The organism is Demequina pilifera (assembly GCF_048814985.1).
In the GTDB taxonomy this organism is placed as follows: domain Bacteria; phylum Actinomycetota; class Actinomycetes; order Actinomycetales; family Demequinaceae; genus Demequina.
In genome coordinates, this window is sequence record NZ_JBMDTW010000003.1 from 300,435 (window position 1) to 352,850 (window position 52,416).

Annotated in this window: 74 protein-coding genes and 1 tRNA gene (1 of these 75 cut by a window edge); 60 read left to right on the plus strand and 15 right to left on the minus strand. The window is 65.7% G+C overall.

The window, feature by feature from the left end:
- Positions 1-112: 112 nt before the first annotated feature.
- From ACNI14_RS06665 to upp, 3 genes are all read right to left on the minus strand, one after another.
- Positions 113-1,099 (minus strand): ribonucleotide-diphosphate reductase subunit beta, encoded by a 987-nt coding sequence (locus ACNI14_RS06665; RefSeq protein WP_420519173.1) that lies wholly within the window; start codon positions 1,097-1,099, stop codon positions 113-115.
- Positions 1,100-1,122: 23 nt separating this feature from the next.
- Positions 1,123-4,146 carry a ribonucleoside-diphosphate reductase subunit alpha gene (locus ACNI14_RS06670; protein ID WP_420519174.1) on the minus strand — a complete coding sequence of 1,008 codons (3,024 nt, stop codon included), beginning with the start codon at positions 4,144-4,146 and terminating at the stop codon, positions 1,123-1,125.
- A 399-nt stretch (positions 4,147-4,545) separates the two neighbouring features.
- Positions 4,546-5,187, minus strand: a complete 642-nt coding sequence (upp, locus tag ACNI14_RS06675) for a uracil phosphoribosyltransferase (RefSeq protein ID WP_420519175.1) — start codon at positions 5,185-5,187, stop codon at positions 4,546-4,548.
- A gap of 72 nt (positions 5,188-5,259) precedes the next feature.
- Between upp and tadA the strand changes: the two genes are divergently transcribed.
- Together tadA and ACNI14_RS06685 are read left to right on the plus strand one after the other, a co-directional pair.
- The gene (tadA, locus tag ACNI14_RS06680) at positions 5,260-5,742 is read left to right on the plus strand and encodes a tRNA adenosine(34) deaminase TadA (RefSeq protein WP_420519176.1); all 483 of its coding nucleotides are present in this window, start codon (positions 5,260-5,262) and stop codon (positions 5,740-5,742) included.
- 62 nt (positions 5,743-5,804) lie between these two features.
- Positions 5,805-5,895: transfer RNA gene (locus ACNI14_RS06685), tRNA-Ser, on the plus strand.
- A gap of 59 nt (positions 5,896-5,954) precedes the next feature.
- Here the strand turns inward: ACNI14_RS06685 and ACNI14_RS06690 are convergent.
- From ACNI14_RS06690 to ACNI14_RS06725, 8 genes are all read right to left on the minus strand, one after another.
- Positions 5,955-6,272 (minus strand): DUF4190 domain-containing protein, encoded by a 318-nt coding sequence (locus tag ACNI14_RS06690; RefSeq protein WP_420519177.1) that lies wholly within the window; start codon positions 6,270-6,272, stop codon positions 5,955-5,957.
- A 52-nt stretch (positions 6,273-6,324) separates the two neighbouring features.
- Positions 6,325-7,386 (minus strand): DUF4432 family protein, encoded by a 1,062-nt coding sequence (locus ACNI14_RS06695; RefSeq protein ID WP_420519178.1) that lies wholly within the window; start codon positions 7,384-7,386, stop codon positions 6,325-6,327.
- Positions 7,386-8,375, minus strand: coding sequence for an ABC transporter permease (locus tag ACNI14_RS06700; protein ID WP_420519179.1), 990 nt, complete (start codon positions 8,373-8,375; stop codon positions 7,386-7,388). The genes ACNI14_RS06695 and ACNI14_RS06700 overlap by 1 nt, the downstream gene beginning before the upstream one ends.
- A 41-nt stretch (positions 8,376-8,416) precedes the next feature.
- Entirely contained in the window at positions 8,417-9,460 is a 1,044-nt protein-coding gene (locus ACNI14_RS06705) for an ABC transporter permease (protein WP_420519180.1), read from the minus strand.
- Positions 9,453-10,967: a sugar ABC transporter ATP-binding protein gene (locus tag ACNI14_RS06710; RefSeq protein WP_420519181.1), complete on the minus strand. Its 1,515-nt coding sequence runs from the start codon at positions 10,965-10,967 to the stop codon at positions 9,453-9,455. The genes ACNI14_RS06705 and ACNI14_RS06710 overlap by 8 nt, the downstream gene beginning before the upstream one ends.
- Positions 10,968-11,031: 64 nt before the next feature.
- Positions 11,032-12,066, minus strand: coding sequence for a substrate-binding domain-containing protein (locus tag ACNI14_RS06715; protein ID WP_420519182.1), 1,035 nt, complete (start codon positions 12,064-12,066; stop codon positions 11,032-11,034).
- A 62-nt stretch (positions 12,067-12,128) separates the two neighbouring features.
- On the minus strand, positions 12,129-12,836 hold the full coding sequence (locus tag ACNI14_RS06720; RefSeq protein ID WP_420519183.1) for a cupin domain-containing protein: 708 nt from the start codon (positions 12,834-12,836) through the stop codon (positions 12,129-12,131).
- A 238-nt stretch (positions 12,837-13,074) separates the two neighbouring features.
- Positions 13,075-14,118: a LacI family DNA-binding transcriptional regulator gene (locus ACNI14_RS06725; protein ID WP_420519184.1), complete on the minus strand. Its 1,044-nt coding sequence runs from the start codon at positions 14,116-14,118 to the stop codon at positions 13,075-13,077.
- 232 nt (positions 14,119-14,350) lie between these two features.
- Here ACNI14_RS06725 and ACNI14_RS06730 point away from each other — a divergent pair, with 232 nt between their 5' ends.
- Positions 14,351-14,947, plus strand: coding sequence for a DUF1349 domain-containing protein (locus ACNI14_RS06730; protein WP_420519185.1), 597 nt, complete (start codon positions 14,351-14,353; stop codon positions 14,945-14,947).
- 134 nt (positions 14,948-15,081) lie between these two features.
- Here the strand turns inward: ACNI14_RS06730 and ACNI14_RS06735 are convergent, their stop codons facing one another.
- Entirely contained in the window at positions 15,082-15,777 is a 696-nt protein-coding gene (locus ACNI14_RS06735; RefSeq protein ID WP_420519187.1) for a LytR C-terminal domain-containing protein, read from the minus strand.
- A gap of 194 nt (positions 15,778-15,971) precedes the next feature.
- Between ACNI14_RS06735 and ACNI14_RS06740 the strand changes: the two genes are divergently transcribed.
- Positions 15,972-17,183, plus strand: coding sequence for a tyrosine-type recombinase/integrase (locus ACNI14_RS06740; RefSeq protein ID WP_420519188.1), 1,212 nt, complete (start codon positions 15,972-15,974; stop codon positions 17,181-17,183).
- On the opposite strand, the gene ACNI14_RS06745 is transcribed toward ACNI14_RS06740, so the two are convergent.
- Together ACNI14_RS06745 and ACNI14_RS06750 are read right to left on the minus strand one after the other, a co-directional pair.
- Positions 17,133-17,579, minus strand: coding sequence for an ImmA/IrrE family metallo-endopeptidase (locus tag ACNI14_RS06745; protein ID WP_420519189.1), 447 nt, complete (start codon positions 17,577-17,579; stop codon positions 17,133-17,135). The two genes, ACNI14_RS06740 and ACNI14_RS06745, sit on opposite strands and share 51 nt — an antisense overlap.
- A 75-nt stretch (positions 17,580-17,654) precedes the next feature.
- The gene (locus tag ACNI14_RS06750) at positions 17,655-18,062 is read right to left on the minus strand and encodes a hypothetical protein (protein ID WP_420519190.1); all 408 of its coding nucleotides are present in this window, start codon (positions 18,060-18,062) and stop codon (positions 17,655-17,657) included.
- A gap of 77 nt (positions 18,063-18,139) precedes the next feature.
- Between ACNI14_RS06750 and ACNI14_RS06755 the strand changes: the two genes are divergently transcribed.
- The 47 genes from ACNI14_RS06755 to ACNI14_RS06985 all read left to right on the plus strand — a co-directional run bounded on the left by ACNI14_RS06755 (position 18,140) and on the right by ACNI14_RS06985 (position 42,542).
- A complete protein-coding gene (locus ACNI14_RS06755) occupies positions 18,140-18,451 on the plus strand; it encodes a helix-turn-helix transcriptional regulator (RefSeq protein WP_420519191.1) in 312 nt (103 codons plus the stop codon).
- Positions 18,448-18,672 (plus strand): helix-turn-helix domain-containing protein, encoded by a 225-nt coding sequence (locus ACNI14_RS06760; RefSeq protein WP_420519192.1) that lies wholly within the window; start codon positions 18,448-18,450, stop codon positions 18,670-18,672. The genes ACNI14_RS06755 and ACNI14_RS06760 overlap by 4 nt, the downstream gene beginning before the upstream one ends.
- Positions 18,669-18,995 carry a hypothetical protein gene (locus tag ACNI14_RS06765; RefSeq protein WP_420519193.1) on the plus strand — a complete coding sequence of 109 codons (327 nt, stop codon included), beginning with the start codon at positions 18,669-18,671 and terminating at the stop codon, positions 18,993-18,995. Before ACNI14_RS06760 ends, ACNI14_RS06765 begins: the two co-directional genes overlap by 4 nt.
- An 88-nt stretch (positions 18,996-19,083) precedes the next feature.
- The gene (locus tag ACNI14_RS06770; protein ID WP_420519194.1) at positions 19,084-19,332 is read left to right on the plus strand and encodes a hypothetical protein; all 249 of its coding nucleotides are present in this window, start codon (positions 19,084-19,086) and stop codon (positions 19,330-19,332) included.
- Positions 19,329-19,487, plus strand: a complete 159-nt coding sequence (locus ACNI14_RS06775) for a hypothetical protein (RefSeq protein ID WP_420519195.1) — start codon at positions 19,329-19,331, stop codon at positions 19,485-19,487. The genes ACNI14_RS06770 and ACNI14_RS06775 overlap by 4 nt, the downstream gene beginning before the upstream one ends.
- Positions 19,484-20,002, plus strand: a complete 519-nt coding sequence (locus ACNI14_RS06780) for a hypothetical protein (protein WP_420519196.1) — start codon at positions 19,484-19,486, stop codon at positions 20,000-20,002. Before ACNI14_RS06775 ends, ACNI14_RS06780 begins: the two co-directional genes overlap by 4 nt.
- A 199-nt stretch (positions 20,003-20,201) precedes the next feature.
- Entirely contained in the window at positions 20,202-20,513 is a 312-nt protein-coding gene (locus ACNI14_RS06785) for a hypothetical protein (protein WP_420519197.1), read from the plus strand.
- 22 nt (positions 20,514-20,535) lie between these two features.
- Complete coding sequence (locus ACNI14_RS06790; RefSeq protein ID WP_420519198.1) at positions 20,536-20,772, plus strand: hypothetical protein; 237 nt, start codon at positions 20,536-20,538, stop codon at positions 20,770-20,772.
- Entirely contained in the window at positions 20,769-21,155 is a 387-nt protein-coding gene (locus ACNI14_RS06795; RefSeq protein ID WP_420519199.1) for a hypothetical protein, read from the plus strand. Before ACNI14_RS06790 ends, ACNI14_RS06795 begins: the two co-directional genes overlap by 4 nt.
- A 196-nt stretch (positions 21,156-21,351) precedes the next feature.
- Positions 21,352-22,032: a lambda exonuclease family protein gene (locus ACNI14_RS06800; RefSeq protein WP_420519200.1), complete on the plus strand. Its 681-nt coding sequence runs from the start codon at positions 21,352-21,354 to the stop codon at positions 22,030-22,032.
- A gap of 23 nt (positions 22,033-22,055) precedes the next feature.
- Positions 22,056-22,490: an HNH endonuclease signature motif containing protein gene (locus ACNI14_RS06805; protein ID WP_420519201.1), complete on the plus strand. Its 435-nt coding sequence runs from the start codon at positions 22,056-22,058 to the stop codon at positions 22,488-22,490.
- A complete protein-coding gene (locus ACNI14_RS06810) occupies positions 22,487-23,038 on the plus strand; it encodes a hypothetical protein (protein ID WP_420519202.1) in 552 nt (183 codons plus the stop codon). Before ACNI14_RS06805 ends, ACNI14_RS06810 begins: the two co-directional genes overlap by 4 nt.
- On the plus strand, positions 23,035-23,283 hold the full coding sequence (locus ACNI14_RS06815; RefSeq protein WP_420519203.1) for a hypothetical protein: 249 nt from the start codon (positions 23,035-23,037) through the stop codon (positions 23,281-23,283). Before ACNI14_RS06810 ends, ACNI14_RS06815 begins: the two co-directional genes overlap by 4 nt.
- 17 nt (positions 23,284-23,300) lie before the next feature.
- Positions 23,301-23,459 carry a hypothetical protein gene (locus ACNI14_RS06820; RefSeq protein WP_420519204.1) on the plus strand — a complete coding sequence of 53 codons (159 nt, stop codon included), beginning with the start codon at positions 23,301-23,303 and terminating at the stop codon, positions 23,457-23,459.
- Between the two features lie 128 nt (positions 23,460-23,587).
- A complete protein-coding gene (locus tag ACNI14_RS06825; RefSeq protein ID WP_420519205.1) occupies positions 23,588-23,917 on the plus strand; it encodes a hypothetical protein in 330 nt (109 codons plus the stop codon).
- The gene (locus ACNI14_RS06830) at positions 23,914-24,069 is read left to right on the plus strand and encodes a hypothetical protein (RefSeq protein WP_420519206.1); all 156 of its coding nucleotides are present in this window, start codon (positions 23,914-23,916) and stop codon (positions 24,067-24,069) included. Before ACNI14_RS06825 ends, ACNI14_RS06830 begins: the two co-directional genes overlap by 4 nt.
- Positions 24,070-24,195: 126 nt before the next feature.
- The gene (locus ACNI14_RS06835; protein WP_420519207.1) at positions 24,196-24,441 is read left to right on the plus strand and encodes a hypothetical protein; all 246 of its coding nucleotides are present in this window, start codon (positions 24,196-24,198) and stop codon (positions 24,439-24,441) included.
- 196 nt (positions 24,442-24,637) lie between these two features.
- Positions 24,638-25,114 (plus strand): WhiB family transcriptional regulator, encoded by a 477-nt coding sequence (locus tag ACNI14_RS06840; RefSeq protein ID WP_420519208.1) that lies wholly within the window; start codon positions 24,638-24,640, stop codon positions 25,112-25,114.
- A 160-nt stretch (positions 25,115-25,274) separates the two neighbouring features.
- Positions 25,275-25,688 (plus strand): single-stranded DNA-binding protein, encoded by a 414-nt coding sequence (locus tag ACNI14_RS06845; protein WP_420519209.1) that lies wholly within the window; start codon positions 25,275-25,277, stop codon positions 25,686-25,688.
- Positions 25,685-26,155: a hypothetical protein gene (locus ACNI14_RS06850; protein ID WP_420519211.1), complete on the plus strand. Its 471-nt coding sequence runs from the start codon at positions 25,685-25,687 to the stop codon at positions 26,153-26,155. Before ACNI14_RS06845 ends, ACNI14_RS06850 begins: the two co-directional genes overlap by 4 nt.
- 255 nt (positions 26,156-26,410) lie before the next feature.
- Entirely contained in the window at positions 26,411-26,776 is a 366-nt protein-coding gene (locus ACNI14_RS06855) for a hypothetical protein (protein ID WP_420519212.1), read from the plus strand.
- Between the two features lie 696 nt (positions 26,777-27,472).
- Positions 27,473-27,694, plus strand: a complete 222-nt coding sequence (locus ACNI14_RS06860) for a hypothetical protein (RefSeq protein WP_420519213.1) — start codon at positions 27,473-27,475, stop codon at positions 27,692-27,694.
- Complete coding sequence (locus ACNI14_RS06865; protein WP_420519214.1) at positions 27,691-28,362, plus strand: hypothetical protein; 672 nt, start codon at positions 27,691-27,693, stop codon at positions 28,360-28,362. The genes ACNI14_RS06860 and ACNI14_RS06865 overlap by 4 nt, the downstream gene beginning before the upstream one ends.
- Positions 28,359-28,610 (plus strand): hypothetical protein, encoded by a 252-nt coding sequence (locus ACNI14_RS06870; RefSeq protein WP_420519215.1) that lies wholly within the window; start codon positions 28,359-28,361, stop codon positions 28,608-28,610. Before ACNI14_RS06865 ends, ACNI14_RS06870 begins: the two co-directional genes overlap by 4 nt.
- On the plus strand, positions 28,607-28,855 hold the full coding sequence (locus tag ACNI14_RS06875; protein WP_420519217.1) for a hypothetical protein: 249 nt from the start codon (positions 28,607-28,609) through the stop codon (positions 28,853-28,855). The genes ACNI14_RS06870 and ACNI14_RS06875 overlap by 4 nt, the downstream gene beginning before the upstream one ends.
- Before the next feature lie 41 nt (positions 28,856-28,896).
- A complete protein-coding gene (locus ACNI14_RS06880) occupies positions 28,897-29,121 on the plus strand; it encodes a hypothetical protein (RefSeq protein WP_420519218.1) in 225 nt (74 codons plus the stop codon).
- Positions 29,114-29,359 carry a hypothetical protein gene (locus ACNI14_RS06885; protein WP_420519219.1) on the plus strand — a complete coding sequence of 82 codons (246 nt, stop codon included), beginning with the start codon at positions 29,114-29,116 and terminating at the stop codon, positions 29,357-29,359. The genes ACNI14_RS06880 and ACNI14_RS06885 overlap by 8 nt, the downstream gene beginning before the upstream one ends.
- Positions 29,356-29,700, plus strand: a complete 345-nt coding sequence (locus ACNI14_RS06890; protein WP_420519220.1) for a hypothetical protein — start codon at positions 29,356-29,358, stop codon at positions 29,698-29,700. The genes ACNI14_RS06885 and ACNI14_RS06890 overlap by 4 nt, the downstream gene beginning before the upstream one ends.
- Positions 29,697-30,251 (plus strand): hypothetical protein, encoded by a 555-nt coding sequence (locus ACNI14_RS06895; protein WP_420519221.1) that lies wholly within the window; start codon positions 29,697-29,699, stop codon positions 30,249-30,251. The genes ACNI14_RS06890 and ACNI14_RS06895 overlap by 4 nt, the downstream gene beginning before the upstream one ends.
- A complete protein-coding gene (locus ACNI14_RS06900; RefSeq protein ID WP_420519222.1) occupies positions 30,251-30,445 on the plus strand; it encodes a hypothetical protein in 195 nt (64 codons plus the stop codon). The genes ACNI14_RS06895 and ACNI14_RS06900 overlap by 1 nt, the downstream gene beginning before the upstream one ends.
- The gene (locus tag ACNI14_RS06905) at positions 30,442-30,660 is read left to right on the plus strand and encodes a hypothetical protein (RefSeq protein ID WP_420519223.1); all 219 of its coding nucleotides are present in this window, start codon (positions 30,442-30,444) and stop codon (positions 30,658-30,660) included. Before ACNI14_RS06900 ends, ACNI14_RS06905 begins: the two co-directional genes overlap by 4 nt.
- On the plus strand, positions 30,657-31,283 hold the full coding sequence (locus tag ACNI14_RS06910; protein ID WP_420519224.1) for a hypothetical protein: 627 nt from the start codon (positions 30,657-30,659) through the stop codon (positions 31,281-31,283). The genes ACNI14_RS06905 and ACNI14_RS06910 overlap by 4 nt, the downstream gene beginning before the upstream one ends.
- A 1,133-nt stretch (positions 31,284-32,416) precedes the next feature.
- Positions 32,417-32,710 carry a hypothetical protein gene (locus ACNI14_RS06915; protein WP_420519225.1) on the plus strand — a complete coding sequence of 98 codons (294 nt, stop codon included), beginning with the start codon at positions 32,417-32,419 and terminating at the stop codon, positions 32,708-32,710.
- A complete protein-coding gene (locus ACNI14_RS06920) occupies positions 32,710-33,168 on the plus strand; it encodes a phage terminase small subunit (RefSeq protein ID WP_420519226.1) in 459 nt (152 codons plus the stop codon). The genes ACNI14_RS06915 and ACNI14_RS06920 overlap by 1 nt, the downstream gene beginning before the upstream one ends.
- Entirely contained in the window at positions 33,165-34,799 is a 1,635-nt protein-coding gene (locus ACNI14_RS06925; protein WP_420519227.1) for a terminase large subunit domain-containing protein, read from the plus strand. Before ACNI14_RS06920 ends, ACNI14_RS06925 begins: the two co-directional genes overlap by 4 nt.
- A gap of 17 nt (positions 34,800-34,816) precedes the next feature.
- Positions 34,817-36,259 (plus strand): phage portal protein, encoded by a 1,443-nt coding sequence (locus ACNI14_RS06930; protein ID WP_420519228.1) that lies wholly within the window; start codon positions 34,817-34,819, stop codon positions 36,257-36,259.
- Between the two features lie 3 nt (positions 36,260-36,262).
- Positions 36,263-37,291, plus strand: a complete 1,029-nt coding sequence (locus tag ACNI14_RS06935; RefSeq protein ID WP_420519229.1) for a hypothetical protein — start codon at positions 36,263-36,265, stop codon at positions 37,289-37,291.
- Positions 37,292-37,341: 50 nt separating this feature from the next.
- A complete protein-coding gene (locus ACNI14_RS06940) occupies positions 37,342-38,013 on the plus strand; it encodes a phage scaffolding protein (RefSeq protein WP_420519230.1) in 672 nt (223 codons plus the stop codon).
- A 15-nt stretch (positions 38,014-38,028) separates the two neighbouring features.
- Positions 38,029-38,880: a P22 phage major capsid protein family protein gene (locus ACNI14_RS06945; RefSeq protein WP_420519231.1), complete on the plus strand. Its 852-nt coding sequence runs from the start codon at positions 38,029-38,031 to the stop codon at positions 38,878-38,880.
- A 10-nt stretch (positions 38,881-38,890) separates the two neighbouring features.
- Positions 38,891-39,475 (plus strand): hypothetical protein, encoded by a 585-nt coding sequence (locus ACNI14_RS06950; protein WP_420519232.1) that lies wholly within the window; start codon positions 38,891-38,893, stop codon positions 39,473-39,475.
- Positions 39,472-39,867 (plus strand): DUF6093 family protein, encoded by a 396-nt coding sequence (locus ACNI14_RS06955; protein WP_420519233.1) that lies wholly within the window; start codon positions 39,472-39,474, stop codon positions 39,865-39,867. Before ACNI14_RS06950 ends, ACNI14_RS06955 begins: the two co-directional genes overlap by 4 nt.
- Positions 39,864-40,247 carry a hypothetical protein gene (locus tag ACNI14_RS06960; protein WP_420519234.1) on the plus strand — a complete coding sequence of 128 codons (384 nt, stop codon included), beginning with the start codon at positions 39,864-39,866 and terminating at the stop codon, positions 40,245-40,247. The genes ACNI14_RS06955 and ACNI14_RS06960 overlap by 4 nt, the downstream gene beginning before the upstream one ends.
- A complete protein-coding gene (locus ACNI14_RS06965) occupies positions 40,247-40,696 on the plus strand; it encodes a hypothetical protein (RefSeq protein WP_420519235.1) in 450 nt (149 codons plus the stop codon). Before ACNI14_RS06960 ends, ACNI14_RS06965 begins: the two co-directional genes overlap by 1 nt.
- Positions 40,697-40,704: 8 nt before the next feature.
- Positions 40,705-40,932 (plus strand): hypothetical protein, encoded by a 228-nt coding sequence (locus ACNI14_RS06970; protein ID WP_420519236.1) that lies wholly within the window; start codon positions 40,705-40,707, stop codon positions 40,930-40,932.
- Entirely contained in the window at positions 40,929-41,453 is a 525-nt protein-coding gene (locus ACNI14_RS06975) for a phage tail tube protein (RefSeq protein ID WP_420519237.1), read from the plus strand. The genes ACNI14_RS06970 and ACNI14_RS06975 overlap by 4 nt, the downstream gene beginning before the upstream one ends.
- 106 nt (positions 41,454-41,559) lie before the next feature.
- Positions 41,560-42,252: a hypothetical protein gene (locus ACNI14_RS06980; RefSeq protein ID WP_420519238.1), complete on the plus strand. Its 693-nt coding sequence runs from the start codon at positions 41,560-41,562 to the stop codon at positions 42,250-42,252.
- A gap of 59 nt (positions 42,253-42,311) precedes the next feature.
- Positions 42,312-42,542: a hypothetical protein gene (locus tag ACNI14_RS06985; RefSeq protein WP_420519239.1), complete on the plus strand. Its 231-nt coding sequence runs from the start codon at positions 42,312-42,314 to the stop codon at positions 42,540-42,542.
- Here ACNI14_RS06985 and ACNI14_RS06990 read toward each other — a convergent pair.
- Entirely contained in the window at positions 42,539-42,835 is a 297-nt protein-coding gene (locus ACNI14_RS06990) for a hypothetical protein (RefSeq protein WP_420519240.1), read from the minus strand. The genes ACNI14_RS06985 and ACNI14_RS06990 overlap by 4 nt on opposite strands.
- A gap of 34 nt (positions 42,836-42,869) precedes the next feature.
- On the opposite strand from ACNI14_RS06990, the gene ACNI14_RS06995 reads away from it, so the two are divergent.
- From ACNI14_RS06995 to ACNI14_RS07035, 9 genes are all read left to right on the plus strand, one after another.
- Positions 42,870-45,737 carry a phage tail tape measure protein gene (locus ACNI14_RS06995; protein WP_420519241.1) on the plus strand — a complete coding sequence of 956 codons (2,868 nt, stop codon included), beginning with the start codon at positions 42,870-42,872 and terminating at the stop codon, positions 45,735-45,737.
- A gap of 3 nt (positions 45,738-45,740) precedes the next feature.
- Positions 45,741-48,170 carry a glycoside hydrolase family 78 protein gene (locus tag ACNI14_RS07000; protein WP_420519242.1) on the plus strand — a complete coding sequence of 810 codons (2,430 nt, stop codon included), beginning with the start codon at positions 45,741-45,743 and terminating at the stop codon, positions 48,168-48,170.
- Complete coding sequence (locus ACNI14_RS07005; protein ID WP_420519243.1) at positions 48,163-49,260, plus strand: hypothetical protein; 1,098 nt, start codon at positions 48,163-48,165, stop codon at positions 49,258-49,260. The genes ACNI14_RS07000 and ACNI14_RS07005 overlap by 8 nt, the downstream gene beginning before the upstream one ends.
- The gene (locus tag ACNI14_RS07010) at positions 49,257-49,499 is read left to right on the plus strand and encodes a hypothetical protein (RefSeq protein WP_420519244.1); all 243 of its coding nucleotides are present in this window, start codon (positions 49,257-49,259) and stop codon (positions 49,497-49,499) included. The genes ACNI14_RS07005 and ACNI14_RS07010 overlap by 4 nt, the downstream gene beginning before the upstream one ends.
- Before the next feature lie 9 nt (positions 49,500-49,508).
- Complete coding sequence (locus ACNI14_RS07015) at positions 49,509-49,814, plus strand: hypothetical protein (protein ID WP_420519245.1); 306 nt, start codon at positions 49,509-49,511, stop codon at positions 49,812-49,814.
- Between the two features lie 48 nt (positions 49,815-49,862).
- On the plus strand, positions 49,863-50,108 hold the full coding sequence (locus tag ACNI14_RS07020; protein ID WP_420519246.1) for a hypothetical protein: 246 nt from the start codon (positions 49,863-49,865) through the stop codon (positions 50,106-50,108).
- Entirely contained in the window at positions 50,095-51,291 is a 1,197-nt protein-coding gene (locus ACNI14_RS07025; RefSeq protein WP_420519247.1) for a hypothetical protein, read from the plus strand. Before ACNI14_RS07020 ends, ACNI14_RS07025 begins: the two co-directional genes overlap by 14 nt.
- Positions 51,292-51,516: 225 nt before the next feature.
- Positions 51,517-52,254: a M15 family metallopeptidase gene (locus ACNI14_RS07030; protein WP_420519248.1), complete on the plus strand. Its 738-nt coding sequence runs from the start codon at positions 51,517-51,519 to the stop codon at positions 52,252-52,254.
- A protein-coding gene (locus ACNI14_RS07035) for a holin (RefSeq protein ID WP_420519249.1) crosses the window boundary here: on the plus strand, positions 52,251-52,416 show its 5' portion. The gene runs 56 nt beyond the window's last position; only the first 166 of its 222 coding nucleotides appear in the window; the start codon lies at positions 52,251-52,253; its stop codon lies beyond the right edge, outside the window. The genes ACNI14_RS07030 and ACNI14_RS07035 overlap by 4 nt, the downstream gene beginning before the upstream one ends.

Below are 52,416 nucleotides of genomic sequence, written 5' to 3' on the forward strand. Positions count from 1 at the left end.
CCCCACGACCGCGCCGACGCAGAAGAGCGGCGGCCCCGTGGCGCGAGAGACGATCCGTCCCAGCACGCCACGGGGCCGCCGCTCCATAGCTCTCGATCTGCGCGAGCGCTGTCTACCTCTTGGTCGCCTGCGCGTTGACCTCGTACGAGGTGTTGGTCGCCTCGAAGAAGTTCACGAGCTGAAGAGTGTCGTTCGCGGTCGCCATCCACTTCGCAGGGTTCGAGACGTTGTAGTACGGCTCGAATCCAAGCTCCTCGAGGCGGCGATCCGCGAGGTAGCGGACGTACTGGTTCACGTAGTCCGAGTTCAGCCCGAGAATGCCCTTGGGCAGGAGGTCGCGGTTGTACGCCTCCTCCATCTCGACCGCGTCGATGATCATCTGGCGGATCTCGTCGGCGAAGTCCGGGTCCTGGAGGTCCTCGTTCTCCTCGAGCACGGTGAGGATCAGGTTGATGCCGAACTGGAGGTGCAGCGACTCGTCCCGGATCACCCAATCCATGAGCGAGCCGAAGTTGCGCAGCAGGTTCCGCTGGCGGAACGACAGCGCGACCATGAAGCCGGAGTAGAACCAGATGCCTTCGAGGATGATGTTGTACGCCACGAGGTTGCGGACAAAGTCCTTCTTGCCCTCGGTGGTGGAGATGTCGAGGGTCTCCTCCGTCATGCGACGGATGAAGTTGACCTCGAACTCCTCCTTGGCGGCCATCGACGGCACGTCCACGTGGGAGTTGTACGCCTCATCGCGGTCCAGCGGGAACGTCTCGAGGACGTACTCGAAGGACATGCAGTGGTTCGCCTCTTCCCACATCTGCTTCGCGAGGTACAGGTGGCACTCGGGGGCGTTGATGTAGGGATAGACGCCGAACGCCAGCGCCTTGTTGACCAGCAGCTCGTTGGGGTTGAAGTACGACATCAGGAAGGTGACGGCGTGCTTCTCCTCATCCGTCATCTTCTTGAAGTCCGCGAGGTCCTCACCCAGCTGGATCTCGTTGGGGAACCACGTGTTCGCGACGGCCTGGTTGTACAGGTCCATCGCCCACGGGTACGTGATGGGCTTGAGCAGCAGTCCGTCTTGGATGCCGGTGCCGAGAATGGCCATTGTTCAGTTCCTCTCTGCCAGCACTACTGGCAGGACTCGCACTGGAGCGCTTCCATCGGGTCCACGGGGCAGGCGACTCCGCCGACGACCTCCGCGTCTCCGGTGGGCGACGCCATGATCCCGTCAGTACTGCGGGCGTCCTCAGTGACATTCGGACCTTCAGAGACATTGAGCACCGTCGAGCCCTCGGGCGCAAACGCAGCGCCCGTCTCGAGTGCTCCGGTGGCTGCAGGCGCCTCGGCGGGCTCCGGCAGCGACGTCGGCGGAACGTCAGGCTTCTCCGCCGGTGCGGGGGCGAACGCTTGGCTCGACACCGCAGCAAGGACCGAGGCCGGTGCCGTCGCAATGGCGGGCTTCGCTGCCTGAGCCTCCGGAGCGGAGGACTCGGCCGCCGGCGCGGGAGCCGATGCGGGGGCGGCCTTCGCCGCGGCCGCGCCGAAGCCCCTCTTGGCAGGGGCAGCCGCCGGCGCGGACTGCGCCGCCGCCCCGTCGGCCGGCGCTGCGGACTCGACGACCGCCGTGGCAGTGCTGGCAGCGTTCGACGCACCGGCGCTCTTGCGGGCGCCGAAGCCTCGACGCGACGGTCCGCCGGCGGAGCCACCGGACCCGCCCGAGCTCGCCTTGTTCATCTTCTCCGTCTTGTTCACGCGAACGGTGGACTGCTCCGCCGTGTGACGCGGCTTCATGTGGAGGTAGTACGTGGTCTTGACGCCGCGCTTCCACGCCGCCGAGTACAGCTCCATCATGTTGTCCACGTCGCGGTCCGCGAGGTAGATGTTGCGGCTGATCGCCTGGTCGATCCACTTCTGCGCACGCGCCGCGACCTCGATGAAGGCGTACGGCGACAGCTGGAACGAGGTCTTGTAGACCTCCTTGAGGTGATCGGGAGCATCCTCGAGCTGGGACAGGTCGCCCTGCACCTCGAGCAGCTGGTCCCGGAGCTGCTCCCACAGCCCGAGCTCCTGCAGGTCGCGGACCAGGTTGCGGTTGACCTCGAGGAACTTGCCCGACGAGGTGGCGCGGGAGAAGATCTGTGAGAACTGCGGGTCGAAGCCGGGAGTGGTACCGGCGACCAGGCCGATCGACGCCGTCGGCGCGACCGCCATCAGGGTCGCGTTGCGGATGCCGCCCTTGACCTTCTCGCGCAGGACGTCCCAGTCCTGGCGGGTGGTGCGGTTGACCTCGATCTCGACGCCGCGGTCGGCCTCGGCCTCGGCGATCGTGTCGAACGGCACCTTGCCCTGAGACCAGCCGGACCCCTCGAAGTTCGAGTAGGAGCCGCGCTCACGAGCCAGATCCGCCGAGGCGTCGATCGCGTGGTACGACACGAACTCCATGATCTCGTCGATGAGGTCGTACGCCTTCTCCGACTCGTAGGCGAGGCCCATCCGCTCGGTGAGGTCGGTGAAGCCCATGACGCCCAGGCCCACGGCGCGGTTCTCACGGTTCGCGTGCTCGGACTCGGGCACCGAGGACAGCGTGATGTCGACGAGGTTGTCGAGCTGGCGCACCGCGAGGCGCGTCGACTTCTCCATGCGGTCCCAGTCGATCCGACCGTTGACGAAGTGCTCCGACAGGTTGACCGACGCCAGGTTGCACACCGCGATGTTCTCGCGGTCCTGCGGCAGGCAGATCTCGGTGCACAGGTTCGACAGGTGAATCGTGCCCGTGTTGGTGTTGAGGGCGCGGTTGTTGATCGTGTCCTTCCACGTCAGCCACGGGTGCGAGGTGGTCTGCAGCATGATGAGGATCGACTTGTACTGCTCGCGCGCCTTCATCCTCTTGAAGCTGCGGATCTTGCCGGCCTGAGCGAGCGAGACGTACTCGGCGTACTTCGCGGAGAACTCCGAACCGGTGAGCTCGACGAGGTCGGGGGCCTCGGCCGGGTCGAACAGGTACCAGTCGTCATCGGCCTCGACGCGCTTCATGAACTCGTCCGAGATCCACACGGCCGTGTTGGCGGTGCGCGTGCGGCGGTACGGGTCACCGGAGTTCTGGCGCAGGTCCAGGAACTGCGCGAAGTCCATGTGCCAGTTCTCCATGTAGAAGCACAGCGCGCCGAACTTCTTGCCACCGCGCGACACGGCCCGGAGGGTCGAGTCGATGGTGTGCATGAACGGGATGGGCCCGGTGGAGGTGGTGTTGTTGGACTTGATGGGCGAGCCCTCGGAGCGCAGCTTGGTCACGGACAGGCCGATGCCGCCGGTGCCCTTCGTCAGCCACATCACGTCGCGCACGCTCTTGGCGATGTGCTCGATGTCGTCCTCCATCTGCATCACGAAGCAGTTGGACAGCTGCGGGTACGAGGTGCCGGCGTTCACCAGGGTCGACCCGGCGGGCAGGTAGTCGAGAGCCGAGATCTTCTCGTAGAACTTGATGGCCATCTCGGTGGGGTTCGCCTCGTTCAGCGACAGGCCCATCGACACGCGCATCCAGAAGTACTGGGGGACCTCGAGCGCCTTTCCGTGGCGGTCGGTGATCATGTAGCGGTTGCGCATCGTGACGGTGCCGATGTACTTCAGCAGATCGTCACGCTCGTGGTCGAGAGCGGCCGCCAGCGCGTCCAGGTCGAAGAGCGACTCGAGGCGCTCGTCCAGCAGCCCGTCCTCGACTGCGTCACGCACGTAGCCCGGGAAGCGCGCCTGGTGCAGCAGCGCCAGTTCGAGGTTGGACTCGTAGCCTCCGAGCACACGCTTGTAGATCACCTTGCGCAGCAGTCGCGCCGCGACCGTGTCGAAGTGGGGGTCGTCCTTGACGTTCTGAACCGCGACGCCGATGGCGGCCTCGTCGAGCTGCTCGGTGGTGATGCCGTCGAACAGCGTGATCGCGAGCTCGGACGCGATCTGCGTGGTGATCGAGATCTGGTCGGGCAGGCCCTCCGCGGCACGCTCGATCGCCTTGTTGATGCGGTCCGCGTTGTACGGCTCGCGCGTGCCGTCACGCTTGGTGACGTGAATTCCGGAGCGGGCGGGGTTGGCCTCCGCCACCGCCTCTGCCACGACGTCGCCGGTGACGCCGGACTGGGCCGAGTTCTCTGTGATGGTCACGATTCTCCCCTTGCGTTCAAGCTGCTGTGCGAGCAGTACTGCGGGCCTGCGGCCTCGTGGTGTGGTGCTGAAATTAGTGGTGCTGGGGCCGGGGCGGAATCCCTCACGAGGGACCCGTCAAGAGCGCGAAGCGTGTGACGACAGTAACCCGAATTACACCGGTGTGCAACAAGATATGGGGGTGATTCGGGGTGATTGACACCACATCTTGTGGTCATGTGGATAACCCTGTGCAAACGCTGTGGACAACGCGGCGTGTCCTCCACACCCCCTCGGCGTGTCTGGGGAAGACTCGTCTCTTCGGCCATTTCGTCCACGACGACAGCGTGTCACCGGGGTCCGACATCGGCGCCCGACAGCGCAGTACACGCGGCCCTCAGGCCGCGCGGATCGGCAGGGCTACAGGTCGACGATTCCGTACAGGCGGTCGCCAGCGTCGCCCAGTCCCGGCACGATGTAGCCCACCTCGTTGAGACGCTCGTCGACCTGCGCGACCACGACCTTCACGTCGGCACGGTCGCCGAGCGACACGCGCACGTGATCGATCCCCTCGGGCGCCGCGAGCAGGCACACGCAGGTCACGTCCGTGGCACCGCGCTCGAGCGCGTACTCGATGGCCGCGACCAGCGATCCTCCCGTCGCGAGCATGGGGTCGATGAGGAACACCTGCCGGCCCGTCAGGTCCTCCGGGAGCCGGTTCGCGTACGTGACCGCCTCGAGCGTCTCCTCGTCGCGCTTGAGCCCCAGGAAGCCCACCTCGGCGCTCGGGATCAGCCGGGTCATGCCGTCGAGCATGCCGAGCCCCGCGCGCAGGATCGGCACGATCAGCGGAGCCGGATCCGCGATCTTGGTGCCGGTCGTCGACGTCAGCGGCGTCTCCACCTCGCACTCCGTCACGCGCACATGACGCGTCGCCTCGTACGCGAGCAGGGTGACGAGCTCGTCGACCAGCAGGCGGAACGTGGGCGACGGGGTGCGCTTGTCCCGCAGGACGGTGACCTTGTGGCGGATGAGCGGGTGGTCCGCGACGTGGAGCTGCATGGCTCAAGGCTACCGGGCTCAGGCGCCCCGCACCCCAGCCGCGTCAGGCCGATGCGCGGGTAGCCTGGCAGCGTGAGCGACACGGACCGTACGGGCTGGGACCGCGCCGACTGGAGCGAGCCGATGGGCGAGGCGCTCGCCTTGGCCGCGACCGCATCGGCCGCCGGGGACGTGCCCGTGGGCGCGGTCGTCGTCGACGCTCACGGCACAGTCGTGGGGCGCGGATACAACCGCCGCGAGATCGAGCACGATCCCACGGCCCACGCCGAGGTGCTGGCGCTGCGAGAGGCCGCGGCCGCGCGCGGCACGTGGAGGCTCGACGGCTGCGCGCTGGTCGTCACTCTCGAACCGTGCGTGATGTGCGCGGGCGCCCTGCTCGCCGCCCGCATCCCACGACTGGTCATCGGCGCGTGGGACACGAAGGCCGGCGCGACGGGCTCGCAGTGGGACCTGGTGCGGGACGCGCGGATCGGCGCCAAGGTGGAGGTCATCTCGGGAGTCCGGGCCGCCGAGAGCTCGTCACTGCTGTCCGCATTCTTCGAGGCCAGGCGCTGACCGCGGCAGGCGGCCGATGCGCGATTTGGGTGAGAGGGCACGCGACAGGTATCCTCGTCGGCGGTGACGTGTCCGAGCGGCCGAAGGTGCAGCACTCGAAATGCTGTGTACGGTAACCCCGTACCGTGGGTTCAAATCCCACCGTCACCGCCAGATCGAGAGCCCCGAGTCCCCTGCGCGATGCAGGGGCCGGGGCTTTCGTCGTTCCTGGGCTAGGCCACGGCGGCCGCCATGGAGTTCCACCACAGCAGCCCGGTGATGGTGAGCACCATGAACGCCAGGCCGACCCATCCCACGATCACGCCGGCCTTCGCCACCCCTTCGCCTTGTTCGCCGCGCTCGCGCGCCTGCCGGCGGGCAATGTGGCCGGTGACGATGCCGGCGATGGAGCCCACGATGAGCAGCACGCCAACGCCGCCGAGGATGGACAGCACCAGCGAGATGACGGCGAGCATGTTGGTGGGTGCAGGGGCGGTGGCGTCGGGGTGGGACGGGTACCGGAGTTGCTGCTCAGGGGCGGGGTCGGTCATGCTTCCCGAGCGTACTGCTCAGGATGGGGGCGGGGCGGCTGCTCCCACGTGCTCATCCACTCTTGCGCAACGACGGCGCTGGTCTCGCGGTGTCTCCGAGCCCCACACGAACCACGGTCGTGTAGTGACGAGACTCGCCAGGTCCGAGCCAGATGACCTCAGCGTCGTGCTCCGCCTGTGCTCGGCCACCATCCCGGGAGGTCGACGGCTCCACGCCGAGCACGTTCACGCCGGGGCGCGCATCCCGCCAGAGGACGAGGAGGGGCCATGTGGCTGTGGACTGCTCGATCTCGCACCACGCACCGTCGGGCGACGTGACGCTGACCGTGGCTCGCGGCCCGGAGAAGGGCGCGCAATAGAGCACCGTCTCGCGCTCGTCTGCAGAGGATGCGACGTCCAGCACCCACGGCAGGGTCGTGGGGGCGCCCGAGGCCCGGTCTCGCTCGCCCACCGGCTCGGCCGTCGCGTCGACCGTCGAGCCTGGGCCTACCAGCGGGTAGCCCAGGTTGAGGTGATGGCGAAACATGTGCCCTGCCGGGGAGTGTCCCGCGTTCGTGACCGTGTCCTCGACCCGAAGCGTCGGTTGCACGGTGCTGGCCACGATGCGTCGCCTGAGCCGCAAGGACGGTCCCCCCAAGGCCGCCTCGACCACGTCCCCCGTGATCTCGACGCTCAGGTCCGCTCCATCGACCACCAAGCCCCACCGCACGTTCTCGGCAGGGATGTGGCCCACACGGCCGTGAAGGCCGTGGTGGACGCCCTCGACCTCCGACGGCATTCCGGTCGCGGAGAGGCCGCAGGTCGAGAGGAGCCCACCGCCGAAGGTGCGCGTCCACCCGAACCCATGGGGCTCGTAGCGCGAAGACTCCACAGGGCCGCGCAGCGCCCTCCATGCCAGTGGAAGTCCCTTCGCGTCGGCCCAGCCCAGGTCCAAGGCTCGGTCGATCAGCACCTCGAACGAGACGCCACGCGGATTGCGAACGACAAGAATGGGTGAGCCCCTACCGGGCCCCTCTTCGCGGACGAGTCGCTCGACTGAGACGAGTTGATCGGGCGCACCGAGCAAGCGAGTCAGCTCTGGATCGAGCGGCGCGGAGTCAGCGCCAAAGCCCATCAGCTCGCCCCGCGGACCTCTCCGGCGCCAGATCGCCGCGCGCCGACCGCGACTGCCGCCGCGAGGACCGTGCCGGTGAGCACGTACTGCCAGTAGGAGGCCACCCCCAACAGGTTCAAGGAGTTGGCCAGCACGGCGAAGAGCACTGACCCGACGATGGTTCCTACCAAGGTCGCGCGGCCGCCTCTCAGCGCAGTCCCTCCGACCACGACCGCAGCGATGACGTTCATCTCGAAGCCCATCGCCATGTTGCCCTCTGCCGAGGACAGGCGTCCTGCCATGAAGACTCCCGCGAGTGCGAAGCACATCCCGGCGATCATGAACACGCCGACCTTGGCGCGATTGACTGGCAGCCCAGCGAGCTTAGCCGCGTGCTCATTCGACCCGAAGGCTCGGAGAGTACGGCCAAAGTACGTGCGCTTGAGCAGCAGATACGTCAGGAATGCCACTACCACCAGCACCAGGAACGGAATGGGCACCCATCCGACCGTGCCTGTCGTGGTGGCGCGGTAGTTGCTCGACGTGATCGCGACGACGCCGCCCGAGGTCCAGATGAACGCCAGGCCCAGGAACAGATAGAGCGTTCCGAGCGTCGCGATGAAAGGAGCGATGCGCAGGTATGTCACCAGGAGGCCATTCAGCAGACCGAGGGCCGCGCCGATCAGGAGCGCAAGGCCGATGGCGGCACCGATCGTCGTGCTGGGAAGGACCGTCGCAACGCCGATCGCGCTGACGGCGATCACCCCGCCCACCGAGAGGTCGAGCAGCCCGCCGGCGATGAGAAGTGTCATGCCACAGGCCGCGAGCCCAACGAACGATGCTTGGAACAGCACATTGGAGAGATTTCCGACTCCCCAGAAGGAGGGCGCGGCCCAACCGACAGCAATGCAGAGCACTATCAGGACGACGACGAGATACTGCTGCGAGAGCACGGTGCGGATGTAGGCGCCGCGGCTGGTCTTGGCCGGGGCCTCTTCCCCGGTCAGCACATTCCCAGTCTTGGGCCTGGCAGGTGCGATCTGACTGTTCCTCACGAGAGCCTCCCCTGGAGCATGCGCTTGACGGCTGCGCGCTGCACGCCGTCGATGCTGAGCGCGAACACGAGCAGCGCGCCGAGAGCGACGTACTGGTAGAACGACGGGACATTGAGCAGGTTCAGGCCCGAGTTGATCATTGACAGAAGCAGCGCTGCGACGAACGTTCCGATGATGCGCGGCCGTCCCCCGGCGAGACTCGTCCCGCCGAGCACCACGATCGCGATGACCTGCAGCTCCAGTCCGGACGAGATCGACCCATTCACCGCGCCGAGCTGGCTGGCAAGGAGAACTCCGGCGACTCCGGCCGATGCGCCGGAGACCAGGTACGCAAGCAGCTGCACGCGCCGCACGCTGATCCCTGAGTCGACCGCCGACTCGGGGCTCCCTCCTACGGCCACGACATGCTTGCCCACGCGCATGCGGTCGAGAACGAACAAGGCGAGGAGTCCGAAGATCACGGCAAGGATGAAGGGCACCGGGATCCCGAGGAGCGTCGCGGTTGCCACGGACTTGAAGTTCGAGGAGACGATCATGATGGGGGCGCCGCCCGTGAACAGGAGCACCAGGCCGCGGAACACGCTGAGCGTGCTGAGCGTGGCGATGAAGCCCGGCACCCTGAGGTGACTGACCAGCACACCGTTGAACAGCCCGAGTCCCACTCCGACCGCAATTCCCGCCGCGATTCCAGCGACAGGACCGGCCGCGTTCACTGTCGCCGCAGCGACGCACGCCGCGAGAGCTTGGGCTGAACCGACCGACAGGTCGATGCCCCGAATGGCGATCACGACGGTCATGCCGAAGCCGACGATGGCCAGGATGCCCGCGTTGACCAACATGTTGGTGACGTTCGAGGACGACGCGAAGTTCGGCACCGCGAACAGCCCGATGAGCAGCACGATGACGAAGGGGATGACGACACCGGCGTTCTGCAGAAGGCGGCGCCTGCTGTCGGCTCGGCGGGCACGCTCCGCTGATCTCGCGCGCTCGTCCGCCACGAGAGACTCTGCCGCCGTGGTGGCGATGGTGGGCTCAGGCATGAGTGGACTCCTCTGCGCTTTGGCCGACGGACGCGCCGACGATGTTCTGCTCTGTCACGTCCTGGCCGCGCAGTTCGGCGATCTTGCGTCCCGCGAAGAACACGGCGCAACGGTCCGCGATCGCAGCGATCTCGGGTGCGTCCGAGCTGGACACGATGATGGCGACGCCGGACGCTGCGAGCTCCTGGATCAACTGGTAGATGTCAACCTTGGCGCCGACGTCGACACCGCGGGTGGGCTCGTTGAGCACGAGCACCGCGCAGCCCGACAAGAGGGCGCGCCCGAGGAGTACCTTCTGCTGGTTACCGCCTGACAGGTTTCCGATCAGCTGACGTCCGTGCGGCACGCGGATGCGCATGTCCCGACGCAGTCGCTCGAACTGACGACGCTCGTCGCGGATGGCTGGCACCAACCTGGCGAGAAGCGGTAGGGCGGAGCGGTCTCGCGACACCATCGCGTTCTCGGTGACGTCGAGGTGAGGCAGGATTCCGCCGCCTTTGCGGTCCTCGCTGAGCATGAAGATTCCATGGCGGATGGCCTCGCGGCTGTTACGCAGCCGCACCGGCTTGCCATCGACTCGCACCGTGCCGGCTGACGGCAGGTCTCCGAAGAGGGCACGCGTGACCTCCGTGCGCCCGGACCCCACGAGGCCTGCCAGGCCAAGGATCTCCCCGCCGTGAACTGTCAGATCGAACGGGACCTGCAGCCCCGGAACGCGCAGCTCGTTGACCTCGAGGCGAGCGTCCGACGTCGCCACGACCTCGGTGTCGCGCTCATACGCCTCGGGCTTGCGACCGAGCATGTGCTCGACCAGACGCGGCTCGTCGAGCTCGCTGGTCGGGGCGTGCGCGACCAGCTCGCCGTCACGAAGGACGGCCACACTGCCGCAGATGTCGAACACCTCGGAGAGATGATGTGAGACATAGATGAGGGCCTTGCCCTGGCTGGCGAGCCTGCGGACGATCTCGTGCAGCCTGCGGACCTCCTCGCCGTTCAACGCCGCTGTCGGCTCGTCCATGATCAAGATGTCGAAGTCGCGCGACAGTGCCCGTGCGATCTCGACCATCTGCCGATCACCGACGGTGAGCGAGGCAACTGCTCGGTCGGGGTCCAGGTCGAGGCCGAGCTGATCGAGGATGTCCTGAGTGCGCTGGCGCGTCTCGGATGCGCGGATCACACCAGTGCGCGTGAGCTCATGGCCCAGGAAGACGTTGTCTGCGACGGACAGCTCGCCAATGAGTCGAAACTCCTGGCTCACGACGCTGATGCCGGCCGCCTGCGAGTCAGCCGAACCATGGAAGGTCCTCTTCTCACCGTTGACTCGAATCTCACCGCTCACGGGCTGCTCGATCCCGCCGACGATGCGAATCAAGGTGCTCTTGCCAGCGCCGTTCTCGCCCACGAGGCCCAGCACCTCGCCAGCACCGACCTCCAGCGACACGCCCTTCAGCGCGCGCACACCTGGGTACTCCTGGACCACGTCCTCGACGTGCAGCACAGCAGACATTGACGTCCCTTCTTGACCGGTGAGACCGGGGTGAGGCGTGCGCCCCACCCCGGTCATTGCGGACTCAGTCCTGAGCAGACCTCGAGGCGCGGAAGTCCTCAAGGTTGTCGTTGGTGACGAGCTCGACCGGGAAGAAGATGGTCTTCGTCGCCTCGTCGTCGTAACCCGAGTAGTCGCCTTCGAGCAGCGCCAGGATCGTCTCCACGGCTTCCACACCCTGACCATAGGGGTCCTGCGCGACGGTCGCGCTCATGTCACCGGCCTCGATGAGATCAAGCGCCGCGTCCGAGCCATCGAATCCAATGAGGTAGAACCCGTCCTGGACCGACTTGCCTGCTGTCTCCATGGCCCGCTGTGCGCCAATGGCTGACGCGTCATTCGCGGCGTAGATGACCTCGAGGTCCGGGTTGGCCGACAGCATGTCCTGAGCGGCGGCGAACCCGCCGTCCACGGTGTCCTCGCCGTCAAGGCTCGACACGATCTCGAAGTTGTCGTGAGCCTCGATCGTGGAGACGAACTCCGCGACCCGCTCCTCCCCGACGACGGAGCCTGCGTGCAGCTCGATGACACCGACCTGATGCGGCCCGTCTGTGTCGCCCAGTTCGTCGATGATGTACTCGGCGGCAAGGGCGCCGCCTTCGGTGTTGTTCGACTGGATGTAGGCGTCGTAGTCGCCGGCGGTGCCGATGTCGGCAATGACGACCGGGATCTTCTCGGCGTGTGCCGCGTCGATCGACTCAGGGAGCGCGGACGGCTGCACCGGCGTGATGATGAGACCGGAGATTCCCTGGTTGATCAGGTCGAGGCTGCCCGAGACCTGCGCCTGCTGATCCGACTTCTGATCGGCGACCAGAATCTCGATTCCTGCCTCCTCGCCTGCGGCCTCGACGCCTGCGGCATACGACTGCCAATAGGGGTTCTGCAGGTCGTATACCGAGTAGCCGATGGTCAAAGGCTCCTTGGCCTCGAACTCGACCTCGGTGCTGGAGCCGCCAGTGGCGGACCCGGACGTGTCCTCAGGCTCATCGGCGCCGCTTGCGCAGGCGGTGAGCAGCATTCCAGTGGCCGCGGCGATCGCGACTGCGGGGAACTTGCGCATCTTCTATCTCCTTTGATGGGTGGTGCGGTGGGTGGGTGTGGATCGTGGTGGATATGGAGTCGTCAGCGGATGACGGTGGCGAGGCGACCCGAGTTCGCGGCCGGCGCGACGAAGGCGTTGTCGTGCAGGCCAGCCCAGGAGGGCAATGGGGCAGGTTTGTCGTGGGCGTGCTCCGTGGGCTCGTGGCTGAACGTCGATACTTCGCGGACGACCAGCGGCACCCGCGAGTCTGCGGGGCACCGGAAGGCGTGGAGGTGCTTGCGGTGCATCACGAACTTGGGGTCTCCCGGGCGCAGACGAACGTAGCTGGTCAACTCGGCGTACGAATCCTCGCGACCTGACGGCAACGCCACTCCCTCCGGCCACGCCTCTCCGGCGGGCATCGGGCGGAACTCGAGCACGTCCTCATCTCCCACCGTGGCGGGGGACGGGGAATAGAAGACCTCCATCTCTCCCATCACGACTTCGTAGCTCTCGGTCTTGCGCTGGTGGAAGTGGGGTGGGCAGAACTTGCCGGGATGCACGATCATCAACTTGTCGCACAACCCGCCATACTCCGCATGAGCAGCGCCATCGACGGGGAGCCCATCCACTGCGGCCTCGTTCAGCGACTCGAAGATCACCATCGCTTCGTAAGGATCGCGCGACCACAGCCCGCGCTCGAATGCCTCGTACTGATCGTCTCCGAAGATGATCCCCGCGCTGTCGTTGACCATGTCTGGCGTGAGCGGGTAGCGCAATGCGAGAGCCAAGCTGGCTGCCTCGTTCATCCACTCGTCGTATTCACGGCGGGTTACGTGGTCACGTGTCACAGCAGCTCCCTCATTGGAAATGTCGCGGGCGACGACCCTCAGGCGGGTGCGTCTGTCTTGAACCGGTTCATCCTGAACCGGTTCAATCATGCAGTTGCGCGAACGCCGATGTCAAACGGTGCCGGATTACGGTTTGGTCACGGCTGGGCGTCGATGCATGTCAGCCCCCGCCCCCACGCACTCGGTCACCGCCGCCTCAGAGCGCTTCGCTCGCCTGACGCACGCTCGAGCGACGAATGATGAGCTTGGGTTCGAACTCGACGTGCTCCCCTGGCTGGCGGTCGGGTGTCAGCACCAACAGTCGCGCGGCGGCCGTGCCCATCTCGAACCCCGGCTGTCTCACTGTCGTCAGTGGCGGGTTGAGCGCAGGGCCGAAGTCAGCGTCGTCGTAGCCGACCAAGGCCACGTCCTCGGGGACACTGACCCCGTGCTCTTGCATGGCGAGCAAGGCGCCGAGGGCAAGCATGTCGTTCACGCACATCATCGCGCTGACCTGCTGGTCCCCCAGCAGTCCCCGGACGGCGGCGGCGCCATGTTCGACGGTGAGGTCGTCCACGATCACGTCGACCAGCACCTTGGTGGGGTCCAGTCCCCGCTCGATCACCGCTCGACTCGCCCCCTCGCTGCGCTCCGCGCACCAGGAGATCGACGAGGGGCCGTTCACCAGCGCCACTCGCGTGTGCCCTTGATCCAGCAGGTGACTCATCGCCAGCCGGGCGCCTTCCACGTTGTCCAAGCTGACCCATGAACCGCCAGACCCTGCCGGGCGCTCCAGCGAGACCACGCCGAATCGTCGCTTCTCAAATGTCGCCCACTCGCCGCCTCGGTCCGCGATCGGGGCGATCACCAGCCCGTCGACGCCCTGGCTCTCCAGGACTCGCAGCAGGTGAACCTGCCGATCAGAGTCCTGGTGAGTCGACCCGACCACCATGGTCAGTCCGGCTTGGTCGGCAACGGTCTCGATGCCACGGAGCACCGATGCCCAGAACGGGTTTCCCACGTCGGGGATCACCACGCCGATCAGTTCTGAGCGACGGCTGCGCAGCTGCCCTGCAGCCCTTGACGGGACGAATCCGAGAGACAGCATTGCCGCCTCCACCCGGTCGCGGGTCTCTGGCACGACCCGATCCGGGTTGTTCAGGACATTGGAGACCGTGCCGACCGACACGCCGGCGAGTGCTGCGACATCCCGCACCCCCGGCGCACGAGCAGGTCGCGTCAATGGGTTCGGCTCGCTCACCACCGCACCTGCCCCCGTCCGTCGTGTCGTCGCTCCAGCGCTCGCCGCGCCACCAGTGTGGATGGTTCCCCGGTGTGACGACGACGTCCAATCCAGGGAAGACGGGTCGAATCCTACCGCCTGACATCGTCGGCCCCCGAGGGCGTAGCGTCCCGCCCAATGCTCTCGCGGCATTCGCGACACGGCGTATGAGAAGGTGGCCCACACCTTGGGCCATGACATGGGAGACGAGATGACCGCAGAACTGCCGCCCTTCTTCTCCGCGGAATCCATCGCGGCGTGCGAGTCTGCGCGCGCAAACGACAGCGGCGTCGAGATCACGTCGGGCGCGATGACCGACCTGTTCACGGACCCGGGAAGCGGACACGCCGAAGCGTCAGCAGCGGTCGTCACGCGCGTGGTGAACGAGCCGAGCTTCCAGTTCTCTGCCCGAGTGCACGCCGGCCTGAGGTCAACGTTCGACGCTGGCGCTCTGCTGGTCCGCGCCGATGAGAGCCACTGGGCGAAGCTCTGTCTCGAGCAATCGGTCGATGGCGCACCGACGGCTGTCTCCGTCGTCACGCGAGGCCTCTCGGACGACGCCAACGGGTGGACGCTCCCTGGAGCTGATGCGTGGATGCGAATCAGCCGCGATGCCGAGACTTTCGCATTCCACGTGTCGACCGACAAGGCCTCCTGGGAGCTGCTGAGAATCTTCTCCCTGCCCACACATGGGCCGGTCGAGATCGGTGTGGTTGCTCAGTCGCCGATGGGCGAAGGGTGCCACGTTCGATTCTCGGACCTGACGCTTCACCCCCACGGGCTCACGGATCCTCGCAGCGGAGAGTGAGCCGCCGGGAACGAGCGTGAAGGACCAGAGGCAAGAGGAGTGCCGGCTGAACTGATCTGCGCGACCGTGGCCGGCGCACGTGAACACCGCGGGTTCGCTCGTGCGAGCGCGCACCGGAGACTTGGTGGGCGGGCCTACTCTTCCGCGGACGGCGACGGCGACGGCGAGGGGCTCGCCTCTGCCAGCGGGTTCTCGGGCAGGGTCCGCGGCGCGGGCTGCGCGTTGATCACGTTGACCGGCAGGCACTCACCGCGCGAGGACAGCGCGACCTCGGGATCGACCTCGGGCGAGAGGAGCTCACGCAGCTGCGGGGCATCGCCGAAGCGCTCGCCGAGGACGAGGTCCACCGTCACGTCCGTGCGGGTGTCGAGTACCAGGTCGACCTCGTCGAAGTGCGTGGCAAGCGTGTAGGCGTGCCGCAGGCCCGGCGCGCCGTAGAGGATCCGCACGTTCCCGCTGTAGTCACGGCTCCAGTTGGTCGCATCGACCACCAGGAACCCCCGGCCCTCGAGCGTGTCCGCCGTGGTCCCCGCGAGGCCGGACAGCCCTGTCGCGTTGTTCACGCGAACCACGACCTCCTCGTACGGGAGGGGCGTGGCCCCGGACGGCGGGCACGCGAGCGTGACGTCCGATTCGAAGTCGCCCACGGGAGTGGTGAAGGCACGGTCGAACGGACCCTCGACGTCTCCTCGATAGATGGCTGCGGCCGCGAACGCCGCAGTGGCCAGCGCGATCAGGGCGATGCCGAAGACCACGAACTGACGCTCCCGGCGGTGGCGGCGCACGGCCTTGCGGCGGGCCGGATCGCGACCGGTCTGCGCAGGGTTCACGGGCATCCACCTCGACATGGGCACGGACTACTGGCGGAGGATAGGGGATTCGAACCGCTAAGGGGTTGCCCCATCAACCAGGACATTTGCCGACCTACCAGCACCGATACGCTCGGCGTTGCTAGGTCAATGACAGTCATTGTTCCATGAAAACATGGGTACATGTTGACGCGGTCAACACGAAAGGGGTCGCTATGGCGTCCTGGAGGCCACGAGTCCGCAAGGACGGCAGCGTCGTCTACCAAGTGCTCTACCGCCTCAATGGGCGGCAGACGTCGGAGATGCACCTCACGCAGCGCAGCGCCGAGTCGATGGTCAGCCTCATCGACAAGGTGGGGCTCGAGCGCGCCCTAGAGGTCGTCGCCGAACGCCAGCACTCCCAGGCCGTGCCGACCCTGCGCGAGTGGGGCGAGCATCACGTCGAGCACTTGACCGGCGTGACATCGGGCACCCTGCATCGCTACCGGCGCTCGCTCGAGGTTGACTTCCCCGAGATGATCGACGTGCCACTGAACCTCATCACCCGCGACGCCGTGTCGCAATGGGTCAAGCGCCTCACCGCCGAGGGGCAGTCAGCCAAGACCATCGCCAACAAGCACGGGCTCCTGTTCTCCGTCATGCGCACCGCCATGCACGCCGAGCACATCGACCGCAACCCCTGCGACGGCACACGCCTGCCGAGAACCGAGCGGCGCGAGATGACCTTCCTCACGCCTGCCGAGCTCGAACGGCTCCTCGTCAACGTGCGACCAGACGCTCGCGACCTCGTGCGCGTACTGGCGGGGACCGGGGCGCGTTGGGGTGAGGCGACGGCGTGGCAGGCGAAGGACTGGGACAAGTCCGCGCGGCGCATCACCATCTCGCGCGCATGGAAGTACACGGGAACATCGGCCCGCGAATCTGGGGCCGTCAAGACCCTGCGCTCACGCCGCACGCTGGCCGTCGCGGATCAGGTGGCAGACATCTTCGACGCCGCAGTCCAGGGGCTAGCGCCGAGCGACTACATCTTCACGACACCCACGGGTCTGCCCTGGCGCGCTCACAACTTCCATGAGCAGGTGTGGCAGCCGGCCATCCACTATGCCAACGGCGGCTATCCGCGAGACGACGCCGGCAATGAGCGCTTCAATGGCCGTGCGCGACCCGAGTGGCGAGTGCCCGCTACCGAACCGTTAGGCAAGCGCCCCCGGCCGCACGATTGCCGGCACTCCTGCGCATCATGGCTCATCGCTCGAGGAGTGACGCTGCCCGTGGTTCAGCAGTACCTCGGACACGAGTCGATCAAGACCACCGTGGACCGATACGGGCACATTGAGCCCGCGCATATGAAGGCCGCGGCATCGGCGCTGACCGCATCAATGGGCGGCGGGGAGATCGTGGAGGTCGTCGGGGAGATCGAGGCTTAGTCGAGCTGCCTCCTCTGCGATTGCAGCGTCCCTCGCGAAGTCCTCGCGACGTATTCGCACGAGCTCGGGGGTTACGTTGAGGATCTCCGCGATGCCAGCGACGCTCGGGCCTGCCATCGCCTCTGCCATGCGGTAGTCGTCGCGTCGTATGAGCAGGCGCGCGGCGTAGGCGTTGGCCTCGCGCTCGTCCCGAGCCTTGTCGTGGCTCACCGACCAGTCGTGGTCGTGGTGCCAATGGCCGATTTCGTGGGCCAGCGTCACGCGCTGCGCCCTTAGAGACCTGCGGAAGTTGACGACCACCAAGTCGCTCCCGAGGTAGTAGCCGTTGACCTCCCCTAGGTCACGGAATCCGACGTAAAGCCCCATTGCTTCTGCCACCGTGATGAGTTTCTCCATCCTGGTAGGTGTACCAGTGATGGCCGACATCGAGGGCGGGACGCTCCCAAAAATGAGAGAAACTCCACACGACCCCTAGGGCGAGTCTTGACCGTCAGTCGGCTCGATCCGTGTAGTGAGCGCCGCGTGGTGCTCGGGGTTCTCGAGTCGCCGGTCGATCATGGCTTCCTTGTCTGCGCGGGCGGAGGCGAGGTCGTCGACGGCGGCGCTACGGCGCAGGTGCTCGGCGCGACCCGAGAAGGCCTCGGACTGTTCCGCTCGTTCGATGATCTCTGACGCGAGCTTCCCGAAACCCAGCGCCAGCGCCTCGACCTCGCCAACGGTCGGTGGCGGGGTGCCGCGTCGAAGGATCGTGGCTGTGCGGTTGTGGCCTAGGCCTGACTTCATGGCGACGGTGCGGCCAGATAGGTCGCCTCGCAGTTCGTCGATCACGTCCATGACGGCGTCATCGAACGGCCCGTAGGGCTTTCGGTTCGCATTCATACCGCTCACTGTACCTACTTTCACACAACTTTGGCCATAGGGCTTGACAGGCGTACTCACCTTGGTACAGTGAAGCCATGTCAACGTACTCACCTAAGTACACGAGCCTCGACCAGGCAGTCGCCGATGAGGTCAAGGCTCGTATTGCGGTCACGCGTGGTGTGACCGTGACGAGCGTCGCTGACGCTCTGACCGTCAGGAGGGCAACACTCTCGGCTCGCGTAAACGGACAAGCCCCGTTCTCGCCGGATCTGCTGTGGCAGGTGGCCGCCATTCTCGGCACCACCGCCTCGGAGATTACGGCCGCCGCCGAGAGAAGGAGGAGGCTCGACGCCGGGGCGGGGCAGGTTGACCCCGGCGCAGAACTCGCAGCAGGAGCAGGGCAGTGAGCCCCGCGACGATGACGCCCGCCGAGTTTGCGGAGCGCATCGGCATGAAGGAGTCATGGGTCCGACTCCACATCAAGGAGATCCCCCACAGGAGGATGGGCCGCTTCTTGCGGTTCACCGACGCCGACGTAGAGAAGTTCCTCGAGTCCACCGCCGAGTCAGACAGCATCGTCCAGCGCACCTCGCGCTCGACCACCGCTGTCGGCAGGAGGCGGCCATGACGAGCACCCCCGAAGCCCGTCCCGTGCCGCTGACGGCGGACGACGCGTATCAGATCGGCATGGCCGTCGTTCGGCTTGTCGCGTCCATGCAGATGCTCGGCCACGCAATCCCCGTGCACTCGCTCGACTACCGCCACGGCGAGAGCGACGAGTGGACTCAGTTCGTCGAGTACTTCGCCGTCGTGTCCAAGAGGGGCAATGCGGCGAAGGAGGAGCGAGCGCGGCTCGTTGGGTACGCCAACTCCCGGGACATGATGCGCGCGGCCATGGAGTCGTCTGCCCTGGGTGCAATCTCCCGCGGACTCACGGGGGGTGCCTCATGATCCCCACCCCAACCCTCGCCCTTGCCGCCCTGGCCCTCGCCCTCGTGTTCGCCGCATGGGCTGAGGTCCGCGACGAGAGGGGTCGGCGATGAGCGCCACCGAAGCCCGCGCCGTCTGCGAGTCCTGTGGCCGCAAGTCGCGCTACGTGCCCGTGATCGACGGTCGCCTGTACGGAGCCGACCTGCCGCGCGGTTGGGTGTCGGCACCCTACTCCCCCGGATTTACGCACCCGGACGGCACTCACGGCCCGAAGTTCACGTGCCCCAAGTGCTCCCGGCTGGACGTGCGTGTGGTCACCAAGGGCGTCGAAGGCACCGAGTGGAAGGCCGCGAAATGAGGCCCCTCAACACCGCCGCCCTGATCGACGCCATCGCCCCTGAGCACGTCGGCCTCACCGAGTCCGACCTTGGCCCGATCCCCACCCCTGCCACTGAGGCGCCCATGACCGAGCCGTGGCTTACGGCTGACGAGCGGGCTGAGAGGAACGCATGAGCGATCTGACCGAATCCCTAGCGCGCATGGCCTACGAGACGCACCGACTCGCCATGCCCCCCAATGGCCCGAGCGTCCCGGCATGGGATGAACTGCGCACCGAGGCGAGCAAGATCGTGTGGCGCGAGAACATGCGCGCCGCCATCGAAGCCCACGAGGCCGCGAGGGGTGAGTCCCCCGACCCCGGCTACTCGGAGCGGGAGGCGTTGGCTGAGGCGTTGCAGGCAGAGGGCGTGTGGACGGAAGACCCCGAAGACCCGCACTCTCCTTACCCGTTCTTCGATGATCGCGCGGCCATTGACGCCATCCTCGCCGCTGGCTTCCGTCGCTACCCCACTCCTGAGCCTGTGGCCGTGGAGACGGTCGAGGGGTTGGAGGCGCTGGCCGACCGCTCCGTAGTGATGCACGGCGAACGCGCTTGGCAGAAGGTGCGGGGGGACTGGTACTCCCATGGCAGCCACTATCGGTCGCGACTCCTGTCGTTCGAGCTGCTCCCTGCGCGGGTGCTCTCATGACCGCCGCCGTCCCCACGATCCATGAGCGTCGCGTCCTGGACCCGAGCGAACCGGCCGAGGTTTGCCACGGTCACGGCGCGTTCATGGTCACGGCTGGTGAGGGTCGCATCGGCCCCATGTCGTATGAGGAGGCGTGGCGCTCCAAGTTCCTGCACGACCACTTCAACGGGCACGCAACAGACCCAGACCGGAGGAAGCTATGACCGAGCAAGCCCAAGTCCCCATCACCGACGCCCCCTACGACATCGAGGCCGAGGACGCCATTGACGCGTTCGTGATCGCCGTCGATGAGCACGTGGGCGACGACGCGAGGTGCACGGCCAAGCGATGCGGACATGCGCCCGCCTCGACCGTGTTCGTGCATGGGACCTGCCGAGCGGCTGCCTGCGATGAGTGCACGGCCATCGTCAACGAACTGCTGCGTAGGTCAGCGCACTTCGGCACAGAGCTCGACTGCACAACCTGTGGCGACGACGCGAACCCGCGCGACGTACGCAACTACCCGATCTGAACCAAACACGCCTGGAGGGGCTATGAGCAACGAGACAGACACCATCGGGACCATCACGCACGGCGATATCACCTACGACGTGGACTGGCCCCGCGACCCGGAGAACGGGAGCGTTCGCAACGAACTGTCGGCGTTCCTCTATGTCGATGGCGACTTCGTTGGAGACGTTGCGGCGCAAACTCAAGAGGGCGAGAAGTTCACGTCCGAGTCGCAAGTCATGGACGCCGCTCGCAGGACGGTTGCGGGGTACGACTCATGACCACCCCAGCCCCCACCCTGACCGCCATCGTCGAGAGCGTGGCGAGGGACCATCACGAACGCTGGGCCGAGCGCCAACTTGCAGTGATTCCCGATGCCTCGATTCCTTCGTGGGACGACCGCGACGACATGAGCAAGCACGCCATCCGAGAAGCCGTCCTCCCTGCCGTCCGCGCCACCCTGACCGCCCTGATGCCGCTGGCTGACGGGTGGGAGGAATGGGCGCGGAAGAACGAACGCGAGGCCGACGAACTCGCTGAAGCTGCCGACGCCGCCAAGGATCGCTCAGACAGTGACTACAAGTGGACCGCATCCCAACGCGCCTACACCGCCAGGGACGTGCACAACTCGTGCGCCAAGGCACTGCGGGGGGTGCTCTCCTAATGGCCAAGGTCACCAGCGCGTCACTGGAGCACACCGAGTACGGGCCGAAGTTGGAGGTCTGCGTATCGAGGGCAAACGGCGTCAACTTCGTCGGCACACCCGAGGCCGTGGACTACCCGCAAGACCTACTCAAAGCACTCGCAACATGGGCCATTGACGGCATGACCGTGAAGCCATCCGAGACGGAGGCCCGCTCATGACCACCCGCTACTACATGGACCTCGAGCAGAAGTCGCCCGAGTGGTACGAGGCGAGGCGCGGGATTGTCACGGCGTCCGTCGTTGGCCAGCTCGTCACCCCGTCAACCATCAAGGCCGCGAGCAACGACAAGTCCCGCGCCGTCGTCTGGGAACTCATCGCCGAGCGCATCACCGGCTACGTGTACCCGACATTCACCAACGACGACATGGCACGCGGCAACCTCGCCGAGATCGTGGCCCGCGACTGGTACTCACGCGAGCACGCAGAGGTGGTCGAGTGCGGCTTCGTTCGCATGGACGAGGACTGGGGCTCACTCGGGTTTTCACCTGACGGCCTGGTGGGCACTGACGGATTCATCGAGATCAAGAGCCCGCGACACAAGAGCCACTTGCAGACGGTCCTCGCCGACGAGATGCCGAACACCTACATGGCCCAAGTGCAGGCGGGCTTTCTCGTCACGGGCCGCAAGTGGGCAGATTTTATCTCGTGGCCGGGCGGCATGGCTCCCTACGTCAAGCGCATCTTTCCTGACCCCGAGTGGCACCAGGCGATCAAGGACGTCGTGATGTCTTTCGAGGCCCGTGCCGGCGCGGACATCGCCACCTACAACGAGCGCACGGCGGGGATGACCGTGCCCGAGCTCATTGAGCCCTACGCAGATATCGAGGTGTCTTGATGTCACTCCCTCACGGATATGTAATGCGAAGCCCACTTGACCGATTCGCAGACAAGATCGCGCTGACCGACTCGGGCTGCATCGTCTGGCTCGCAGGCGAGGCGGGCGCTGGCTACGGGAGTTTCTTCGCCGGGGGCTCACGGCGGGAGGGGCATGGACGCACGTCGGCGCACCGCTGGTCATACGAGTATCACGTCGGCCCCATACCCAAAGGCATGCACGTCGACCATCTATGCCGAAACCGCAAGTGCGTCAACCCCGACCACCTGGAGGTTGTGACGCCCCTAGAAAACGTGCGCCGGTCGCACGGTAACGCCAATAAGACCCACTGCCTGCGGGGGCACCCGCTGTCGGGAGAAAACCTCTACATCGTCCCGTCGACGGGGCATCGAATGTGCCGTGAATGCAAGAGCGCCACTAGGACGCGACTGACAGCCAAGCAGAAGCAGGAGGCATGACCATGGATATTAGCGACACTCTCGCCCCGGATAGCACGCAGCTCGATGCGGTCGAACTTGCGGGCTCGCCCCGCACGTTCCGAATCTCCGGCGTCAAGCAGGGCGACGCGGAACAGCCGGTGCACATCTCGTTCGACGGCTTCCCGCGCCTCTGGAAGCCGGGCAAGTCGATGCGCCGAGTGCTCGCCGCGTGCTGGGGGACAGACGCATCGGTGTACGTCGGCAGGTCCGTGAGGCTCTATTGCGACGAGTCCGTGATGTTCGGCAAGGACCGCGTGATGGGCACCCGCATCGAGGCCATGTCGCACATCGACAAGCCCAAGGCCGTGCCGCTGCTCGTCTCGCGTGGCAAGTCGGCCATGTTCACCGTGCAGCCGCTCAAAGTAGAGGACGCCCCCACCGAACCCACCGAGGCCGAGGTTGCTGCGTGCACCGATGACGTTCAACTCCGCGACTGGTGGAAGATCGCCAGCCCCGAACGCCGCGCACAGATCGAGGCACGGGGACGCGAACTCACGGCCGCATCGACTGAGGGGGGTGCGTCGTGAGCACGCGGCACACGTCGCCCCGTCGAATGAATGCGGGCACGACCCTGAGCGTCACGACCGACCTGCGCGACATGATCGACATCGCCGTGAGCCAGGAACGCGCACGAATCTCGCTCGCATTCGAGGCGGCACTTGATGCAAACCCGGTGCCGACTAGCGAGACCTACGTCGACGTGGCGGTGGCTAGAAGGGCGATCGACCGAGTCGCCAATGCAGTTCGGGATTCGATCCGGGACGGTGCCTAATGCCAACCCCGCGCACGATGCAGCACACGACCGTCAAGCCCTACTGCCCCGACCCCAAGAAGTACACCTGCGCATGGTGCGGGATTCAGGTGTCACGCGGGTCTGGCAAGGGTCGCACGTTCGACTGCTGCCAGGACTGCAAGGTCACCGAGTACGCGTTCGGGGGTGCGAAGTGAGCATCGAGCACCGCACCGTCACCCGCCCACCGTCCGACTGCCCCCGTGGCGCATGTCGCTCGAAGGGGTGTCCCGGCTATCCGCGAGGCGACGGCCGCAATCACGGCATCGCATCCGAGATGGTCAGCATGGTCGCAATCGGCCAGCACCACACCGGCCCCATCGCCGTGAACTTCACCTACTCCACCGGCATTTACCACGACCTCACGCCCCGCTCTCACTGGGGCAACCCGATGGCCTACGACATAGGTCACCACGCGACCGTCGCGCAACACCAGTACCAGCACGAGACGGGCGCTTGCGAATACCTGAACGGCGCAACCTGCTACTACGACGGCTCATCGTTGGCGGCAGATCGCTACCTCGAGGCCCTGAACCAGAGCGGCCCGAACTTTGTGTGGATGATGCTCGACCGATACCTGGTCGAGTTCGCCGCCGAGTTGGGCGAGAAGCCATGACTCCCCGAACCGTCACCGCCACCATCGTCGGCCTGACCAGTGGTGCCGCAATGGCTGCCGGTGCGCCCTGGTACGTGGTGCTCGGTGCGTGGGCTGTGTTGGGTGCGCTCGGGCTGATCGTGTGGGCGATGGACTTGCGGGGTGAGTCATGAGCAAGCGCGCCCTGACCACCGCCATAGCCGCAGTCGCTGTCACGTTCACCGCCGCATACCTCGCTGGGGTCATGGGTGCGCTCGTGATGGGGGCTGACGTGGATGCGTGTGTTGAGGGGGCTGACTGTGAGTGACGCAGACCCACAAGCGACCTGCGAGATCTGCGGCGGCGCGAACCCGAGCTGGCACGTGGACTCCGACCGCTGGAACACGGCCCTGTACCGGGGCGCCATTGCGTGCCCGTCGTGCTTCATCGAGGCTCATGAGGCGGCTACAGGCATGAGGTCCACATGGGCGCTCGTGCCCTCGACGCCGTTCCGCTGGATCGACGACGACGGACGACCGACGCCGTTCGGGGAGGTGCTGCGATGACCCCCGCCGAAGTTTGTGACATGTGCGCCGAGGACGCTCACGACCTGTGCACGGGCGGCTCATGCGGCTGCACCTGCGACGCACCCAAGGGCCTGTGCTGGGTCCACGAACAGCCGCACCCCTGCCCCTGCGATGCCTGGTTCGACTCGCTGAAAGAAAGGACGTTGCTCTAATGCAAACCCGACGACCAAACCCCGTGCGATTCGACCACCACGCACCCGCTGGACCTGACTCCGAACGCTGGGATGAAAACGCGGTCTGCAAGGACTCAGAAGATCCCGACATCTGGTATCCGAACCCGACCGACAAGCCCGCCGTCGAGAAGGCGAAGGCTCTCTGCGGCCTGTGCCCATCCGGTGACGCTTGCTTTGCCGGCGCGCTCGAACGCAGGGAGAAGTTCGGTGTCTGGGGCGGCGTTCTGTTCGACAAGGGCACTTCGCGCCAGGGAGGTAAATCAAGCAAGCGGCTCAGGGATCAACGTCGCTACTTTGTCGCCAAGTTGGAGCGCGAGGCCAGGCGTGATGCGGCCTCGGTTCGCAAGCCCAGGCCACGCCGCAAGACGGTCACTGAGCCCGACCCCGCGGCCGACCTTGAACGCGTCGCCGAGCTCGAAGGGCTCATCGAAGAACAGCGCGCCGAGTTGGACGCCGCCGTATTGCAGGCCCAGTCATGAGCGCCGACGACGAACGCGACGTATCCCGATGCCCCGACTGTGGCGACTGGCGCTGGGAACTCCTATGCCGCACCTGCCTCGCCATCGCATCAAGACGAGCACAACGAATCACCAGCCACGTCCACCTCATGGACGCCATCAACGAAAGAGGAATCGCAGCATGAACAATAACACCCTGAGCATCACCGGAAACCTCGGCGCCGACCCCCGAGTGAACGCCCTCAGCTCTGGAACCGTCGTCGGATTCAGCCTCGGATACACGCCTCGCAAGAAGGACGGCGACCAGTGGGTTGACGCCGGCCCGACGCTCTGGTTCGACGTGTCCGTGTGGGATGACATGGCCGAGTTCTACGCCGACCGCCTCCACAAGGGCACGCGCGTCACTGTCACCGGCCCGCTTGGCTCACGCGAGCACGACGGCAAGGTCTACACCACCATCCGCGCCGAGTCCATGAGCATCGAGAAGCCGCGCGGACAGTCGACACCCCGACCCACACCCACCTCCCAGCCCGCCAGCAACGACCCGTGGGGCAACGTTCCCGCGCCGAGCGCAGAGGACGAGCCACGGTGGTGAGAGACATCGACACTCGCATCGAGGCCGCACGGGATCGACTCGCATCGGCCGAGAAGGCGCTCGCCAAGGCCGAGTCTCGCTCTCGGGCCAACACTCCGGGAGGTCTCGAGAACTACGACTCCGCGATCCTGTCGGGCATCCGTCGCAAGCCGAACCCCAAGGCCGATGCGCGCAGGTTCAACGCCTACGCGGCTGAGGCTCAGTTGTCGCAGGTCGTCGTGGATGAGCGATCAACGCTGGAGAGGCTAGAGCGTCAGAAAGCCAGCGAGGAGGCCGATGCTGCATCACGGTCACGCCTCGACTTGAGCGAGATTCGCCCCGGCCACGCAGTACGCGACAAGTACGGCTGGCACCGGGTGGTCAAGGTCAACGCCAAGAGCGTCGCCGTCGAGACCGGTTACTCATGGACCGACCGCATAGCCAAGGACCAAATCATCGAAGCGCGGGCATTGACGGACGCCCCATGACCCCGCCAACCCGCCCACCTATGCCCATCCGGCCAACCCAGTGCCCCAACTGTCACCAGGACATCGCCGCAGCCATCGACCACCCCCAGTGCCCACGAACCAGGGACCGCGACCGGGAACAGGCGAGGGCTGATCGGGACCGTGCACGGCTCTGGGGCATCGTCGTGGACCCGAACGCGCGACTCACGGCAGACGACAGGTTGGCGCGACGACAGTTCGATGCGCTGCGACCGGGCGAGGAATGGGGAGGTGCTGATGAGTAGGAATCGCGCATCAGCCAAGGCCGCAGGGTCACGCTTCGAACGCCAGGTAGCCGACTACCTCAAGGGCGCACTCGACGACGACCGAATCGACCGGCGCGTAAAGCACGGTGCCAAGGACCGCGGCGATATTGCGGGCGTCAGATTCCACGGGCGCTCAATAGTCATCGAGGCCAAGGATTACGGCGGTCGCATTCAGGCTGGCCCATGGATTCAGGAAGCGCAGATCGAAGCCGGGAACGACGACGCCCTATTGGGATTTGTGGTGGCCAAGCGACGCGGGGTGACTAATCCCGGTGAGCAGTGGGTGCTAATGACTGTCGATGACGTTGTGAAGCTGCTGAACAGGGGCCAGGAATGAGGCGGGAAATGCAGTCGCCAAAGTTCGCTAATGTCGCGAATACGTGGGAGAATATAGACAGCCCCCGAGGTGCTGGAAACACACTCGAGGGCCTGACCCGCACTTCTGGTATCAGCAGAAAGGGGCTGAGATGAAGCCTACCGGACTAACGCACCCCACGCCTAGCGATGGAGCGGTGCCTTGATGGGGGCGCGCAACGTATCCGCCTGCTATGCGATGTGGGCCAGACTCCCGCACCCCGCGTTCAGGCTCCTTGTTGGGATGGCGCTCCAGTCGCTCGACAGTTCCTCAGAGAAGGGTCGACCACCGCGCCTGTGGTTCGGCGGGGAGGACGCTCTCGTGGAGTTGACGGGGCGCACTCGTAGGACTGCCTACGACGCACTCTCGACCCTCAAGAAAGAGGGCGCTATCGAGGCCCTGGATAACGGTCGCATGGGGCACCGCGCCGTGTACCGACTCAACCTCGATCCATCTGCCCAGGGTGCGGATTCCTGCACCCACCAGGGTGCAGATTCCCGTGAAGTTGGGTGCGAGAACTCGCACCTAAAGGGTGCGGAATCTCGCACCCCTAGGAACCACTAAGGATTCCGAGATGAATCACGCTAAGGAAATAAATCACCTAGGCAAGTACCTCACCTGCACCTGGGGTCGTCTGTGGATAACCGCGGGATTGTTCGATGTGTTGGGAGTGGAGTCATGAAGTCCACCTCCCACGTCTCATTCGACGGAATGTGCTGGCCGCACCCTCACGACCCCGGCGAGATCGAAGACCAGTTGCGTAACGGCGACGCGGAGAGCGTGCGCCTAACCGCAGCGTCCTACGTGTCCGCATACCGGCACCTGATCGAGATGCCCCAACGCGCCCGCAACGAGCGCATCGAACAACTCAAGCGAGAGATACGAGGATATGAGTCATGAACGACATCTTGAACATCAACTACCCACTGGGCGTCGCCACTGAAATGCCGACCGTCTACGTCAACGGTGTCTCGTACGTCACCTACACGGAAGCCAACCGCTTGGAACGCGATGAGGTAGCGAATGCGCCTGCGGTCGTGAACACGGTCGAAGAGTTGCGCGACCTCGATGCCGAACGGTTCCCCGGCTTCATTGCCCCCGGCGGCATGGTGTGCGAGACCGAGGGCGTGCAGACGTTCGGCGATGAAAGGATCGTCTCCGACTACCTCCCCGCTACAGTCCTCGCCCCCGTCACTCGCGCCTCGGTAAGCGCCGTCCAGGTTGCTCAGACCGTGCGCTTCCCATGCGAGGAACACGACAGCGAAGAGCACACGGAAGTCCCGAATGACTGCCCAGAGTGCGATGCGGTGTCGCTCATGGTCGTGCGCCAAGTGCTCGATGTGGCTGGACTGCCTATCGCATCCGGAGCCGAGGAAGAGTTCCGCACCGTGCAGCTCGCGTGGGGCGAGGTCGCGAAAATGGCGCTCGCTAGTGATCATGATCGCGAGTCACTGGCACGGCTGATCTGTCGAGCAACACACACGGACGGCGGAACCTGCCTCGCGCACGAGGTTCACCTAGACACCGCCGACGCCATCCTCGCGGCTGGCTTTCGGAGGGCGTCATGACCACCGAAGCCGCAGCGATGTACGTCGCCCACTACCCCGGTGGCGACTGGTCACAGGTCCCCGACCACCTCAAGCGCATCTACATCAAAGCCGCCGAGGAACGTGCCAACCCGACCCGGTGCGCCAACTGCGGATCGACGGCCGACTACCACGCCGACCGATCCAAGGACGGGTGCATGTGGGTCAGCTCGACACGCACCACACCCCCCGCCCAACCCATCACCGAGCCCATGGAGGGCGAGTTATGAGCAAGTCACCGATTGAACGAGCCGCTGAGGCCATCGAGCGCATCACCGAAGTCGACAACTACGGCAACGTGGCGACCGTCGCATTGGGAACACCACAGGATGCCCGACCCGCGCTCGCCCGCGCCGTGTTCGAGTCCATTGACGAGGCCACGTTCGCTCGCGTGATCGACGACCAGGACGAGTGGCACCCGGAAACACTGGCGGCATTACTCAAGGCAGCACTCCTCACTGGCGGCGAGTCGTGAGCGGGGAGTCGGTTGAGCCGACCATCGAGGAAGTGTGGCGCATGGCACGCCGCGACCACTTCCCGCATCGGTCGATGGACGAGCACATGGCGGCGCTGGACGCAGCCCTCGCCCGCATCGCCAGTGAGGCGGCAGAGGGGGCGTTGCGGGATGCGGCAGCGTGGGTGGCAGAGATCGACGGACGCGACGACGATGCCGCCGCCGACTGGCTCCGAGCTCGCGCCGACCGCCGAGCCGCCGAACGAGAGGGGGCTGGCAATGAGTGACTTCCCGTGGGACTGGCTACTGACCGCCGTGGGCGTGACCGGCTTCATCCTGGCCGGTCGTCGCGTCTGGTGGTCCTGGTACGTGAACCTCGCGTGCCAGGCGCTGTGGATGGCCTACGCCATCGTCACCGAGCAATACGGATTCATCATCGCGGCCCTGGTCTACACGGTCGTGTTTCTTCGCAACGCACTGGCATGGACCAAGGATCACCGCGCCGAACGAGAGGACCGCTCATGAGCACCGACAGCCTGGACTTGGACGCCATCGACCTGCCCGCGCTCCTACGTGAAGCCTCGAAGCGCGCCAAGTGGTATCAGACCGGCGAGGAACCGCTGCTGGTCGCGTCGGCTGAGGAGATCGAGCGCCTACGCCGTGAAGACGAACGCCTGACCCGTGAGCGCGATGCGGTGGTGGAGGCGGTGCGGACGGTTCACAAGCGCGAGTTGCCTCGCTGGCCAGGTGACGACCGAGGGGCGTGCGAGCACTGCACTCGAGGCGACGCTTACCCGGCTGTCATCTACCCGTGCCCAACCGAACTGGCCGTCGAATCGGCCGCTCGGGTTGGGGGTGCGGAATGAGTGCGCGGGACTACGGGCGCTTTGATCCACCCGATGAGTCCGAGACGCTGGACGCGCTCATGGATGGCGTCGACTGCACCGAGGCCATCGTGGGGGTGAGCGCGCACGAGATTGACGCCGCCCATGCCGTCGCGCTGGAACGAAACTTGATGGCCAACTGGCTCGATTCATTCAGCGACCACACCGACGACGACGAGTACCACCAGCTCGCCGAGTTCGTTCGACAGGGCGCCCACAACCCGCAAACCCCCACCAGCGGCGATTCTCGGGGTCTCTCACGCGATGAGGCTCAGAATCCGTCCGCACACACGTCGACGGACACAAGCGGCCCAGAGGCGGCAGATTCCGACGAGCCTTATGACCACCACCTGTTCGCCGGGCCGCACGAGGGATGCGCGTGCTGGGCATGTGGGCTCAAACGACAGTCAGCCGCAGCCGTGTCGCGAGCGCTCGATGACGTGATGGACACCGAGCGGATGAGAAAAGCAGCCCAGACCGCCGAAACCGGCATGGACTCATGTCGGCCCAGTCCCGAGAGTGAGGATGCGTGATGCGAGTCCTAGCGACCTATCAGAAGCCCAAGCGTCGGTCGCCGCGCCGATACCGCACTGAGTTCTCTACAGGTGCCCAGTGGATCGAGATGAGCACCTACCGCTGGCGCTGGTCGGCGCTGTGCATGGCCTGGCTCGACAGTCGCATCACCGGAAGCACTTACCGAGCCATCGACACGAAGGATCCAGCATGACCGACCCGAACCTGGCCGACGACCTGAGAGCAGCGGCAGATTCCCCGAGCGGCATCTTCCCGGCATGGATGAGCGACCACATGCGCCAGGAAGCCGACCGCATCGACGCAACCCGTGAGCGATGGGCACGACTGGCCGAGACGCCCACGCCCAAGAGTCGCAAGGGGCAGGCCGTGACATTCGCAATCATCAACGATGCTGAGGAGCCAGCATGACCGATAACGTGCACGGCAAGAGCGAGAGGCCATCTGCGGCCATCATCCAGCACCACATCGACGAAGTGATCAAGCTCTACCCCGCAGCCATCGACCTCGCCACAGGTCAAGCCGCATCCGGCGCCCTCGAGGACTACACCACAGGCGGCGGCGTGCACGACCTGTCCGACATCGTCAACGTGGCACTGTCACGCATCCTCGACGAGATCGACAGTGACGTGCGCTCATACGCCCGAATGCTCGACGACGCCGGCAGGACAGGCGTCACCGGGCACAGCGTCGTGGCGCTCGTCAAATGGCTCCGAATCCACATCGGATTCTTCACCCACGGAGACGACGCCCAAGTGGCCTACGAGTTCGAGTCAGACGTCGAGAAGTGGCACAACACGCTCGAGATGGCTGCTGATCCTGGTGGCCGCGTATCCATCGACACGGGCGAGAAATGCCAAGAGGACTGCGAAGGCTTCTACCGCATCACCATCGACCGCGACAAAGAAGTGCCCTACGACCTCGCCCTCGACCACCTGCGAGGCAAAGACGCACGCTGCTCCATCAACCCCCAGCACACCATCCTCGTGGAGATGTTGCCCATGGTTCGGCGATGGGTGGCAACGCACAAATGAGATCACGCGGACTAGGCGACGAGAGGGCGGCGCACGTTCGTGAGGCATACCCGCACGAGCGAGGCCAACCGCTGCTCACCACCGACACCGTGGCGAGGCTCATGGGGCTCACAACACGCACCGCACTAAGGCGACTCGGACACTCCGGGATAGTGGCTGCGAGACGTGGTGCACACGGTCGAATGTGGTGGCGACGCGCCGACGTAGAAGCACTACTTGACAACGAATCACACCCGTGTCATTCTGACGGGTAGAGAAGTGTCTGCAAAGCACTTCGACAAGCCCCGACAGCCACCCGCTGCCGGGGCTTTGTCATGCCGGCTGACCATTCGCCGCACACACTCTTCCCGCACTCACTCGGCACACACACCAACACGCCTTCGAGGCATAGACACGGGCCGTTCGTAAGCGGGATGCACCACCCATCGCAACCAAGGCAGGCGTCATGGATGACGACGAGCAGTGGCCAGAGACGGACTAGGTATGCCGGCACGTCTACGGGTGTGCTCGAGTCCCCACTGCCCCAACCTCCACGCAGGCACAGGCAAGTGCCCGAGCTGTGCGGCGGAGGCAGACAGGCAGCGCAGGCCCGATGGCAACCCGTACTCAACCCGAGGGCATAGGTACTTCCGTGCCCAGGTGCTAGCCAGGCACCCCTACTGCCAATGCCCCGGTGACTGCGGTCGGGTGCACAACGGCATCTGTGCCCAGCCCTCAACGGTGGCTGACCACTGGCCCCATGAACGGGATGACCTAGTGCAGGCAGGACTAGATCCCAACGACCCAGCACGTGGGCGTGGCCTATGCGCTCAGTGTCACGACCGCAAGACGGCTCGAACGAAGCCAAGCGGTTGGAACGCGCGCGACTGATCACGCTTGAGTCAATAAGGTCAAGCGTTGGCAATGTCATGTCTACCAGGGGGGATGCCCCTTGGCCACTCCCGTCCAAGACCGCCGGGGAGGGCGGTTTTGTTCTGTACGGAATTGGGGACTTCGATCCCCAAGCCCAAGTAAAGACCCCCGCACCAGTTAGAGCTGGCCGGGGGCGTGGCAATCGTCCGAGTGGCCGCTCGATCCCCTTCGATCCCCGCAATGGGGGTCACACACGTCGCGCAACGCGGCAAGGAGGCACCATGACCGACATCGACTCGATCCCCAGCGACATCGAAGCCGGGACTATCGGGTACTGGAAGTACCGCTCTCGTCAGTGGCAGAAGCGGTGTGACCGCTCCGAGCGCGAGAAGTCCGAGATTATCGGCGAGCTCAATGAAGTGCGCGCTCAGTTGCGCGACTTTGAGCGTCGCACTGGCAGGACCGCATCTGTCGCCCCAATCCGCGAAGAGACCCGCGCTCGCCGTGAGGCGATGGCGGCGGTCCGCTCTGGTGACGTTTACAGCGGCTTAAGTGCCGCACCTCGGGGCCTCTAATGCCTGGCCCGTCGCCGAAGGACCCGAGCCTGCGCGCCCGTCGCAACAAGTCTGCGACCCGCTCAACCCTGAGCCGCGACCACGACACGACCGCGCCCGAGCTGCCTGACCGCGACGATGGTTGGCACTCGATGACCCGCAAGTGGTGGGCTGACGTGTGGGCGTCTCCAATGTCTCCTGAGTGGGACGACTCGGACCAGCACAACGTCTACCTGCTCGCCATGATCTATGACGACGTGTGGCGCGCTGAGACCCCCCGTGATCGTCAGCAGGCTTCGGCTGAGTACCGGCAGCAGCGCAAGGATCTCGGACTCACGCCGTTCGACCGACGCCGCCTCGAATGGCAGATCGAACAGACCGAAGAGGCTCGCGACAAGGGCGAGAAGCGCCGCTCGACCACCGATGCGTCTCGACGTTCCGGCAAGGGTGACACCCGCGCGACCCTGCACGCGGTATGAGCACGTTCATCGTCCCTGACGATGGCCCCGACGCTGAGCCGTGGCCGTCTCTGGGCGGTCAGATATGCGACCTGATCGAAGAGCGCGCAGTGTTCGGTCCCGGTTCACTCAAGGGTGAGCCTGCCGCACTGGACGACGAGAAGCGTGCCGCCATTTGGAAGGCCTACGAGGTCTATCCGAAGGGCCACGATCTCGAGGGTCGCCGCCGTCACCGTCGTGTGCGCTTTTCGTGGCGCAAGGGTACCGCCAAGACGGAGTTCGGCGGCTGGATCACCTTTGCCGAGCTACACCCCGAGGGCGAGACTCGTTTCGACGGCTGGCGCAAGGTCGATGGCGTGTGGCAGCCGGTTGGGCGCCCCGTGCGTGACCCGTATATCCCGATGCTTGCGTACACGCAAGAGCAGGTGATGGAACTCGCCTATGGCGTGCTCTACACGGTATGCACCGAAGGACCCGACGCCGACCTGTTCGACGTGACCATGGAGCGCATTGTCCGCATCGGTGCGAATGGACGCGCTGACGGCAAGGCCGTCCCGCTTGCCACGACGCCTAACGCTCGTGACGGCGCGCGCACGACGATGAACTTCTACGACGAGACGCACCGTCTCACGCTTCCCTCGCAGGTTTCGGCCTACGAGACGATGGAGGCGAATCTCCCGAAGCGCCCGCTCGATGACCCGTGGTCGCTGGGTGTAACCACGGCTGGCGTTCCCGGTCAAGGCAGTGTGGCCGAGAAGGACAAGGACGAGGCCGAGGCTATTGCCCGCGGTGAGGTCGACGAGCCCGAGCTGTTCTACTTTCACCGCGAGGCCGCGCCGAATCACGACCTAACGACGCTCAAGGGCCGTGTTGAGGCCGTTCGTGAGGCGTCTGGCCCTGCTGTGGCTGAGTGGTCGGACCTGCGCGGTATTGCGAAGCAGTGGGATCGCCCTGGCGCTGATCTTCGCTACCTCGAGCGCACGTGGCTGAACCGTTGGACGCAGGCCGATGCGCAGGCGTTCGATGTTCAGGCGTGGCGTGACAATGCGCGCGAGACGGCCCGTCCGAACGCTGGTGCGACGGTCGCCATTGGCCTCGATGGGTCGATCTGGAAGGACACGACGGCGATTGTCGTCACGGACCTTTCCACTCGCATTCAGCACGCCTTCGCGCTGTGGGAGCCGGACGAGAACAACCCGGTCCTGCCGGACGACGTGGACCTCAAGGTTCGCGAGGCGTTTGACCGCTGGAACGTGGCCCGCATGTACGTGGACCCCGCGATGGGCTACGACAAGCTCGTGTCCGACTGGAAGGGCCGCTACGGCGAGAAGCACGTGCTCGAGTTCTACACGGACTCGCGCGGCAAGCTCAAGACGGCGTACATGTGCCGTCGCTATGACCAGGCCATTCGTGGCGGCGACTGCCTCAACGACGGCGATCCCGTCATGGCATCACACATCGGACACGCGCAGAAGCGCGACGCCAAAGTCGTGGACGACGAGGGCATCCCGATGTGGTCGATGACGAAAGAGCGTCATGACTCGCCCAACAAGATCGACTACGCGATGGCCGGCGGCTTGTCCTGGCAGGCGTACCTCGATGCGGTCGCCTCGGGTGCCGGCCAGGAAAGCCCGAACTACGTCTACTACTGACTGCCCGAGGAGGGTCAATGCTCACCGCTGACGCAGCCCTCACCAAGGCCACCAGTCTCCTTAACACGCTCGCGGGGCGTCGCGCCGAGATTGACCGTCTGAACTCCTACTACCTGGGCGACCAGCCGCTGGTGTTCGCGACTGACGAGTGGAAGAAGTTTCACGCCAAGCGCTACCAGGGATTCTCGGACAACTGGTGCGGCGTCGTGGGCTCTGCTCCTGGCGAGCGCACCGAGATCACCGGCTTTCGCGTCGGCAAGGACGTGGACCCGGTTTCGAGTGATGAGGCCGGACTGTGGGCCGATTGGGAGCGCAACGACGGTCCCGCGCAGGCGTCGCAGGGCTTCCTGGCCTCCACGGTCTCCAAGCGGTCGTTCGCGCTCGTCTGGGGCGACCCTGACGATGAGCCGGTGCTGACGTGGGAATCCCCGTCGCAGATGATCGTCGACTACGACGTCGAGAACCCTCGCAAGCGCCGCTACGCCCTCAAGGCGTGGACGGACGGCGACATGGAGTTCATCACTCTCTATGAGCCCGAGGCTGTGTGGAAGTGGGAGCGTCGCGCCTACGGGGTCACCAACGGTCGCACGCGCGCGGGACTGATTGTTCCCGGCTCGATGGGCGCCAACTTCACCGTTCGCCAGCCGGACACTGACGACACGTGGCCCGTGAGGAATCCGCTGGGCGTCGTGCCTGTCGTGGAGTTCGCGAACCGTCCCACGCTGGGCGGTGAGCCGATGTCCGACATCGCAGGAACCGCCGCGATGCAGGACGCGATCAACATGCTGTGGGCGTACCTGTTCGTTGCCGCCGACTATGCGTCGATGCCTGGCCGGGTAGTCACCGGGGCTGAGCCGCCCAAGGTGCCGATCCTCAACGACGCCGGGGATGTCATTGGCTCCAAGCCGGTGGACATTGACGCGCTCACCAAGGGCCGGATGCTGTGGCTCACGGGCCAGGGCGTCCAGATCGACCAGTGGGACGCCGCGAAGCTGGACGTCTTTCTCGAGGTCGTCAACGTGGCCGTGCGTCACATTGCGGCACAGACGCGCACGCCGATCTATCTGGTTCACGGCGAGCTCGGGAATGTCAACGGCGAGACGCTGACCGGACTTGACGCCCCGCTCGTTGCGAAGGTCAGGGAGGCGCACAAGTTCTACCAGCGCCCGACCCGCGAACTGTTCGCCCTCATGGCCCTGGTGCGCGATCAGAAGGCGCTCGCTCGTGAGTGTGCGCTGGGCACGATTCAGTGGTCTAACCCTGAGGTGCGTTCCGATTCGCAGGTGTCTGACGCGGCCCTTAAGGACGTGCAGGTGGGCATTCCGCTCCAGGCGGTCCTCGAGACCCGCTACGGGTACTCGCAGCCGAAGATTGCGCGCATTCTCCAGATGCGCGATGCGGAGATGGGCGGCTTCGAGCGGATGCCGACCGATCCCCCCGCCGACGCTCCCGCGGAGTAGCCCGTGGCGCTCCAGGCGACGCCGGCCGTTGCTCGCGAGTACGCCGCAGCCCAAAGACGCGAGATCGAGACAACCACCGAGCGCATGTCGCGGCTGTGGAACCGTGTGGGCGACGATTTCTCGTCAGGATTCGAGCGGGTCGCACCGCAGATGATCGCCACGATGAACGGCGCGCAACTGCGAGCCGCCGAACGCGCTCAGTCGTACATTCCGGACGTTCTTGAGGCAACCGGCCAGTCCCGTGCGAACCGCCCACGCTTCGAGATTGAGCCGCGCCAGTGGGTAGGCACAGCGGGCGACGGTCGCCCGACCGAGACCCTCGCATACGGAGCGGTCACAACCGCCAAGGACTCCATCTCGTCAGGCGCAACCGTTCGTGAGGCGCAGCGTTCCGGCGGTCAGTTTCTCGCCCTCGCGATGCAGACCCTCGTGGCCGACACGGCTCGAGGTGCTGAGAGTGCGTCGACCTATGCGCGCCCGGTGTCTGGCTATATCCGTCAGATTCAGGGCGAGACGTGTGGCCGTTGCATCATCCTGGCGGGCAAGTTCTATCGCAAGAATGCAGGCTTTCAGCGCCACCCTCGCTGCGACTGCGTGCACATCCCCGCTGCCGAGAACATCGCCGGAGACCTGACAACCAACCCGAACGCCTACCTCGACTCGCTGGACGAGAAGGGGCTACAGAAGGCGCTCGGGTCGAAAGCCAACGCGCGTGCATATCGAGAGTTCGGTGCCGATTCCACGCAGCTCGTGAACGCCTACCGACGTTCCGGCGGCATCAAAACCGCTCAACAGTACGGGCGCACGATCCGCTACACCACCGAGGGCACGACCGTTCGCGGCGTGGCCTACTCGCAGATGTCCCGAGTTCGCGCACTGTCCGCGACCGCACGTCGGGGTGGCCGCTACCGGGAGGTCGTGGCACCGCGGCTCATGCCAGAGAGCATTTTCTCTCTGAATCTCAGCCAAGAACGTACCGAGCAGATGCTCCGCGACTTCGGCTGGCTCGGCTACACGCCGCGCACCTTCTAGACCTCGCTCACCGGCAAGCGGTGGGCACGTAACCCGCAACGGGAGACACCATGCTCAAGTTCGACTGGCTCACGCGCGCCGGAATGCTCATCCTCAACGACCCGCCCGCACCCGGCGGCGGCGATCCCGCACCCGCCGATCCGCCCACGCCAGACCCGGCACCCGAGGCGACCGACCCCCCGGAGCCTGATCCCGAGGGTGCTGACGACCTCGGAGACAAGGGCAAGAAGGCCCTCGACGCCATGAAGGCAAAGGTCAAGGAGGCTAACTCCAAGGCCACCGCCGCTGCGGAGGAGCGCGACCGACTCAAGGCCGCAGCCGAAGGCCGCGAGGCCGAGTGGGAAACCGAGCGCAAGGCCGAGAAGGAGCGCGAAGAGAAGTTCCGCGCCCGCTACCTCAAGGCCGAAATCAAGGCCGCCGCCAAGGGCGTCCTCGCAGACCCCGAGGACGCATTCAAGTTCCTCGACCTCGATGACTTCGAGGTGACCGAGGACGGCGACGTCGACACCGACGCCATCGCATCGGCACTCAAGAGTCTCGCCGAGCGCAAGTCGTACCTGGCCGTGCAAGACGGTCCCAGGTTCAACGGGTCTTCGGACTCTGGCCCTCGCAACGACGGCCCCAGGCAAGTCACGAAGGACCAGCTCTCCACCATGACCCATGCCGAGATCGACAAGGCGCGCCGTGAAGGTCGCCTGGATCGCCTCCTCGGCAAGAACTGAAAGGACTAGGCCATCATGGCTGTCACCAACTTCATCCCAGAGATCTGGAACGCGAGCATTCTCGCCGAGTTCCAGCAGAGCGCCGTCGCGGCTGCTCTGACCAACTCCGACTACACCGGCGATGCCACCAAGGGCAACACCGTCAAGGTCACCACTCGCGTCCCGGTCGAGATCAAGGACTACAAGACCGGCGTCGTCATGGACGATCAGGCAACGCCGCAGCCCATTCCCCGCACCACCGCCCCCGACACCGTGTCGACCACTCAGGTGGACCTGCTCATCGACCAGGAGAAGTCCTTCGACTTCCTGATCGATGACATCGACCGGGCGCAGGCCGCGGGGAGCCTCGAGACGTTCTCGCAGTCTGCCGCAAGTGGACTGGTGGAGGACGCGGACAAGTTCATCCTCGCTCAGCTCTACGCGGCGAACTCGCCGCTCACCGCCTCGGCGATGACGACCCCTGTGCAGGCGTGGAACAAGATCCGCGACCTCAAGAAGGCGCTGGACAAGGCCAAGGTTCCTCAGGCTCAGCGTGTGCTCGCGATCAACGCCGAGTACGTCTCGCTGCTGATGGACCACGAGTCGAAGATCACGAGCGTGGACACGTCGGGCACTCCGGCTGGCCTGCGCGACGCGACGCTCGGCCGCATTCTCGGGTTCACCGTCTACCAGTCGGAGAACCTGCCGAACGTGGCCAAGCCGCAGGCAATCGCTTGGCACACCTCGGCTTACGCGTTCGTGTCGCAGGTGACCGAGACGGAGGCGATGCGTGCGGAGCGCACGTTCGCCGACCGCCTGCGCGGCCTGCACGTGTACGGCGGCAAGCCCGTTCGCTCGACCGCCATCGCGGCGTTCACCGCCTCCTAAGGAGTAACTGATGGCACTCGCCCCCCTCGCCACGACGGCCGATCTGGACGCCAGGCGCATCGACACGTCCGACATGGACCTCGCCGATGCCCTGCTCGCATCCGCGTCCGCTGGCGTGCGCGAGGGGGCCGGGTGCTCCATCACCGCCGTCACGGGCACCATCACACTCGACGGCGGCGCACGGCGATCCATCGGCCTCCCCGGCTGGGCCGTCCGCAATGTCTCGTCCGTGCTGTGGGATGGGTCGGCGGCGTCAGACTGGCGTCTGCGTGACGCCGCACTATTTCGCCCCGCCGGATGGGGAGACGACTACGACCCGCCCGAACTGACGGTCACCTACACGCAGGGCGTTGATGAATGCCCCGCCGACATCGTGGATCTCGTCTGCTCGCTCGTCGCGGCCGGCATGGTACGCGCTGAGGATGGATATGACCCGAGGCGGGGCGTCTCGTCAGAGCGGATCGACGACTACCAGATTTCGTTCACGCGCGGCGCTGACGAGGTTGTGGCCCCGATGCAACTCCCGGAAGGAACGCGTGCTTGGCTATCTGTTCGCTTCGGCGGCGGTGTGCACGTAACGCAGGAGCGGGCATGAGCGCCACCAGCGCTACCCGCAGCGGCCGTCGCGCTGCCGAGCGTCAGATGACGGACACGTGGACGGTGTACCGCGTCGAGCCCGCGTGGAACGACACCACGGGCGACTACGAGGACGTGTCGACCACGGTTTACGACGGCCCTGGCCAGTGGCAGACGTTCGAGTCGCACGAGCAGTCCCCCGAGGCTGGTGGGCACTCGTTTACGGTGACGCGCTCGCATCTCAAGCTTCCGTTCACAGACACGAGCGCCGACGTTCGCGCCGATGACGAGGCCGTGTGTACCGCCTCGCGCATGGACCCCGAACTCGTGGGATCGAAGGTGCGTATCGCCGCACGGTCGCCCAAGACGTATCGCACGGCCCGCAAGTTTCCCGTCGAGGAGGTGCAGTGATGCCCACCGACGTTTCGCAGGTCCGTGCGTTCTCTAGCGATCTGGCAAAGGCTGGCGCTGTTGCCGCTCCCCTAGTGCGCGCTGTCGTCATGAAGGGCGCGGTGAACGTCAAGGCCGCCATGCGCGAGGACATGCAGGACTCGCTTCACTTCAGGAGCATCGCCCGCTCTATTGACTTCGACGTGGCCGCCGAACGTGACGGCTTTTCCGCTGAGATCGGCCCGCGTCACGGAGAGGGCGAGCCCGGAAACCTGGCCAACATCGCCTACTTCGGAACCTCTCGCGGCGGCGGCACTGTCCGTGACCCGCAGGAAGCGCTCGATGAGGAAGCCCCGAAGTTTGAGAAGGCTTTGGGCGATGTTCTTGAGGGTCTGATCTGATGCGCGACCACCTCGCAGCCATCGCGGCTCTGATCCCTGCCGGCATTCACGTCTACATGACCGAGGCCGACCGTCCCGACTATGACCCGGCTGACTGGTCCGCTGAGTGGACGGCCGAGCAGCGCGAAGCCTGGACTCTCCCCGACCGCTACGTGATCCTCTCTGCGCCGACGATGCCCGAGACGTCCATGACGATCAACGGCACACGGCGTCACATCTCGTCCTATGTGCAGGTCAAGGCCGTGGGCACGAGCGACCGTCAGTCGCGGTGGGTTCATGAGCAGGTCCGCACCGCCTTGGACCCGGTTGGCGGCGCACGACCTGTCGTCGAGGGCTACACCACGCACCTGCACCTTGGTCCGACCGGCATTCACACCGTGGACCGTGACGTGACCCCGCACCGTTTCTGGGCTTCCGATTCGTACCGCTACTCGGCCAACCCGCTCTAGGAGAACTCATGTCTGAACGCATCAGCGCCTATGACGCCACCACGGGTGAGCGCACCTACGTTTCCCGCCGCTGGGTCGACAACCCCGGCATCGCGAACGGCCGCTACGTCTCGAAGCTGCCGACCAAGACTTCCCGTGCCAAGCGGGAACCCGTGGACTCACCCGAGGTTGCCGAATCGGTGACCGACCACACCGACACGCCCTCACCCGAGGGCTTGAATGAGGAGACCTCATGACCCAGTTCATCAAGGACGGCAACGAGCGTGTCGTCGTGTTCGACACCCGCCCCGCAGACCCGGCTGCGATCACCGTGACCGAGTGGTCCGGCGCGACCGACCACTCTGGCGCGATTGTGAAGCCGCTGGACATCGACTTCGACGACCCGGCCACGTTCGCGTTCGCGGTCATCAACGCGCTTGGCAACGGCCAGCGCCCCGGCAAGGACAACTGGCACGCGAACGTTCGTATCGCCCGCGACTTCGACCCGGGGACCCAGCAGCCTGACGCCACCTCGGACTTCGAGATCGCACTCGACACGTTCGGCGCGAAGGGTGAGACGATCCGCGTCGGCGTGTATCGCGGCCCGAAGATCGTCACCGATGGCGCTCTGGAAGCCGGCGACGAGTACGACTACTTCGAGATCATCGGCGGTCGCGCGAAGTCCGTCGCTGACGAGGAGACGTACATCGCCAAGGACGTCACGTGCCTGCCCGGCGACTATGCCGTCTCGCGTGGCGTCCTGGTCTCCGGCGTCTAACTAGACCCCCACCCCGCGTCGTGACTCCACGGGAGCGACGCGGGGTGGGCCTCACCCGTTGAGGCCCACTCTCATCCCGTGGAAACCCTGATCCCGTGGAGACATCATGACTGACGCAACCCCTGAACCGACCGATGGCGACGACCTGTTCGACGACCTCATCACAACCGGCACTGTTCGCCGCAAGACCGAGCACATCTACTTCGACCAGGCCGCCATCGAGGAGATGGCGTCTATCGCGGCCGAGGTTGACGACCTGCCGGACGGCCCGGAGACGATCAACCAGACGTCACGCCTCAAGGACATCGAGAAGCGCTGGAACGCCGCTCAGGAACGCTATGAGGAGTCCAAGGTCACGTTCACGCTGATCCCGGTGGACCGGGACACCACGCGCGAGATTTGGACCGAACTCCCGAACCCGCCCGCGCCGCCGAACCCCGCGAAGGACCGCTGGCCCATCGGTCAGAACGCCCCCGACCGTGAGCGTATTCAGAAGCAGCGCGACCTGGCCGAGGCGACTTTCCAGGAACGTGCGAAGGAATGGCGCAAGGACGTTGACGCGCAGGAGTCCAAGCGCGTGGTGCGATTCCTGGCCGCGTCGATTGAGAAGGTCGTTGCCGCGAAGGGTGAACGCCCCGGCATGACCGAGGAGCAGTTGGACGCGATCCGGTCGGCCCCCTACGGCGTGGAGCGGATCAACAAGCTCTGGAAGGCCTTCGAGGACGTTCAGCAGTCCAAGGGGGAGATCAGCCGCCCTTTCTCGCTCGGCGACTCTGGGAGCGCGACGGACTCGCTCTAGCACTACGCGCTGCTCGTGCGTGGGGCATCATCCCCAGCGAGTATGCGAAGAAGTCGGAGATGGACCGCGCGCTCATGGAGGGTCAGACGCTACTGGACCAGTCCATCGAGCCTGACACCGGCTTCCCGTCGTGGATGACTCACGGCAAGGACGCGCTGGGGGCGTTTAAGGCGGTCCCGGACATGAACTACGCGCGTGGGGAACTAGAGCGGGCGCGCAAGTCCGAGACGGACCCCACGCCCGGCAAGGGCTGGCGTCTGGACTATGACGACGGGGCGAAGGGTGACTAGGTGCGCTTGGCGAAGGCGAGGGTGTGAATCGCGCCCCAGGCGGTTTCCTCGCTGGTCTGCCCCTGCAGCACGTAACCGCGCTCATTGGCGCCCTGCATGACCACTTCGGTGCTGATGGTGGCTGGCGTCACCTTGTAGGTCGCGAAGTCGCGCCCATCGAATGCGGCGTCGAGATCTGCACCTGACCGCTCTACTGCAGCGGCCTTGTCCTTGTCGATCCGACCGAGCGCACGACGCGCAAACCACACGGCCGCAATGAGCCCGCCGACGAGTCCGATCACCAATAACTCCATAGCCGAACCCTAGACCCGCCGGGAGGTGTCTGCAATGGCAGATCGCAGCATCAAGGTCCGGCTCGAGGCTCAGGTCGACGGCTACCGCGCCGCAATGCGCCAGGCGCAGGACTCCACCGACCGCTTCGCGTCGCACGTCGACAAGGATGGCAAGCGGATTGACACCGCCGCCGGCCGCATGGTCCGCAGCGCCGAGGTCAACCGCGAAGCGTGGAACACCGCCGGCACCACACTCACGGCGTTCGGTGCGGTTGGTGTCGCCGCACTGGGGCTGTCGGCTAAGGCCGCCATCGACTGGGAATCCGACTGGGCGGGTGTTCTTAAGACCGTTGAGGGTACTCCGGCACAGCTCGACGAGCTCGAGGGCTCGCTGCGCGACATGGCCCTGCGTCTGCCTGCATCGGCCTCGGAGATTGCCGGGGTCGCCGAGGCTGCCGGCCAGTTGGGCGTCAAGGTTGAGGACGTCGCAGAGTTTACCGAGACGATGGTCAACCTGGGTGAGACGACGAACATGTCTGCCCAAGAGGCTGCGACAGCGCTGGCCCGCATGGCCAACATCATGGGCACCGCCGTGTCTGACGTTGACCGCATGGGCGCAACGATTGTGGACCTTGGAAACAACGCTGCGACCACTGAGCGCGAGATTGTGGAACTGTCCACGCGCCTGGCCGCAGCGGGTTCGCAGGCCGGACTCTCTGAGGCGGACGTGCTGGCGTTCGCTTCATCGCTTACCTCGGTTGGTGTCCCCGCCGAGGCCGCAGGTACGGCCATGTCGAAGGTCTTCACCGCGATCAACGACGCCACGATTGACGGCGGCGAGAAGCTGGAGAAGTTCGCCGAGGTAGCGGGGGTGTCAACCTCAGAGTTCCGGCGCGCGTTCGAGGAGGACGCCGCTAGTGCCATCGGCATGTTCGTTGAGGGCATGGGCCAGATGGCGACGTCTGGCGAGTCCACCACGGCGGTATTCGACGAGCTCGAGTTGACCGACCAGCGCCTCGCGCGATCGGTTCTGTCTCTCGGCTCTGCGACCGGGCTGCTGGGCGAGCAGTTGGACATCGCGAATGGCGCGTGGGAGGACAACACCGCGCTGATTGAGGAAGCCGAAAAGCGCTACGACACCACCGAAGCGAAGATCCAGATTGCCAAGAACTCGCTGAACGAGGCAGCAATCGCCATCGGCGAGAACATGCTGCCGATGCTCGCGGGCCTCGCAGACGGCGTCGCCACCGCCACTCAGTGGTTCGCAGACCTTCCCGGCCCCATCCAAGGTGCGATAGGTGGCCTGACTGGGGTCGTTTCGGTCGGCGCTCTCGCCACGGGCGGCTTCCTACTGCTATTCCCCCGCATCATGGACACGCACCGCGCCTTCAAGGATCTTGCGGCGATCTCGCCCCGCGCCGCGAGCGGTCTCAAGAGGTTCGCGAAGGGCGGCGGTGCTGTCGCAGCGGCCCTGATTGGCATTGCCGCCATCGGCAGGGCCACCGAGGGTTACACGAGCAAGGCCACGGGCATGACGCTCTCGGTCGCCGAGACCACCAAGGCCCTTCTCGAAATGGAGGAGGCCGGAACGTCTCTCGAGGGCGCGTTCTCGTTCTCGGATGACGTATTTGGAGCGACCGGCAACGTCGAGAGCCTCGCCGACGCCGCAGCACGCATCACGGCACCGTCGAACATTGACCGCCTGAACGACCTGAGCGGCTCGATTCGTGGCGTGTTCGGCATGGACGAGGGCACCTCGCGCACCAAGTCGATTGAGCAGATCGAGACCATCGGCGACGCGCTCGGATCGTTGGTGCAGTCCGGTGAGGCAGAGCGCGCCGCGAAGCAATTTGAAATGCTCGCGGCCGAGTGGGAGGCCGGCGGCGGCGACATCGAGGAACTCAAGCGCCTCATGCCGGGCTACACGGACGCCCTGGCCGACGCCGAGAACCAGGCCGAGCTCACGACCGACGCGACCTTCGACCTGGCCGAAGAGACCAAGACTTACTCCGAAGCGCTCGAAGAGAACATCGCCCTCATGCGCGACGCCACGGGCGCAACGATGGACGAGTGGGACGCGCTCACGCAGTACGCCGATGCGGTCGATGCGGCCACCGAAGCCCTGTATGACGAGAACGACGAGCTGATCAAGGGCGCGGCCACTCTCGACGCCCACTCGGAGGCAGGGCGCGCCAACCGCGATGCGCTGTCCAACCTTGCCGACTCCACGTGGGACTGGGTCGAGGCTGGCGTTGGCGCAGGGGCAACCACCGAGGACTTGACGGACCGAATGCAGGAAGGCCGCGACGCTTTCATCGAGGCCGCACAGGAGATGGGTGCCACCAGGGAAGAGGCCGAGGATCTGGCCGACTCCATGGGTCTCATTCCGGGCGATATCCCCATCGAGGTGGGCGTCACCGGCATGGCTGCGGCCGAGAGGAACCTGCGCACGCTGCGGACCTTGGCGCTAAACGTTCCCGGCGCTACGAGCATCAACGCGGGCGACGTGCTGCGCGCTCGTGGCTACGACGTGGCAATGGCAACAGGTGGCCCAGTTTGGGGCGCAGGTTCGGCCACGTCTGACTCGATCCCCGCGATGCTCTCCAATGGCGAGTTTGTGCACCGCACGGCTGCTCACGAGTTCTGGGGCACGCCGACCATGAACGCGATCAACAACAACGACGTGGCGGGCGTGCTGAACGCGCTGTCGGTCAAGGGGTTCGCGGGTGGTGGGTCGGTCGCGCCTGCGATACCAGCACCGAACGTCAGCGTCAACGCCTCGGTGGGCGACCTTGTGGCCCGCATGGACTCGCGGGACATTGCAGCGTTGGCCGGTGCGATCACGTCGGCCGCAGCGACAGGCACCTCTCGTGCCTTCGACGCCGAGTCCAGCGCCACCCAACTCGAGACAAGGATGGGCTGACCCATGGGCCAGTGGTTGACGCACTCCATCGTCACGACGGCGAGCACGGACACGTATCACGACAAGCGCCTGCGGATCTACTACAACTCGTCTGAGGGCGTGTCGGATTCGTCCAACGACTTCGACGTCACGGGAGGCGACTGGCCGGGGCGCAGCAATGCGTCCCCAACCATCAGCATCCCGTTCGGCGGTGGGCAGCAGCTCATCTATGACGAGACGACGCGCTTCAACAAGACCTACGGCAGCTCGTACAACGTCACCTTCGCGGCCTCGCTGTCGGGCATCAACTACTGGGGCGGCACGATCACTGAGTCGGGGTCGTCCAACGTCCCGGCGCGTGAGTACGCCGTGCCCACCGCGCCGAATAAGCCGACCGTCACACGCAATAATGATGGCTCGCAGACTGTCGCCTGGTATCGGAACGCATCGACGGCAGGCCGCGTGGAGACGCAGCGTGTCCAGCGCCGCATCTTCAACGGCTCGTGGGGCGGGTGGGCGACGATTGCGACGCTCGGCACGGACTACACCACCTCGGGCTCGCAGTCCTACACGGACACGGCGACCATCGGGAACCGCGCCTACGAGTACCGGATCGTCGCGCAGAACTCGTCGGGTTCGGCCACGTCGACCCCCTCGGGAACCGTCTACACGACGCCCGCGACCCCATCGAGCGTCGTCGCATCGAAGTTGTCGGGTGGCGACATTCGGGTCCGTATCGACCCGGCGCAGGTTGTCGGCAGTGTCGAGTTCGTCATTCAGCACTCGACCAACGGTGGCGCTTCGTACTCTGCCCTGGCGACGGTCGATGCTGGCACGATCCTGTTCGACTACGTGCACACATCCCCGGAGCCCACGGACACGCACCGCTACCGGGTCGCATGCAAGGTCGATGCGTCGACGGCCGAGGCGGGCGACAACCTGCAATCCGGGTGGCGCACGTCCAACACTGTGCAGCTCGAGGCCCCGCCGAACGCGCCGTCGAACCTCGGCCCCTCGTCTCCGGTCGCGCTCGAGTACTTCACGCGCACCCTGACGTGGACGCACAACCCGGTCGATTCGTCCGCACAGACCAAGTTCCAGCTGCGCCACCGTGCGGCCGGGGGCGCTTGGACCACCACGGCTGAGGTCACGTCGGGCGACTCCGAGTGGGAGATGGGCCTCGACACGTACTACAGCGAGACCGACGTCGAGTGGGAGGTCCGCACGTGGGGTTCGCACGAAGACCCGTCGCCCTGGTCACCCACTGCGTCGTTCGTGGTGTCGGACCTGCCGCAGGTGAACATCACCGCGCCCGCAGACTCGGCGACCCTGACCGACTCGGACCTGACTGTCGCGTGGGCGTACACGCATTCTGATTCCCCGCAGGCTCAGTGGCGCGTGACGCTGTACGGGCAGTCGGGCAATGCGCTCGAGGCTAGGGCCGGATCGGGCACCACGTCGTCGGTCGCCATGGACACCGCGCTCCAGGACGGTCGGACGTACACGGTGTACGTCGAGGTGCGTTCAGCGACGGGCCTATGGTCCTCGGCGTCTGAGGCTATTGGCCTTCCCGCAGTCGAGTCCACGGTCACGGTCGATTACGTGTCGCCGCGTGAGGTGGGCGTGAGTGCGGAGTTCTACCGCGACTCCGGCGCTGTCGCCATCACGATCACCCCCGATGGTGCGAACTTCCGTGGCACGTGGGTGTCGAACACGGCCTACTTCGTGGGCGACGTGGTGGCCCGTGATGGCGAGCGCTACGTGTGCGTCGAGGATGTGCAGAACGCGTACCCGCCCGACAGCATCGCGGGCGAACAGTTCTGGGACCTCGAGTCTGAGGGCGACTTCGCCGAGACCGTAGCCGCGACCATTGAGCGTTCGCTTGACGGTGGCGAGTCGTGGGAGACGCTCGCGGCGGGCGTGCCCCTTGACGGTGGTGGCACAACCGTTCTGGACATGACTGCCCCGACGCGCGCCACGGTCCTGTACCGCGGCACCGCGATCTCGGCCATCCCGTCCACCGCTGTTGGCGAGCCCGTCGAACTGGTCATCGACGAGCAGGAGTATGCCTACCTCGGCTATGGGCCAGGGTTCGCGACGGTGCTGGTGTTCTACGGGAACCTGTCGCCGGAGTCCAGCGCCGGACGCGAGGAGGCCCTCGAGCACTTCGCGAACCGCGTGGGCTCAGACAACCGCCCGGCCGGGGTTATCATCTCGGGCGAGCGCCGCGACCGCAGTGTGGGCGTGTCTGCCACGTTGCTCAATGCGGACGGCATGGCGACTCACGAGGACTTCGAGGACGCCGCGCTGCATGGCGGGGTGATGCTCTACCGCGACCCGACCGGGCGCACGGGGCGTCGCATTTTCGGGATGATCGGCGGCGTGTCCACCGCGTCACCATGGGAGCCCTTGTCGCAGGTGTCGTTCAGGATTTCGGAGTCTGCTCGTGCCTAGCGCATCCCTGCCGATTGGCACCCTCCCGGCCGTTGCGCCCGTGACGCTCACCGGCCACCGCTCGGTGGTGCGCCGGTACGAGCTGCTCGACGGCAACGGGTCCTACGTGGCCGACCTCGACGGGGTGCGTGGCGCGTCGCTCAAGCAGTCCGCACAGGCCACCCTCAAAAGGGGCGGCAACGCGGCGGTCACGGACATGGGTCAGGATGTCAACTGGCTCACGGCGCGGATTCGAGCGTCCTACGAGATCGTTGGCGGCCCATCGTGGGGCCTTGGCGTCTACCTGCCCTCGATGCCCGTCGCTCAGTGGTCGGGTGGCGTGCGCCGCTGGGACGTGGAACTGCTCGACGTGGCAACGGTACTGGCCGAGTCCACGGTGGACGATGACTACGAAATCGTCGCCGGCACGGTCGTTACGGATGCCGTGCGCACTCTCATTGACCTGGCCGGCGAGAATGCGGCTGCGGTCACTGACTCCCCCAAGACGCTCACGACCTCGCGCGTGTGGGAAGCCGGGACGCCGCTGCTGACGATCATCAACGAACTGCTCGACTCCATCGGCTATTTCTCGCTGGCCACCGATGGCGATGGGCGACTGACGGGCTCGCCATATGTGCGCCCCGCTGCTCGCCCCGAGGAGTGGGAGTTCATCGACGACGGCGAGACGTGCATCTACCGGCCCGAAATGTCCGTGGAGCAAGACTTGTACCGCGTGCCCAATCACGTGCTCGCACGCACTCAGGGCACCGGGGACAACGCTGGCCTGCTAGTGAACGTCTACAACGACAGCCCAGACTCGCCGTTCTCACGTGCGAACCGTGGTCGCACCATCACTCGCGTCATCGACGCTGAGGCCACGGACCTTGACGCTCTCGAGACCATCGCCAGCCGTGCGCTCATCGACGCCACCACCCCCACGTCGACGGTCGTCATCGACGCCCTGCCCGTGCCGCTGGACGTGAACGCCGCCGTGAGGTTCCGGTCCCAGCCCGCGGGCATCGACCACCGGCACGTGGTCACCAACATCGAGTATGGCGCGAACGACACCGACCTCGCGCGCTACACGCTCCGGGAGGTCGTGGACATATGAGGCGCCCAAGCCACGTCGCCGGACTGAGCAAGCGCATGGACCGCTACGAGCGTCGCATTCCGCGCTGGGAGTGGGCGGTCGTGGATTCCGTGAGCCCGACGAAGGTCGTCATGGACTCCGGTTCGGTCGCCATGCGCGTGGCCGACGATTCACTCGTGCCCAGCATCACCATCGGCGACCGTGTCGAGGTGCGCATCATCGGCGACCGACGCGACATCACCGGGCGCGCGGGTGGGTAGGGAGACGACATGACGACTGACCGGACGTACACCGAGGCAGTCTCGGAGTTTGGGGAGCGGATGGCCCGCCTCGAAGGCAAGTTGGACACCGGCCTGGCGAAGATGAGCGGATCTCTCGACACGCTCACACAGGCCGTCGAGGCAGGGAACGCAGCACGAGCCGCCGAGTCGGCCGAGCTTCGCAAGGACGTGGACGACCACGAGCACCGCGTTCGCTCGCTCGAGAAGTTCATGTGGAAGGCCGTGGGACTCGGCGCTGGCGGGGGTGCCATCTTGGGCACGCTCGCCAACTGGCTCATCACCCCACCGCAGTAGCACCGCCGCACGACCACAACTGAATACACATCGAGGCTGGAGGGCCGCATGTCAGTAGCAGGACTCAAGGGCCAGGAGAAGCCCCCGATGCGACGCAAGTCGTGTGGGGTCGCTGCGTGGGAGTCCAATCTCACGGCGGAGCAGGCAGACGGCCTCAGGTGGGCAATCGACAACGGATTCCCAATGACGACCATCTACCGGGAGGCCGTCAAGGACGACGGGTTCATGCTGAACTACGACGCCTTCCGCAAGCACTTCATGGCGGAGAGGTCGTGCCCCTGTGGCTCTCGCTGACCTGCCCACGACTGCCAGCCCCATGCGTCGCGGCGTCCCCAAGGGGTTCCAGTCCGGCGCGAGTCTGGATCTCGACAAGGGCACGGCTTCGGCCGTTATGCCCGTCGAGCCCGAGGCAACCGAGGACGAGCGCACCTGGCGCACCGAGATCGAGACGCAGACCGGGATGACGGTCCCGGATGATCGCGAGGTCATCCTCACTGGCGTCCGGCTCTGGAACATGGGTCCGACGCAGAACCGCCACCTCACGTTCAAGATCGTGCCGCGTTCTGTAGCGTGCGGAACAGTCGACCTCGAGGCCCTACTGAAGTTGGCGCGTGCCAATTCTAGGAGGAAGCCCCTCAAGCCCACCGAGAAGGCGCTGACACAGACCCGTATCGTCGGCCTGTCCGATGAGCAACTGGGCAAGGTGGATCGCCACGGCGGGACCGAGGCGTTCTTCGAGCGCCTGGGCGAACTACTCCACGACCTCGACGAAGAGATGCGCACCAACCCCGCCGAGGATTGCGTCATCGCGCTTGGTGGCGACATGATCGAGGGCTTCGAGAACACCGCGCAGCAGGGGTTCACGAACGACACCTCGCACCCAGCGATGCTCACCACGGCCCATGCTTATCTAGTCCAGGCGATCACCCACATTGCGTCCCGGCACGTGCACACCCGAGTGCTCGCCGTTCCTTCAAACCATGGCGCGTGGCGTCGCGGCAAGGACGAGCTGGGCAAGCCATCCGACGACTACGGCCTCGCGGTAGTGTCGATGGTTGCTAGCGCACTCCACATGGATGAGCGGTGGCAGTCCGTCGAGTTCCTGTTCCCCGATGAGTGGGACGTGTCGTGTGCCGTGCAGGTCCGCGATGACGTGGTGGCGCTGACTCACGGCCACGTCGGCAACACGTTCACGCCCGAGGGATTCAAGAAGTGGTTCCTCGGTCAGGTCGCCGGGGACTCGCCCATCGCACAGGCCACGATCCTGCTGTCCGGCCACTATCACCACCGCCGAGTGTGGCCGCTGGGGAATCTCGGTGACCGTGAGCGCACGCACATTCAGATGCCCGCGCTCGACGGCGGCTCGTCATGGTTCACGAACAAGACCGGCGAATGGTCGCACCCCGGCATCTGGACCGCCGTCATCCGTGACGGATACGGACTCGACCACGAGCGCGTGCTCAGACCCGCACGCTGAGTAAACCGGCGTTGACATTGCCCAATGTCCAGCGCGGTTGACGCGGCTAGTTCCCAGAACCGGACGACATCTTCCGGCTTACAAAAGTTGGCGCACGCCCACAAAAGTGCCGCTCGCCAACCCATAATCCTGCCGCTCACCGTTATGACTTGCGCCCATGTAGCCGAACGCGCACATACCGGAATGTTGCCGAAAGGTGACACCCATACCCGCCTTGGAGGCCCCATGCCCATCGTGACTCACGCTGTCGGCGGGTTCTCTGTGACCTGTGATGCCGAAGCGTTCGCCTGGTATCTGCGAGCAGTCCGCGCCGGCATGCCCCTGGGCGGCATCACATCGGACTACCGCGATCCCGACCAGCAGGAGTGGCTGTTCCGCGACCGATACCGACTCGCCTACAACGACCAAGACCGCGGCCCATACGGCGACCGTCGCTGGTGGCGGGGCCAGGCGTGGGTCCGCATCAGCGCCAAGGGTCCGGTCGCCCCACCTGGATCGTCGCGCCACGAGACCGGGTTCGCCATCGACTTCGAGTGGCCCCAATGCCAGTGGCTCATCGACCACCCCGAGTTCGGCTGGCGACGCCCGCTCGACGCAGACGGATCGTTCTCGATCCCGTCCGAGTGGTGGCACTACGAGTTCGACAAGCGCAACGCAACCGCACAGGAGGACGACATGCCCACAGCAGACGAGATCGCCGACGCCGTATTCAACCGCAAGGCACGCGACGGGCGCAGCCTGGGCGAGATGGCCAAGCAGGCCGCAGACGCATCCCGCGACGCCAGCTCGAAGGCCGACAAGATCATCCGGCTCACCCGCGAACTCGACGCCCGTGTGGGCCGTGTGGGTGAGCAGAACACCTACATCATCGAACTCCAGCGCAAGGCCCACGCCGCCATCGCTGAACTCGAGAAGGCACTGGACGCCGCAGAGAGCGGCGACGACACGGAGGAGAAGCCATGAGCAAGTACGCCAACCGCCAGTTCTGGATCGACGCAGGGGATCGCGCCGTTGCCACGTTCGCACAGGCATCGCTCGGTGCGCTCACCGCCGACGTGACCGGCATCCTCGAGGTCGACTTCGCCCAGGTTGCATCGGTCGGTGGACTCGCCGCCGCGGTGTCCG

Bases quoted from the DNA above. Each gene is read 5' to 3' on its own strand.
- ACNI14_RS06865 (WP_420519214.1), top strand. From the start codon at position 27,691: ATGAACGACATCTTGAACATCAACTACCCACTGGGCGTCGCCACTGAA.
- ACNI14_RS07020 (WP_420519246.1), top strand. From the start codon at position 49,863: ATGTCAGTAGCAGGACTCAAGGGCCAGGAGAAGCCCCCGATGCGACGC.
- ACNI14_RS06715 (WP_420519182.1), bottom strand. From the start codon at position 12,066: ATGCGCAAGTTCCCCGCAGTCGCGATCGCCGCGGCCACTGGAATGCTG.
- ACNI14_RS06800 (WP_420519200.1), top strand. From the start codon at position 21,352: ATGACCACCCGCTACTACATGGACCTCGAGCAGAAGTCGCCCGAGTGG.
- ACNI14_RS07010 (WP_420519244.1), top strand. From the start codon at position 49,257: ATGAGGCGCCCAAGCCACGTCGCCGGACTGAGCAAGCGCATGGACCGC.
- ACNI14_RS06970 (WP_420519236.1), top strand. From the start codon at position 40,705: ATGTCTGAACGCATCAGCGCCTATGACGCCACCACGGGTGAGCGCACC.
- ACNI14_RS06925 (WP_420519227.1), top strand. From the start codon at position 33,165: ATGAGCACGTTCATCGTCCCTGACGATGGCCCCGACGCTGAGCCGTGG.
- ACNI14_RS06745 (WP_420519189.1), bottom strand. From the start codon at position 17,579: ATGGAGAAACTCATCACGGTGGCAGAAGCAATGGGGCTTTACGTCGGA.
- ACNI14_RS06965 (WP_420519235.1), top strand. From the start codon at position 40,247: ATGCGCGACCACCTCGCAGCCATCGCGGCTCTGATCCCTGCCGGCATT.
- ACNI14_RS07030 (WP_420519248.1), top strand. From the start codon at position 51,517: ATGCCCATCGTGACTCACGCTGTCGGCGGGTTCTCTGTGACCTGTGAT.
- ACNI14_RS06945 (WP_420519231.1), top strand. From the start codon at position 38,029: ATGGCTGTCACCAACTTCATCCCAGAGATCTGGAACGCGAGCATTCTC.
- ACNI14_RS06810 (WP_420519202.1), top strand. From the start codon at position 22,487: ATGACCATGGATATTAGCGACACTCTCGCCCCGGATAGCACGCAGCTC.
- ACNI14_RS06860 (WP_420519213.1), top strand. From the start codon at position 27,473: ATGAAGTCCACCTCCCACGTCTCATTCGACGGAATGTGCTGGCCGCAC.
- ACNI14_RS06790 (WP_420519198.1), top strand. From the start codon at position 20,536: ATGAGCAACGAGACAGACACCATCGGGACCATCACGCACGGCGATATC.
- ACNI14_RS06750 (WP_420519190.1), bottom strand. From the start codon at position 18,062: ATGAATGCGAACCGAAAGCCCTACGGGCCGTTCGATGACGCCGTCATG.
- ACNI14_RS06905 (WP_420519223.1), top strand. From the start codon at position 30,442: ATGACCGACCCGAACCTGGCCGACGACCTGAGAGCAGCGGCAGATTCC.
- ACNI14_RS06900 (WP_420519222.1), top strand. From the start codon at position 30,251: ATGCGAGTCCTAGCGACCTATCAGAAGCCCAAGCGTCGGTCGCCGCGC.
- ACNI14_RS06695 (WP_420519178.1), bottom strand. From the start codon at position 7,386: ATGGGCTTTGGCGCTGACTCCGCGCCGCTCGATCCAGAGCTGACTCGC.
- ACNI14_RS06730 (WP_420519185.1), top strand. From the start codon at position 14,351: ATGACCGCAGAACTGCCGCCCTTCTTCTCCGCGGAATCCATCGCGGCG.
- ACNI14_RS06710 (WP_420519181.1), bottom strand. From the start codon at position 10,967: ATGTCTGCTGTGCTGCACGTCGAGGACGTGGTCCAGGAGTACCCAGGT.
- ACNI14_RS06720 (WP_420519183.1), bottom strand. From the start codon at position 12,836: ATGAACGAGGCAGCCAGCTTGGCTCTCGCATTGCGCTACCCGCTCACG.
- ACNI14_RS06870 (WP_420519215.1), top strand. From the start codon at position 28,359: ATGACCACCGAAGCCGCAGCGATGTACGTCGCCCACTACCCCGGTGGC.
- ACNI14_RS06780 (WP_420519196.1), top strand. From the start codon at position 19,484: ATGAGCGATCTGACCGAATCCCTAGCGCGCATGGCCTACGAGACGCAC.
- ACNI14_RS06955 (WP_420519233.1), top strand. From the start codon at position 39,472: ATGAGCGCCACCAGCGCTACCCGCAGCGGCCGTCGCGCTGCCGAGCGT.
- ACNI14_RS06895 (WP_420519221.1), top strand. From the start codon at position 29,697: ATGAGTGCGCGGGACTACGGGCGCTTTGATCCACCCGATGAGTCCGAG.
- ACNI14_RS06665 (WP_420519173.1), bottom strand. From the start codon at position 1,099: ATGGCCATTCTCGGCACCGGCATCCAAGACGGACTGCTGCTCAAGCCC.
- ACNI14_RS07000 (WP_420519242.1), top strand. From the start codon at position 45,741: ATGGGCCAGTGGTTGACGCACTCCATCGTCACGACGGCGAGCACGGAC.
- ACNI14_RS06785 (WP_420519197.1), top strand. From the start codon at position 20,202: ATGACCGAGCAAGCCCAAGTCCCCATCACCGACGCCCCCTACGACATC.
- ACNI14_RS06950 (WP_420519232.1), top strand. From the start codon at position 38,891: ATGGCACTCGCCCCCCTCGCCACGACGGCCGATCTGGACGCCAGGCGC.
- ACNI14_RS06820 (WP_420519204.1), top strand. From the start codon at position 23,301: ATGCAGCACACGACCGTCAAGCCCTACTGCCCCGACCCCAAGAAGTAC.
- ACNI14_RS06890 (WP_420519220.1), top strand. From the start codon at position 29,356: ATGAGCACCGACAGCCTGGACTTGGACGCCATCGACCTGCCCGCGCTC.
- ACNI14_RS06795 (WP_420519199.1), top strand. From the start codon at position 20,769: ATGACCACCCCAGCCCCCACCCTGACCGCCATCGTCGAGAGCGTGGCG.
- ACNI14_RS06705 (WP_420519180.1), bottom strand. From the start codon at position 9,460: ATGCCTGAGCCCACCATCGCCACCACGGCGGCAGAGTCTCTCGTGGCG.
- ACNI14_RS06875 (WP_420519217.1), top strand. From the start codon at position 28,607: ATGAGCAAGTCACCGATTGAACGAGCCGCTGAGGCCATCGAGCGCATC.
- ACNI14_RS06740 (WP_420519188.1), top strand. From the start codon at position 15,972: ATGGCGTCCTGGAGGCCACGAGTCCGCAAGGACGGCAGCGTCGTCTAC.
- ACNI14_RS06775 (WP_420519195.1), top strand. From the start codon at position 19,329: ATGAGGCCCCTCAACACCGCCGCCCTGATCGACGCCATCGCCCCTGAG.
- ACNI14_RS06940 (WP_420519230.1), top strand. From the start codon at position 37,342: ATGCTCAAGTTCGACTGGCTCACGCGCGCCGGAATGCTCATCCTCAAC.
- ACNI14_RS06830 (WP_420519206.1), top strand. From the start codon at position 23,914: ATGACTCCCCGAACCGTCACCGCCACCATCGTCGGCCTGACCAGTGGT.
- ACNI14_RS06915 (WP_420519225.1), top strand. From the start codon at position 32,417: ATGACCGACATCGACTCGATCCCCAGCGACATCGAAGCCGGGACTATC.
- ACNI14_RS06980 (WP_420519238.1), top strand. From the start codon at position 41,560: ATGACTGACGCAACCCCTGAACCGACCGATGGCGACGACCTGTTCGAC.
- ACNI14_RS06985 (WP_420519239.1), top strand. From the start codon at position 42,312: ATGGACCGCGCGCTCATGGAGGGTCAGACGCTACTGGACCAGTCCATC.
- ACNI14_RS06885 (WP_420519219.1), top strand. From the start codon at position 29,114: ATGAGTGACTTCCCGTGGGACTGGCTACTGACCGCCGTGGGCGTGACC.
- ACNI14_RS06920 (WP_420519226.1), top strand. From the start codon at position 32,710: ATGCCTGGCCCGTCGCCGAAGGACCCGAGCCTGCGCGCCCGTCGCAAC.
- ACNI14_RS06755 (WP_420519191.1), top strand. From the start codon at position 18,140: ATGTCAACGTACTCACCTAAGTACACGAGCCTCGACCAGGCAGTCGCC.
- ACNI14_RS06690 (WP_420519177.1), bottom strand. From the start codon at position 6,272: ATGACCGACCCCGCCCCTGAGCAGCAACTCCGGTACCCGTCCCACCCC.
- ACNI14_RS06975 (WP_420519237.1), top strand. From the start codon at position 40,929: ATGACCCAGTTCATCAAGGACGGCAACGAGCGTGTCGTCGTGTTCGAC.
- ACNI14_RS06910 (WP_420519224.1), top strand. From the start codon at position 30,657: ATGACCGATAACGTGCACGGCAAGAGCGAGAGGCCATCTGCGGCCATC.
- ACNI14_RS06855 (WP_420519212.1), top strand. From the start codon at position 26,411: ATGAGTAGGAATCGCGCATCAGCCAAGGCCGCAGGGTCACGCTTCGAA.
- ACNI14_RS07015 (WP_420519245.1), top strand. From the start codon at position 49,509: ATGACGACTGACCGGACGTACACCGAGGCAGTCTCGGAGTTTGGGGAG.
- ACNI14_RS06930 (WP_420519228.1), top strand. From the start codon at position 34,817: ATGCTCACCGCTGACGCAGCCCTCACCAAGGCCACCAGTCTCCTTAAC.
- ACNI14_RS06825 (WP_420519205.1), top strand. From the start codon at position 23,588: ATGGTCGCAATCGGCCAGCACCACACCGGCCCCATCGCCGTGAACTTC.
- ACNI14_RS06770 (WP_420519194.1), top strand. From the start codon at position 19,084: ATGAGCGCCACCGAAGCCCGCGCCGTCTGCGAGTCCTGTGGCCGCAAG.
- ACNI14_RS06995 (WP_420519241.1), top strand. From the start codon at position 42,870: ATGGCAGATCGCAGCATCAAGGTCCGGCTCGAGGCTCAGGTCGACGGC.
- ACNI14_RS06990 (WP_420519240.1), bottom strand. From the start codon at position 42,835: ATGGAGTTATTGGTGATCGGACTCGTCGGCGGGCTCATTGCGGCCGTG.
- ACNI14_RS06880 (WP_420519218.1), top strand. From the start codon at position 28,897: ATGGCACGCCGCGACCACTTCCCGCATCGGTCGATGGACGAGCACATG.
- ACNI14_RS06765 (WP_420519193.1), top strand. From the start codon at position 18,669: ATGACGAGCACCCCCGAAGCCCGTCCCGTGCCGCTGACGGCGGACGAC.
- ACNI14_RS06845 (WP_420519209.1), top strand. From the start codon at position 25,275: ATGAACAATAACACCCTGAGCATCACCGGAAACCTCGGCGCCGACCCC.
- ACNI14_RS06805 (WP_420519201.1), top strand. From the start codon at position 22,056: ATGCGAAGCCCACTTGACCGATTCGCAGACAAGATCGCGCTGACCGAC.
- upp (WP_420519175.1), bottom strand. From the start codon at position 5,187: ATGCAGCTCCACGTCGCGGACCACCCGCTCATCCGCCACAAGGTCACC.